Source organism: Streptomyces sp. SGAir0957, from assembly GCF_043523415.1.
The window spans coordinates 865,074-921,182 of record NZ_CP027293.1 but is presented as its reverse complement, the minus strand read 5'-3'; the positions used below and the strand labels follow the sequence as shown (position 1 = coordinate 921,182).

The window sequence follows — 56,109 nt, the reverse complement described above, 5'->3', positions numbered from 1 at the left end:
CCTTGCGCGAACCCGTTGTAGATGTAGCGCTGGAGGAAGAGGAAGACGAGCAGGGTCGGAAGGATCACCAGGATCGCTCCCGCGGAGATCGCCTCCCAGTGCGCGCCGAACGGCCCCTTGAAGCGGAACAAGGCCGTCGAGATCGTCCCCTTGTCCTCGGAGGGCATGTAGAGGAACGGGATGTAGAAGTCGTTGTACGTCGTGATGCCCTTGACGATGACGACCGTGGCGATCGCCGGCTTCAGCAGCGGCAGGATGATCTTCCGGTAGATGGTGAAGGTGTTCGCCCCGTCCAGGCGGGCCGCCTCGTCGAGCGAGACCGGGATGCCCCGGATGAACTGCAGGAAGATATAGATCGACACGATGTCCGTGCCCATGTAGAGCAGGATCGGCGCCCACCGCGTGTCCACCAGGCCGAAGCTGTTGACCACCTGGAAGGTCGCGACCTGCGTCGTCACACCCGGCACCAGCGTGGCGACGAGGAACAGGGCCATCACCGTCTTCTTGAACCGGAACTCGAAGCGGTCGATGGCGTACGCCGTCATGGAGCCGATCAGCACGGTCCCGGTGATCGAGAACAGCAGGATGAACGCCGTGTTCCCGAACGCCGTGAGCATGTGCCCGTCGGTGAACGCGGTGGCGTAGTTGGACAGGTTGAACCAGTCGTGCGGCAGGCTCAGCGCGCCGCCGTCGGCCACCTCCCGCGACGTCTTCAGGGAGGTCAGGAAGATGACGACCAGGGGGACGAGGACGACGAGGGAGGCGACGACGAGCGAGAGGTAGCTCAGCGCCGTGCCGAGGCGGAACCGGCCGCGCGGGGAGGGCCGTTCGTCCGTGGTGAGCGTGGTCATACGAGGTCCACCTTGTCGTCGGGCACGAGCCGTCGCTGGATCCAGGTGACGAGCAGGATGATCAGGAGCAGCACGACGGCGCAGGCCGAGGCCAGGCCCGTCTTGTTGAACTGGAAGGCGAGCTTGACCGTCTGGATGACGAAGGTCGACGTCCCGGTCGCGCCGCCGGTCATGATGTACGGGATCTCGAAGACGGCGAGGGAGCCGGAGATCGCCAGGATGACGCTGAGGCTCAGCACCGGCCGGATGCCCGGCGCGATGATGTGCCGGAACTGCTGCCAGCGCGTCGCGCCGTCGAGCTGCGCGGCCTCGTACAGCTCACCCGGGATCGACTGGATCGCGCCGAGGAACAGCACGAAGTTGAGGCCGGTGAACCGCCACACGGAGACGCCCGCGAGCGAGGTGTTGGCGGAGTCCGGGTCGCCGAGCCAGGCGTGGTCGCCGCCGGCGCCGAACCAGGACAGGACCGAGTCGAGGGTGCCGCCGTCCTGGAAGAAGTAGAGGAAGACGAAGCCGATGGCGACGCCGTTGATCAGGTAGGGGAAGAAGAGGATCCCCTTGAAGAAGTTGCGGAAGCGCAGGTCGAAGCTGAGGATCGTCGCGAAGTACAGGGCGATCACGATCTGCACGGCGGACGCGGCGAGGTAGTAGAAGCTGACGAAGAAGACGCGGAACAACTCGGGGCGCGTGAACAGCTGGGTGTAGTTCTCGATCCCCGTGTAGTTCCGGTCGGGGCTGACGCCGTCCCAGTCCGTGAAGCTGTAGTAGATCATGTTGCCCACGGGCACGTAGGTGAACGTGATCAGCAGCGCGAGCGGCGCGAGCAGGAACAGCCACGGGGTGATCCTGCGGAGCGGATGGTCGCGCCAGGACCGGGCGGGCGGGGCGCCGCGGCGGGAGCGGCTCCGGGCGGGCGCGGCGCGCCGCCCCGGTGCCGGGGGCGCTTTCGAGGTGGTGTCGGTCATGCGGGACGGCCCTTTCGTGGTCCGCGACGAGCGGGACGAGCGACTGGCGGACGGGGGCCCGGCCCGCAGGCGAGAGCGCGGGCCCCGTGCGCGTGCGCGGGTGGCGCGGTGCGCCGGCGGTCAGTTCCCGGCGACCGAGGCCGCCTCGGCCCAGCGCTTGTCCAGGTCGGCGAAGTAGTCCTCGACGGACCCCTGCTGGGCGCCGCGCGCGAGGTCGATCAGCTTCTGCCGGTAGTCCGGCTTGGAGAGACCGATCTCGGCGGCGTCGTCGATCGCGTTGACCTGCTCCGTCTTCGCCTCGGAGCGCTCGATGAGCGTGACATCGTTGTCCTGGAAGGGCTTCAGGACGTCGGGGAAGCTGATGGAGGTGAGCGCCGAGACACCGCCCTCCTTGGCCGCGAAACCGGACTTCTCGGTGAACCAGTCGATCCAGGCGCGCGCGGCCGGCTTGTGGTCCGAGTGCGTGTTCACGGCGAGCTGGTAGTCGGAGACGAGCGTGGCGCAGAACTTCCCGTCCTTCTGCGCGGGGAACGGCATGAAGCCGATGTCGTCCGGGTCCTGACCGGCGGCCGACGCGGCGCCGCGCATCTGGTTGACCGCCCAGGAGCCGAGCATCATGCTGCTGATCCTGCCCTTGGCCAGCTGGGTCTTGGAGTCCTCCCAGTTGGTGGTGGTCGGGTCCTTCTCCGCGAGCTTGTCGTGCACGATGTCGTAGAGCAGCTGGTCGACGGTGTTCAGCTCGCTGCCGGCCGCCCACGGCTTGTCGGCCGAGGCCAGCGCGTCCCACGCCTTGCCGTCGCAGGTCACCGAGCCGACGTTGTTGGTCCAGGCGCCGCTCAGCGGCCAGCCGTCCTTGAAGTTGGTGTAGTACGCGGCGCCGGTCTTGTCCTTCACCCGCTTCAGGTCGTCCAGGAACTCCTTCGGAGTGGCCGGCCACTCCTCGATGCCCGCCTTCTTCCAGACGGCCTTGTTGTAGACGAAGCCGTTGGCGGTCCCGAAGTTGGCTATGCCGTACGTCTTCCCCTCGACGTCCGTCTTGCCGGTGAAGCGGTACCTCTTGACCATGTCCCTGGTGTCGCCGAGCGGGGCGAAGAACTTCGGGTAGTCGCCCTTGGCGATCGCGCCGGGGATCAGCAGGACGTCGCCGTAGTTCTCGGTGTTCATCCGGATCTTCACCTCCCCCTCGTAGTCGGTGATGCCCTGGAACTTCACGTCGACCTTGGGGTACGTCTTCCTGAACTCGGCGGCGTACTTCTTCATCGTGCCGTCCTGCACGAGATCGGTGCGGTTGGTCAGCACCGTGATGGTGCCCGACACCTTGGCGGGGTCGGAGGGAGACTCGGCCGCCTCTCCCGAGGCGCTCCCTCCGCCGCCGCACCCCGCGACGGTCAGCAGTGCGGCGGCCAGCGCCATCGCGCTCAGCGGCTTCGTCCTCATGTGCCCAACTCCTTCCAAGGGTCACGGCTCAGGCCCAGCGGGCTGACGGCACTATGTCAGCCATCTATGAACCGGTAAAGCCTCGATTTCCGCCGCGATACCCAATCGTTACCGTGTCCTGGTGTGAGCGGCTGCTGGCAAGCGCTTCACCAGGCGCTATGTAGGTGGCCCCAGCACTAAACGAGGACTAGACCGGTTAATGAACCAGGGGTTAGGTTGGCGGACGTCGCATACGAAGCGGGCCCGCGTCCGTCCGATTGGAGTCGCCCTATGAAGGCCACCGCCCAGCTCAGCGAGGGATGGAGTCTCGAGCACGAAGGGACGCGCATCGCCGCCCAGGTCCCCGGCTGCATCCATGCCGACCTGCTCGCCGCCGACCTGATTCCGGACCCGTTCATCGGGCGGAACGAGCAGTACATCGCCTGGGTGGGCCGCCGTGCCTGGACCTACACGCGCGACCTGCCGGCCGAGGAGACCGCGGGCGCCGCCTTCGAGCGCACGGACCTCGTCTTCGACGGCCTGGACACCGTCGCCCATATAGCTCTAAACGGCGCGGAGTTGGGCCGCACCCGCAACATGCACCGTACCTACCGCTTCGACGTCACGGGGCGTTCCGGCCCGTTGACCGTCACCTTCGACTCCGCCTACGACGAGGCGCACGCCGTCAAGGCGCTGACGGGGGAGCGGCCCAACGCCTATCCCGAACCGTTCCAGTACATCCGCAAGATGGCGTGCAGCTTCGGCTGGGACTGGGGCCCGACCGTCGTCACCGCCGGCATGTGGCGTCAGGTCCGGCTCGAACGCTGGTCGACCGCCCGGATCGCCCAGGTCCGCCCGCTGGTCACCGTCGACGGCGCCGACGGCCGCGTGGAACTCCGCGTCGACCTGGAGCGCACCGCGACCGGCGCCGGACGCCACCTCGCCGCGCACGCCACGGTCGCCGGGGTCACGGCCACCGCCGAGACCGACGGCGACACCCTCACCCTCGTCCTCGACGTTCCCGGCGTCGACCTGTGGTGGCCGCGTGGCTACGGCGAACAGCCGCTCTACGAGGTCGAGTTGACGCTCACCGCCGACGGCGAGCAGCTCGACACCTGGCAGCGGCGCGTCGGCTTCCGCACGATCGAGATCGACCGCTCCGCCGACGAGGAGGGCACCGGATTCACCTTCGTCGTCAACGGCACACGTATCTTCGTGCGCGGCGTCAACTGGATCCCCGACGACGTCCTGCCCTCCCGCATCACCCCGGAGCGCTACCGCACCCGCCTCGAACAGACCGCCGCCGCCCACGTCGACCTGGTCCGCGTCTGGGGCGGCGGCATCTACGAGGACGAGGCCTTCTACGACACCTGCGACGAACTCGGCCTCATGGTCTGGCAGGACTTCCTCTTCGCCTGCGCCGCCTACCCCGAGGAGCAGCCGCTGCGCGGCGAGGTCGAGGCCGAGGCCCGCGACAACGTCGTCCGCCTCATGCCGCACGCCAGCCTCGTCGCCTGGAACGGCAACAACGAGAACCTGTGGGGCTTCCGCGACTGGGACTGGGAGGAGGAGCTCGCCGGGAACTCCTGGGGCGAGGGCTACTACCTCGGCCTGCTGCCCCGCGTCGTCGCCGAACTCGATCCCACCCGCCCCTACATGGCGGGCAGCCCCTGGTCGGGGTCCTGGGACCACCACCCCAACGACGCCGACCACGGCACCTACCACTCGTGGGAGGTGTGGAACCGGCAGGACTTCACCGAGTACCGCGCCGACGTGCCGCGCTTCGTCTCCGAGTTCGGCTGGCAGGCGCCCCCGGCCATAGCCACCCTGCGCCGCGCCCTGCCCGGCGAGGACCTCGCCCCCGACTCGCCCGGCGTGCTCCACCACCAGAAGGCCGAGGACGGCAACGGCAAGCTGAACCGCGGCGTCGCCCGCCACTTCACCCTGCCCGAGGGCGACTTCGACCGCTGGCACTACCTCACCCAGGTGATCCAGGCCCGCGCCGTCGCCACCGGCATCGAGCACTGGCGCGCCCACTGGCCGCGCTGCGCCGGCACCGTCGTCTGGCAGATCAACGACTGCTGGCCGGTCAGCTCCTGGGCCGCGATCGACGGTGACGGCCGCCTCAAGCCGCTCTACCACGAGCTGCGCCGCCTCTACGCCGACCGCCTGCTCACCGTGCAGCCCGGCGCCGAGGGGCCCGAACTCGTCCTGTCCAACCAGGGCGGCACCCCGTGGAGCTGCGACGTGACCCTGCGCCTGATGCGCGCCGACGGCACGCTCGCCGCCCGTGTCTGCGTCGGCCTGAGCGCCGGAGCACGCGAAACCGTACGGCTGCCCGTGCCGCCGGAGGTCACTCCGGCGACCGGCTCCGCCAAGGAGTACCTCGTCGCCGACGCAGACGGGCTGCGCGCCCTCCACTTCGAGGCGCGCGACAAGGACTTCGACTACCCGGAGCCCCGGTTCGACATCGCCGTCGAGACCGTCGGCCGGGAGCGGGATACAGTCGACGTCGTGGTGACCGCCCAGACCCTCGTCCGCGACCTGCTCCTCCAGGCCGACCGCATCGACCCGCACGCCCGGGCCGAGCGCGGCCTGGTCACCCTGCTGCCCGGTGAGACCACCCGCATCCGTGTGCACGGCACGCGGGGCGCGGGCGCCAACACCGTCCGGGCGGCCCTCTTCTGCGTGGAACCCGCGTGAGCGCACCCACGCAGCGCGTCACCATCAAGGACGTCGCGGCCGCCGCCGGAGTCTCCAAGGGCGCGGTGTCCATCGCGTTCAACCACAAACCGGGGCTCTCCGACGCGACCCGGGAACGGATCTTCGCGGTGGCCCGGGAGATGGGCTGGGCGCCGAACTCGTCGGCCCGCAGCCTCTCCCGGCAGCACACGGACACGGTCGGCCTGGCGATCTGCCGACCGGCCCGGCTCCTCGGGCTCGAACCGTTCTACATGGAGTTCATCTCCGGCATCGAGTCCGTCCTCGCCGAGCGCTCCTGCTCCCTGCTGCTCCGCCTGGTCAGCAGCAGGGAGGAGGAGATCGAACTCCAGCAGACGTGGTGGCGCGAGCGGCAGGTCGGCGGGTCCGTCCTCGTCGACTTCGACCAGGACGACCCGCGCATCGGACCGCTCAGGGAGCTCGGTATGCCGGCGGTCGCCGTCGGCCACCCCGATCTGACCGGCGGCATCCCCTCGGTGTGGACGGACGACGCCACCGCCATGGCCGAGGCCGTCCGCTATCTCGCCGCCCTCGGCCACCGCAGGATCGGCCGGGTCGGCGGGCCCGAGGCGCTGGGCCACAGCGCCATCCGCGAGGAGGCGTTCCGCACGACCCTGGAGTCCCTCGGGCTCGACGGTTCGCTCCAGATGGCGTCCGGCTTCGCCGGTGAGGAAGGAGCGCGGGCCACCCGCTCGCTGCTGCTGCGCGCCGAGCGGCCCACCGCGATCGTCTACGACAACGACATCATGGCGGTGGCCGGGCTCGGGGTGGCGGCCGAGATGGGTGTCTCCGTGCCGGACGAGCTGTCGCTGCTCGCCTGGGACGACTCGCAGCTGTGCCGGCTCACCCACCCGACCCTGTCGGCGATGAGCCATGACGTGCACGGCTTCGGCGCCGATGTCACCCGGGCGCTGTTCGACCTCATCGAGGGGAAGACCGTCACGTCCCACCCGGTGCCCATGCCGTCGCTGACACCGCGCGCCTCGACGGCGGCGCCGCGCGCCCGGCGCGACTGACCGACCGGACACATGTGTGTGGCCCGCCCCCGAGGGGACGGGCCACACACATGTGTGCCGGGTGTCTACAGCTTCACCTCACCCTGGTTGAGGACGCGCGGGTGGAAGTAGCCGGCCTGGAGCTCCGCGTTGGAGTTGTTCCCCCGCAGCTGCTCCGACCACATCATGAAGTAGGCCCAGCGGGTCTGGCTGTCGAGCAGCGAGGCGTTGGGGATCTTGCCCATCTCGGCGAGGGCGATCGGCTTGCCCGCCGCGATGGACTGCATCTGCGAGTAGTCCGACGAGCTGGGGTAGCTCTTGTACCAGACGTCGAGGGAGACGACGTCCACGTAGCTCGACCCCGGGTAGTAGTCCGACCAGCCGCCCGCCGGGTTGTCCTGGACGTTCCACACCCAGATCAGGTTGGACAGGCCCTTGCCGACGAGGTAGTCGTGGGTGATCTTGTAGAGCTTCGCGCTGCCGTTGGCGCCGGGGCGGTGGCCCCACCAGTTCCAGGTCTCGTTCATCTCGTGCAGCGGCCGGAAGAGAACGGGCACGCCCGCGCTCTTCAACTGGTTGAGGTAGGGCACCGCTTCGTCGAGGCGGCGCTTCCACGCGGTGTTGAGCGACGTGCCGTCGGTGACGATCTGGTTGAACTGGGTGTCGCTGACGCTCGACTTGACGCCGCCCTCGAACGCACAGGAGCTGCCCATGGTCGGCGGGCACACGTGCCAGGTCAGAGCCACGAGAGAGCCGTTGTTCCACTCGGTCTTCGCCTGGTCGATCACGCGCTGACGGTTGGCCACGTCCGTGGCGTTGAACATCAGGTCACCGCCCCACAGGCCCGGGTACTGGCCGGTGACGTCCTTGACCTGCTGGGTGTACTGGCCCGGGTTGCTGGCCGGTTCCTTGTTGTGCTGCCCGGAGACGATGTTCGAGCCGCTGATGGACTTCAGGTAGTCGATCACCTGCTGCCGGGAGCGGCTGGGGAACGCCTCCGCGTCGGGGGCGAGCGTCACGGCCACGAGAGCGGACAGGGCGAAGGCGACGAGCAGCGCGAGCCCGCGCGCCCGCGTCAGGGGTTTTCTGTGCAGAGCAGTGCTCATGGGGACGGGTTCCTTTCCGAGGGGGAGTGGTCGAGGCTCCGAGGGGGAGTGGACGAGGACCGTGCTGGCGGCACACTCTGCACACCGCCGACATCGTTGTCTAGCAGTTGAGCAAGTTAAGTAAAATGCAAGTAATGCAAGGGATTTCCCTGCCCACTGCGCCGTGCAGCTGGGCCAATGCCGACTCAACCGGTCTATGGTGAACCCCTCATGGACGAGCAACGGGTCACCATTCACGACGTCGCGGCCCACGCCGGGGTCTCCCGTGCCGCCGTCTCCCTGGCCGTCAACGACAAGCCGGGTCTGTCCGACGCGACCCGGGCCCGCGTCCTCGCCGCCGCCGACGCCCTGGGCTGGCGTCCGCGCCGTGCGGCGGGGCCGCGCGGCCGGCGGGGCGCGGGCACGATCGGCCTCGTCGTCCGGCGGCCCGCGCGCCAACTCGGCCTGGAACCCTTCTACATGGAGTTCGTCTCCGGTCTGGAGAGCGTCGTCTCGAACCCCCGCGAGGCGGACCGCCGCGGCGCCGTCCTGCTGCGCCTGGTGAAGACCCTGGACGAGGAGATCGACCTGCAACGCCACTGGTGGCGGACCCGGCAGATCGCGGGCTCCGTCCTGGTCGACTTCCGCGAACACGATCCGCGCGGGCCCGTCCTCGCCCGGACCGGGATCCCGGCCGTCGCCGTCGGCCATCCGTCCCTGACGCGGCCGTTCCTCTCCCGCTGGACCGACGACGCCACGGCCGTCGGCGAAGCGGTGCGCTACCTCGCCGCGCTGGGGCACCGCGCCATCGCCCGGGTGGGCGGCGCGCCGGAGTTGGGGCACAGCGTGATCCGCCGCACCGCGTTCACCCGGACCATGACCGGACTCGGGCTCGGCAGGGGACCGCAGCTCGACACGGACTTCTCCGGCGCCTCGGGCGCCAGGGCCACCCGCTCGCTGCTCACCGCCGCGCGCCGCCCCACGGCGATCATCTACGACAACGACCTGATGGCGGTCGCCGGGCTCTCCGTCGCCGCCGAGCTGGGTCTCCGTGTCCCCGCCGACCTCTCCCTGCTGGCCTGGGACGATTCGCAGCTGTGCCGCCTGACCCATCCGGCGCTCTCCGCGATGAGCCATGACGTGCACGCCTTCGGCGCCGACGTCGCCCGCACGCTCCACGCCGTCCTGGCGGGGGAGCGGGTCCCGGCGCACCCGGTGGCGAGGCCGACGCTCATCCCGCGCGGCTCGACGGCCGCGCCCGGACAGAGTGGTGCGGGGGCGGTCTGACACTCCCCAGTGAAAATGACCGCCCCCGCAGCACATCCTGTGGTGGAGTGTCCCCGATCTTGCCCCTCAATCCCGCGCGGACGCCTCTACGGGTGTGGCGCTGATCACGCCGGGCTCCTCGCGCCAAGGCTTTGCGCGGCGGCGACGAAGGAGGCGACCGCGGGCCGGCGGTCCCGTTCGTTCCAGGCGAGGACGAGCGTGCTGGCCGGTGCGTCGGTCACCGGCACGGCGACCAGACCGGGCGGGAGCGGGTCGACCAGCGAGCGGGGCAGCACGGCGATCATCCGCCCCGTCGTGATCATGTGCAGGAGCTGGACCACGTCGGCGACCTCGGGGCCGCTCCCGCCGCCACCGGGCACGCCAGGGACGCCCCGCCAGCGCGGCAGCGTCTCGCCCTCCAGGTCGGAGACCCGCACGGCCGCGGGCCCGGCGAGCCGGTGTCCGGCCGGGACCACGGCCACCCGGTCCTCGGTGTGCAGCGGTTCGTGGTCGAGCCCGTCCAGGTCATCGAACGGCGAGTAGAGCAGGCCCACGTCGGCCCGCCCGTCGCGCAGGAAGTCGGTCCGGTCGGCCGGGCCGCTGAACAGGATGTCGACCCGCCGCGCGGCAGGCTCCTGGGCGTACGCGGCGAGCAGCGCGGACAGCAGGCCCGCGTCGCCGCCGGGCTTCAGGACGAGTCGCAACGGGGCCCGGCTGTCCCCGGCGGCGCGGGCTCTGCGGACGGCGGCGCCGACCGCGTTCAGCGCGTGCCGTCCGTGTTCGAGCAGCGCCTCGCCCGCCGGGGTCAGCTCGACGTGCCGGCTGGAGCGGACGAACAGCGGGACGCCGAGGCGGGACTCGACGCGCCGGATCGCCTTCGACAGCGCAGGCTGGGCGATCGAGAGCCGCTCGGCGGCCCGCCCGAAGTGCAGTTCCTCGGCGACCGCGATGACGTAACGGAGCTCCCGGGTCTCCAGCTCATCCATGCCCGCAGGTTATCGCCGGATGTCCGACCGGTCTTGGACGGTCCTGCGCGCAGCGGCCAAGAATGACCACATGATCCAGCACACGATGATCGTCTCCTTCGACGAGACCCCGCCCGACACCGATCTTGACCAGTACCTCGCGGACATCGAACGCGTCATGGCCGACAGTGGCCTCGTCCAATCCTTCGCGGCCCGCCGCCATCTGCCCGTCGCGGGGGAGGAGGCCATCCCGGCGATGATCGCCACCGTCGTGGTGCGGTTCGCCGTGGCCGACATGGACAGTCTCGCCAAGGCGTTCGCCGTGCCCGCCCTGCACGAGGTCATCGCGCACTGGCAGGCACGGCACCCGTACAAGGTGGCCTGGGCCAACCATGAGGTGCTGGCGTGAGCCGAGGTGCCGACCTGACCTGAGGTGCCGACATGACCTGAGGGGCCGGCGTGACACGAGGGGCCGACATGACCTGAGGGGGCGTGACACGAGGGGCCGGCACAACGAGTTACGGGCCGCTCCGCGACCGGCCGTAAAACCGGTCGGCCCGCGGCGCGGCCGACGGTACTCTCGCCCCTCATGAGCTGGCTCCCCGACGACTTCGTCCACCCCGTCCACGTCCCCGTGCCCACCACCGCGCTGCACCTGCGGCCGATCCGTGAGGCCGACACCCCGATCGACTACCCGGCGGTCATGGGCTCGCGCGAGCGCCTGTTCGAGATCTTCGGCCCCGCCTGGGGCTGGCCCGCGGAGACCATGACCTACGACGAGGACCGCGTCGACCTGCTGCGTCACGAGAAGGAGATAGCGGCCCACGCGTCGTTCAACTACGCCCTCCTGAACGAGGACGAGACGGCGCTCCTCGGCTGTGTCTACGTCGACCCGCCCGAGCGCGCGGGCGCCGACGGGGAGATCTCCTGGTGGGTGGTGGACGACCTCGTGGGCAGCGCGGAGGAGCGGGCACTCGACGCGCTGGTGCCGCGGTGGATCGCCGCCGACTGGCCCTTCCGGCAGCCGCGGTACATCGGCCGCGACCTCAGCTGGCAGGAGTGGCTGGCGCTGCCGCCCGTCGCCTGAGCCCGCGCCCGGGAACCCCGCGCGCCCCACACCGCGTCTTGATCACCGTCACCACGGAACCGTGCGGAGGTCGGACCAGCCCATGCGAGACGACGGACGACGGCCGAGCGCGCTGTACGGATACACCCTGTGGGTCTCCGCCCTGACAGCGGTGCTCGGCTGCGCGATCCTGGCGGGCGGCTTCGCCGCCGCCTGGGACACCTTCGGCAATGTCCGGGAGTACGCGGACCGCAACATCGCCAACGAGGACTCCTACTACGCCTACGCCGAGGGCTCGATCGAGGAACTGGCCAGGATCTTCTTCGTCGTGACGCCGCTGCTGGCGGTCCTCGCGCTCCTCGTCGTCTCGGCCCTGCTCGGCGCGTACGCGGTCGACGCGGCGCACGCGGCGGGCGACGGCCGCCCGCTCTCCAGCGGCGAGTTGTGGCGGCGCAGCCGTCGCCGCCTGCCCGCCGCCTTCGTGGTCAACGCGCTGACCTGGTCCGCGGTGGGCGCCGCGGAACTCACCGCCTATGCGTGGGGGTACCGCGCGGGACGCGACGACGCGGCGTGGGCGGACTGGCTGTTCCCGGTCGCCATGGCGTGTCTCGGGCCGCTGCTGTACTCCCGCCTCGTGGTGGCCACCGCCGAGACGGTCGTCGGGGGCCGCACCCCGTTCGCCGCGCTGTACCGCTCCTGGGTGCTGACCCGGCGCGTACGGTGGCGCGCGCTCGGCGTGGTCGTCCTGGTCACCGCGGCGGCCGTGCTCTTCGTGCGCCTCGCCATGTACGCGGTCGCGCCGCTCGTCCATGTCGCCGGGCTCGCCATGCTGCGGATCAGCGACGGCAACGTGTGGAGCACCGGCGTGCTGATGAAGGTCCTGCCCCTCGGCCTGGCGCTGCTCCTGGTGCCGCCGGTGCTCCTGCCGGGGGTGTGCGCCATGGTCACCCGCCTCCACCGGCGCCTCATTCGTACATGACGTAACCCGGGCGCGGGGACAGGGCCAGCACCTCGTCCGGTGTCATGAGGCGGCTGCCGCCCTCCGCGTCCTCCTCGAAGAACAGCTTGAACCCGGTGTGCAGGCCCGGCGGGAGCGTGTCGACGAGCCGCTTCCAGGTCTCGCGCTTGAGGTGCGGCGAGCCGATCCCGTCGGCGCTCTTGACGACGGCCACCCCGTCCGGGATCTTCAGCCGCCGCTCGTCCTGGACGACCGACTCGGCGACCTGGTGGTAGACGAACACCTTCTCCGGGAGGTCGTGCTCCGCCACGAGGGAGGCGAGATACGCGGCTATGCGGGTGAGTTCGGCGCCGCTCGTGCGGCCGTAGCTGTCACCCGGGACCTGCCCGGGACCCATCTCCCACTCCGGGTCGAGGGCGATGCCGACGTCCGGCTCGGCCAGCCACGCGCGCAACGCCTTGACCTCGTCGAGGGCGGAGGCGCGGCCCGGCTGGATGTTCAGCAGGAGCAGCGCCTTGTGGTCGCGGGCGGCCTTGTGGAAGGTGCGGATCGTGGCGTCGGAGGTGCGGCTGCGGTACATGCCGTCGGGTCCGGGGCTCGCGTTGGCGACGACCGCGAGCAGTTCGAGGACGGGCAGCACCGTACGGCCGTCCGCGTAGGCGCGGCCCCGCCGTTCGATCTCCGAGACGCGGTCGTCCAGGTCGCCGGTGCCGAGGCGGCCCAGGGCGGCGGCGCCGGGCAGCCCGCAGTAGCCGACGAGCCGGTGCTCGGGGAAGATCTGGCGCCCGCCGCGCGGCAGTTCGGGTCGCCGGCGGGTGGGCCGCGGTGATGCGGAGCGTGAACTCGGCGCGGCCGGTTTCGACGAGGTCCCCGACGCGGAGCCCGCGCCGCTCTCCCGGGCGTCGGACGTGCCGCACCCCACGGCCAGGGCGGCGGCGCCCGCGGCCCCCGCGGCGAACAGCGCGCGCCGCCGCACGTGGCCCGCCTCCGCCCTCGTACCGGCGTTGTCGCGGTTCTCCCGCACCTGGTTCTCCTGTCCGCCGGCGAACGACGTGGCGTGTGCCGCCGCGGCGCTCGCGAAGATCATGTCCTCTCGGCGCCTTGCCGCAGGGTGAGGGGTGAAACGTACGACGACGGGGGCGCCCGGGGCGGGCGGGACGCGTACGTGTGCGACGTGGCGGACCCGACCGGACGTATCGCCGGACGGATCGCCGGACGCGCGGCCGGACGTACGAGCGTCCCCATGACCGGACGCACCCCGGTGACATGCGGGTCCGCCGTCGGCGTGGCAGCGTGAGGACCGGACCCATTTGTCAGCGTATGCAACGCTTCCGGCCGGTCGGACTCCGGCATGGAGCACGGCGGAGCACGGCCTTCGGCGGGAAACCTTCGGCGGAAAACCTTCGGCGGGAAAGAGGACAAGGTGCAGATCGGCTACAAGCTGGCCGCGGAGGCGTTCGGCCCCGACGAACTGGTTCGCCAGGCCGTCCTCGCCGAACAGGCGGGCTTCGACTTCGTGGAGATGAGCGACCACTACCACCCTTGGCTGGACGTGCAGGGACACTCGCCCTTCGCCTGGACCGTCTTCGGGTCGATCGCGGCGAAGACCGAGCGCATCGGCCTCGCCACCGGCGTGACCTGCCCGACCGTCCGCTACCACCCGGCGATCATCGCCCAGGCGGCCGCGACGCTCGCGCTGCTCTCCGACGGCCGCTTCACCCTCGGCGTCGGCTCCGGCGAACGGCTCAACGAGCACGTCACCGGCCACGGCTTCCCGAACTCGGTGCCCGAGCGGCACACCCTGCTGCGCGAGGCCCTGGAGATCATCCGGCTGCTCTGGAGCGGCGGCTACCGCTCCTATCACGGCACGTTCCTGCACCTCGACGACGCCCGCGTCTTCGACCTGCCGCAGGAGGCGCCCGTCATCGCGGTGGCGGCCGGCGGACCGCTCTCCGCCCGGATCGCCGCGGAACTGGGCGACGGGCTGTTCGCGACCGAGGACAGGAGCGACATCGTCGACGCCTACCGTGCGGCGGGCGGCGACGGGCCGCGCTACGTCGAGGTGCCCATGGCGTGGGCCCCCGACGAGGACACGGGCGCGCAGGCCGCGCTCGACACCTCCCGCTGGGCGGTCACAGGCTGGAAGGTCATGAGCGAGCTGCCCAACCCGGCCAACTTCGAGGCGGCGACGACCACCGTCCGCAAGGAGGACATCCTCGCCAAGTTCGCGTGCGGCTCCGATCCGGCCCGCTACGTCGAGGTGGCGCAGCCCTTCGTGGACGCCGGGTTCGACCGGCTCGTGATGCAGAACGCCGGGCCCGACCCCGACGGCTTCATCGACTTCTACCAGCGGGAACTGGACCAGCGGCTGCGCGCCCTCACGCCGTCCTCGTAAACCGCTCCGCATTTCCGGCACGACGGTCAGAGCATGATGAGCAAACGTGTATTCGGCTTGAGTTTCCGGTTCACCGAGCGGCTCTGGACGTAGACCTCCAGCTTCGGATTGTTTCCCGCCTTCACCGAGACGGTTCCCCGTACCCCCGTGCCGAAGAGAAGGCTGCGTGCCGCGTCTCCCGTATAGGCGCGGTCCGTGTCCTTCTCGACGACGACGACTTCTTTGTCCGGCTGCACCTGGACGCGGGCGCCGAGTTGGTAATAGCAGGCGCCGCGCTCGTACGTCACGCCCGGATGCGAGTTGACGAAGGAGCGGATGTCCATTTCCTGGTCGACTTTGAGGAGCCGGTACTTGTCGGCCGGGATCGGGTCGAGACTCGCGCGCACGTCGTCGACGGATATGTCCTGGCCGACGGCGAAGAGGTTCTTTGTGCCGCGCACCCCTTGCTCCCGCCCCCGCAGGAAGCTCGTGGCCGCCTTGCGCACCGTGCCGATGGCCTCCTCGACGCCCTCCTGGGAGTCCGCGTCCCAGATCGCGATGTTGCCCGCGGGGAAGCCGTAGTTCTGCGCGGTGCGCTTGGCCAGGGAGTTCGGCACGAGGATCGCGGAGGTCCAGTGGCCGGGCAGCGCGCCCATCTTCGCCGTGATGCGGTCGAGCCAGGGGCCGAGGACGCGCATGTCGCCGTCGTGGCGCCGGTCGCCGCCCGACGCGTTCTCCTCGCCGTCCGTCACCACGATCTGGAGGAAACTGTGCTCCCCGTATTCCTCCCAGATGTGCTCCAGGTCGTCCAGGGACTTCACCGACGCCTCGATGAGCGCGGTGGCGCCACCGACCACCTCGTAAAGCCCGCGCATGGACGGAAGGTGTTTCACATCCATGTCCCAGACCAGATTCTCGACGCGGTGGTCGAAGGAATAGAGGCTGATCCGGGTCTCGTGCCCGAGGCTGTCCGATTCGGCCTTCAGTCCGGCCACGAACTCGTCCACGACCCGCACCAGTTGATTCTGGTGCGGACGCATGGAACCCGAACAGTCCACGACCAGCGCGACGTGATTCACCTTGTGCTGAATCTTCTGCTGAATCCTGCGTGCGGACATGATTCCGCCTCCCCCTCAGGAGCTCCCCGAATGTTGTTTTCACTCTAGGGGGAGGCACTGACAACGAGGTCCGGCAACGAGGTCCGGTCCGACAACGAGGCTTCCGGCGGACGCCGGTGTGACACTGGAACGATGAGCGACGACAGCGGCGGACAAGCTGGGGACGCACGGACCCGGCGGCGCCTTGAGCGAGCCATCATCGACCTCCTCGACCGCCGCGCCCCCACCTCCTCGATCTGCCCGTCCGACGCCGCACGCGAGGTCTACGAGGGCGAGGACGAGGGCTGGCGCGAGCTGATGGAGCCCGCGCGCCGCGCCGCCCGGCGCCTGGTCGAGGCGGGCGAGGTCGAGATCACCCAGGGCGGCGAGCCCGTCCCGGCGCAGGAGGTCCGGGGCCCGATCCGCATCCGCAGGCCCCGCTGAGCGCGCGGGCTCGGCCCGTGACCGGCTCAGCCCGTGACCGGCTCAGCCCGTGACCGCGACCGTGGCCCCGGCCGCCACCAGCAGGGCGACGTACGTCCCCGCGTGCACCGCCTCGGGGATGTGCGGCGGGCGCCGCCGCAGCGCCACGACCACCGGCAGCGAACCGGTGAGCAGTGCGAGCGCCGAGACGACGTCCACCGACCCCACGAGCCCCACGAGCCCCGCGCCGGACGGTACGGGCCCGCGCGTGAGCAGCGAGACGAGCAGCGCGGGCGCGACGATCACGAGGGTGAGCGGGTTCGCGAGCGCGGCGGCGACCGGCATCGGCGCGCCCGCGCGCCGCATCAGCGGCACGGTCATCACGCTGCCGCCGACCCCGAGGAAGGCGGCGACCCCGCCGATCGGCAGCCCGAGGCCGGTGGGCAGTCCTTGGGCGCGCGGCGCGGCGGGCGTAGCGGGGGCCGGCCGGAGGAACCCCGGCCGGGCGAGCAGATCGGCCGCGGTCACCGCCACGTAGAGCACGAAGCCCCAGCGGAGGACGGCGCCGGGGGCGATCCGTGCGGCGGCGGCGCCGAGCGCGCCGCCGAGGCCGAGCAGGACGAACAGCGGCGCGCGCCCGCGTAGACGGGCGAGCACCTCGCGGCGGGTGGCGAGGGTGGCCACGACGGCGTTGACGAGCATGACCAGGGCCGATGTCGCGGTGGCGACGCGGACCGCGTCCCCGCCGAGCGCGGCGTCCGCCACGGTGATCACCGGTACGGTCACGAAGCCGCCGCCGAAACCGAACAGGACGGTGGTGACGCCGACGAGGAGGCCGATGAGGAGCAGGAGGGCGAGGGAGAGTTGCGTGGGAGGCACCGCTCGATTGCATCGCGCCGCCGCGCTGACCAGCAATCGACATCACGACCAGAACCTTCGCGTCTCGGCCACCACCGCCTAGACTGCCCGCCGTGCGCAACGTCTCCGTCGACGCCTACGACCACCTGCCCGTGGACGTACTGCCCATCGGCACCGACTATCCGCCGGACTTCCTGCTCCGGCGCCACACGCACCGGCGGGCGCAGCTGCTCTACGGCGCGACCGGCGCGATGCAGGTGGAGACCGACGACGGCGCGTGGACGGTCCCCACCGACCGGGCCGTGCTGATCCCCGCGCGCGTGCCGCACGAGATCCGGATGCTCGGCGTCACCACCTGGAGCCTCTACATCGAGCCGGACGCCGTCCCCTGGTGGCCCGCGTCCTGCACGGTCATCGAGGTCGGCCCGCTGCTGCGGGAGCTGCTCCGCGCGGCGAACGACCTCGGCGCTGACTACGACACCGCGGGGCGCGACGGGACCCTCGTCCGCCTCGCCCTGCACGAAGTGCGCCGCATGGCGCCCGTACCGTTCGCGATCTCCCTGCCGCGCGACGAGCCGTTCCGTGCGCTGTGCCGTGCCTATCTGGCCGCGCCCGACGTCGCGCTCACCAACACGGAGTGGGCGCGCTCCGCGGCGATGAGCACCCGCACGTTCGACCGCCGCTTTCGCGAGCTGACCGGCGCGAGCCCCGCGACCTGGCGGGCCCGCGCCCGGCTCCTCGCGAGCCTGCCGCTCCTGACGACGGAGAGCGTGACCGCGGTCGCGGGGCGGCTCGGCTACGCCTCGCCCGCCGCGTTCACCGCGGCCTTCACCCGCGCCTTCGGCGCCCCGCCCTCCCGCTTCGGGTAGGCGGGCCGGGGCAGTCCTAGGGGTGCTGGCCCCTCCCCTCGACGTGACCGGCGATCCTGCTGGGCGACAGGTCCGTCGGGTCCTCGCCCGATTCGAGGAGGGTGTCGGCGGGGCCGACGACGAGCGGGTCCAGCTTGCCGACCGCGTCGTCGTCCCGGGACTCGTAGTCGCACCGCAGCAACAGGTGGCGCATGGCCTCCAGGCGTCCGCGGCGCTTGTCGTTGGTCTTCACGACGGTCCACGGCGCGTGGTCGGTGTCCGTGGCCCGGAACATCTCCACCTTCGCCTTGGTGTAGGCGTCCCACAGGTCGAGGGAGGCGACGTCGGTGGGGGAGAGCTTCCACTGGCGTACGGGGTCGACCTGCCGTATCGCGAACCGTGTGCGCTGCTCCGCGCGGGAGACGGAGAACCAGAACTTGATGAGGACGATGCCGTCGTCGGTGAGCATCTTCTCGAACCGCGGAGCCTGCTGAAGGAACTGGTGGTGCTCCTGCGGGGTGCAGAAGCCCATGACGGGCTCGACACCCGCGCGGTTGTACCAGGAGCGGTCGAAGAAGACGATCTCACCGGCGCTCGGCAGATGCGTGACGTAGCGCTGGAAGTACCACTGGCCCGCCTCCCGCTCGGTCGGCTTGTCCAGGGCGACCACGCGCGCGCCACGGGGGTTGAGCCGCTCGGTGAAGCGTTTGATGGTGCCGCCCTTGCCGGCCGCGTCGCGTCCCTCGCAGAGGACCATGACGCGCTGCCCCTGATCGCGGATCGACTTCTGCAGTTTGAGCAGCTCGATCTGCAGAAGGCGTTTTTGCCGTTCGTACTCCGCGCGCCTCAGTTTTCGCGTGTACGGATAGTTCTCGCGCCAGGTCCGCAGCGGGCGGCCGTCCTCGTCGAGGAGTATGGGCCGCTCCGGCTGGGAGTTGTCGACGCTCAGCCCGTCCAGGAGGTGTTCTTCGGTCTTGTCGCTCATCGTCCCGTCCTCATGGGTACGTCCCTACCCTGCCGTTTGTCGGAAAAGCGGGCCACTTGGCCCCTTGTCCGCACGAATTTCCCGACGAGACTGGACGTGTCGGCCCGCGCGTCCGCGCGCACGACCGTCCGCGCGTGCGAGCGCACGTGTGGAGGCGCCGGCTGACCGGCCGGGCCCGCTTCGGCAGTGAGGCGGGCGGCCGCCGGACCGTCAGGCCGTGACGGCGCCGGTCCGTGCCCGCCGGCGGCGCTCGGGCCGCCATGTCGCGACGAGCGCCGCGGCGAGGAGCAGTTCGGCGATGTCGCCGCCGTAGTACATGAGCTGGGCGCCGGCCTGTACCTCGTCGACCGGCGCGCGGACGTCGATGAGGAAGCCGCCGTACATGAGCTGGGAGATCGTGGCGTGCGCGGCGACGGCGACGCCGAGGACGACGAGCCGCGCGGGCACCCCCGGCCTGGCGGGCGCGGGGTCGGGTCCCGCGACGACCCACGCGAACAGGCAGCCCGACAGCAGGAAGTGAACGTGCATCAGCCAGTGCAGGACGGGCCGGTCCATCGTCGCGTTGTAGAGCGGGGTGAAGTAGAGGACCGCGAGCGTGCCCGTGCTCAGGACGAGCGCGACGACCGGGTGGGCGACGACGCGTGCCGGGCGGCTGTGCAGCACGGCGGTCAGCGTGCGGGCGCGGGCCGCGGGCAGGGTGCGCAGCACCAGGCTGACCGGTGCGCCGAGGACGAGGCCGAGCGGCGCGAACATGCCGACGAGCATGTGTTGCGCCATGTGTCCGCGGAAGTCCCCGTGGGCGAAGGGGGCCAGCGGCGGCAGCAGCGCCACGGCGAGCAGCAGACACCCGGTCAGGAATGCCGCGGTACGCGGGTGGCTCCAGCCCTGGACGGGGTTGCAGCGGCGGGCCCGTACGGTCAGGAGGAGGTAGGCGCAGGCGAGCAGGGCTATGGCGAGGGCGGGCAGCAGGACGGCCCACACATCGCCGCCCGCGCCGGAGTCGCGCAGGTGCTCGTGCGTGTCGTGGTTCATCACACCTGCCGGGCGGTGAGCTCGGCGTCCGTGTGTTCCGCGTCGGGGTCGAAGGGGCGCCCCGAGCGCTGCAACAGGTAGCCGCCGGCGATCAGGAGAACACCGAGGAGCAGGAACGCCATGTCCCACCACACCTGGTGCGGGCCCCCGCGCACATGATGGATGCCGAGGATCTGGTGGTCGAGGAGGCCCTCGACGAGGTTGAACACACCCCAGCCGACGAGGATCCAGCCCCACAGCACACGTGAGGTCCACACCCGGCGGCGGTCGTGGGTGACCCGCGCTTACAGGATGCCGAGGCCGAGGATGACCGACACCCAGCACACGACGTGGAAGACGCCGTCCCACACGGTGTTCATCTCGAGCCCGGAGACCGTGTTCGCGGGGTAGTACTTCACCCCGATCCGGTCGGTGTTTGTGCTGGTGAGCATGTGGTGCCACTGGAGGAGCTGGTGCAGCAGGATGCCGTCCACGAACCCGCCGAGCCCCACTCCGAGAATGATGCCGGGGAGCTGGATGCCGCGGGGCTCCGTGCCCGCCCGTACCTGACCTGTGGTCGCCATCAACCGTCCCGTCCGTGAATACGTGTGTCTGGACCAGTACGGGGGACGTGTGCCCATCCCGCACCCCACCTCACGGACGGGCGGCCATTCGGCCGAATGGGAGCGATGAGCGACCGGACGGCGACGGGTCGGCCGGGGACGGTCGGATCCTCAACTGTTGATGCCCACACCGCTCAACCGTTGATGCCCACCACACCGCTCAACCGTTGATGCCCACACCGAGTGCCGTGTCGGGGCGGCAGTGGACGCACGCCGGGACCGGTCCGTTGTGCAGCGCGTCGCGCGCCTGGTCCGCCGTGATCGGCCGTGACCGCTTGCCGGCCATGTGGCAGCCGCCGGTGTGGACGTAGACGGCGGCGCGCCCCGTCAAGCCCACCTCCAGGAGCCACTCGGGCGGTTCGGGGCGGGCGACCGCGCCGCGCGCGTGTTCCGCGCGGCGCCGCTTCTCGTCCTCGATCCAGCGCTGCGTGCGGGCGAGGTCGCGTTCCTGGACGCGCTTGAGGAACTCCAGCTGCGTCAGCCGGTCGTCCGCCGCCTGCCCGGCGTCGGCCTCCATGGCCGTCACGCCGCCTTGTGCAGCAGGGCGGCGGGGCCGACGCTGCCGCGGCCGAAGCGCTCGTTGGCGCGGTCGACGGCCTGTTCGGCGCGCAGCCGCATCTCGCGGCCGCGGTCGAGGCTGATCTGCTCGGCCGCGGCGCCCGCGGCGACCAGGTCCTCGGCGCGGACGAGCAGCCCGACGAGTCGGCCGCGCTGCAGGCCCGCGCGGTCCATGAGCCGGTAGGCGGCGGTGCGCAGGTCCTCGTCGTGGGCGGACGCCTCGGGCAGCCGCAGGGTCCTGGTCCAGCGGGCGCCCGCGGCGAAGTCGAGCTGCAGGGTGAGGCCGCGGGCGACCTGGTCGCGGGTGCGCAGGGTGGCGGCGAGCTCGACGACCAGGTCCAGGAGGCGGGCGCGGACGGTGGCGCCGTCCATCACCTGCCGCTCGAACCGGTGCCGTACGGCCGCCGACATCGGCAGCGTCCTCGGGGTGACCGGGCGCGGATCGATGCCGCGGGCCCGGTCGTGGGCGAGGCGCCCCGGTCGGCCGCCGAGCAGCCGCTGGATGGTGGCAGACGGCAGCGCGGCGAGCATGCCGACGGTGTGGACGCCGTAGTCGGTGAGCGCGGCGGCCTGCACGGGCCCGACGCCGTGCAGGGCGGTGACCGGCAGCGGCGCGAGGAAGTCCTCGACCTCGTCGGGCGCGACGGCGACGATGCCGCCGTGCTCGGGCGCCTGCGCGGAGGCGGTGGCCGCCACCGCCCAGGTCGGGGCGAGCCCGATCCGCAGGTCGACCGAGAGCCGGGCCAGCGACCGCACCCGCACCCGCTCGGCCAGGCGCAGCGCGGTCACCCCGTGGTAGCGCAGCGCGCCGCGCAGCTCCACGACGGCGGCGCCCGGCGGCAGCGCCTGCACCACCGGCGAGATCTCCGCGAGCGCCTCGAGCACCTCCCGGTAGGCGGGCTCCGGCAGGCCCGCGGGCACGCGTACGTGCATCACCGTCGCCTCGACGTCAGTCCTGGGCATCACAGCCACCTCCCACCCAGAACGATACCGAACATGTATTCGAACATGCCATGTGGCGAACGTCAGAGCCCGCGGGCCGGTGCGCGCCCGTCCGCGAAAAAGAATCCGGAGTGATGTCGAGAATCCGCGCGCGGCTCCGTCCCAGGGGCGACCGCGGCCACAATGGCCCTACCTCGGCAAGGAGAACACCATGGCCAAGTACCTGCTGCTGAAGCACTACCGGGGCGCGCCCGCGCCGGTCAACGACGTACCGATGGACCAGTGGAAGCCGGAGGAGGTCACGGCCCACGTGCGGTACATGAACGAGTTCGCCGCGCGCCTCGAGCAGACCGGCGAGTTCGTCGAGAGCCGGGCGCTCCTCCCGGAGGGCACGTTCGTCCGCCACGACGGCGAGGGGCGGCCGCCGGTCACCGACGGGCCGTTCGCGGAGACCAAGGACCTGATCGCCGGGTGGATGGTCATCGACGTCGAGACGTACGAGCGCGCCGTCGAGCTGGCCGGTGAGCTGTCCGCCGCGCCGGGCGCGGGCGGCGAGCCGATCCACGAGTGGCTCGAACTGCGCCCGTTCTACGCCGAGCACTGCCCGACCGAGTGAACGAGTCCCTGCTGCGGGAGCTGGTGCCCGCCGTCATCGGTGTCCTCGTCCGGCGCGGAGCCGGCTTCGCGGCGGCCGAGGACGCGGTGCAGGACGCCCTCGTCGAGGCCGTACGCGCAGGGGCGGACGACGCGCCGAGGGACCTCAGGGGCTGGCTGACCACCGTGGCCTGGCGGAAGTTCCTCGACGCGGCCCGCGCCGAGGGCTCGCGGCGGCGCCGGGAGGAGCGGGTCGACGCCGAGCCCGCGCCCGGGCCCGGCGAGGCGGTCGACGACACGCTCCAGCTGTACTTCCTGTGCGCGCACCCCTCCCTGACCCCGGCGTCGGCCGTCGCGCTCACGCTGCGCGCCGTCGGCGGCCTGACCACGCGGCAGATCGCCCAGGCGTACCTGGTGCCGGAGCCGACCATGGCCCAGCGCATCAGCAGGGCGAAGCGGACCGTCTCCGGCGTCCGGCTCGACCGGCACGGCGACGTCGCCACCGTGCTGCGCGTGCTCTACCTCGTCTTCAACGAGGGCTATTCGGGCGACGTCGACCTCGCGGCCGAGGCGATCCGGCTGACCCGGCAGCTCGCGGCGCTCACCCGGCACCCGGAGGTCGCGGGCCTGCTCGCCCTCATGCTGCTGCACCACGCCCGGCGCCCGGCCCGGACCGACGCCGACGGCAGGCTCGTACCCCTCGCCGAACAGGACCGCGGGCGGTGGGACACCCGGCTCATCGCCGAGGGCGTCGCCCTCCTGCAGGCGGCCCTCGCCCGCGACCGGCTCGGCGAGTTCCAGGCCCAGGCCGCCGTCGCCGCGCTGCACGCCGACGCCCAGGCCGCCGAGGAGACCGACTGGGTGCAGATCGTCGAGTGGTACGACGAGCTGGTCCGCCTCACCGACAGCCCGGTGGCCCGGCTCAACCGGGCCGTCGCGGTCGGCGAGGCGGACGGCGCCCGCGCGGGCCTCGCCGCCCTCGCGGAGCTCGACGAGACCCTGCCCCGCTACGCCGCCGTCGCCGCCTACCTGCACGAACGCGACGGCGACCCGGCGACCGCCGCCCGCCTGTACGCCCAGGCCGCCCGCTCGGCACCCAACCTCCCGGAGCGCGACCACCTGACCCGCCAGGCCGCCCGGCTCAACGCGCGACCGCATCCGCTACGGTGACCCCGTGAAACGGAACGCCGCTCCCCTTGCCCCCGGGGCGCGGCGCGCGTCGAAGGAGAGCGACATGGCCACCGACCCGCCCGTACGGAGCAAGCGGGCCGACGCCCAGCGCAACCGGGAGGCGGTGCTCGGCGCCGCCGCGGAGGTGTTCGTGACGGCCGGCGTCGACGCGCCGATCCGGCAGATCTCGGCGCGGGCGGGCGTCGGGATGGCCACGATCTACCGGCACTTCCCGACCCGGGCCGACCTCGTCACCGCCGTCTACGAGCATCAGATCGAGGCCTGCGCCGAGGCCGGTCCCGCGCTGCTCGACAGCGCGGAGACGCCGTTCGACGCACTGCGCCGGTGGACCGACCTCTTCGTCGACTTCCTGGTCACCAAGCACGGGCTCGCCGACGCCCTGCAGTCCGACAGCGAGCGCTTCGCCGCGCTGCACACCTACTTCCTCGACCGCCTGCTGCCCGTCTGCGCCCGGCTGCTCGAAGCCGCCGAGGGCGCGGGCCAGATCAGGCCGGGCGTCCAGCCCTACGAGCTGCTGCGCGGCATCGGCAACCTGTGCGTCGGGCGCGACACCGACCCCCGCTACGACCCGCGCCGCCTCGTCGACCTGCTCTTCCACGGACTGCGGCAGAGCTGATCCGCCGCTCTCAGTCCGCTGCCGCGGGGGTGCGCACGACGAGCATGGCGACATCGTCCTCGTTGTCGTCCGGGCGGACCTCGGCGAGCAAGGCGTCGCAGAACGAGTCGAGCGGGCGCCGGGCGAGGGCGGCGGCGTGCCGGCGCAGCTGGTCGAGGCCGTGGTCGATGGAGCGGTGCGGGCTCTCGACGAGGCCGTCCGTGTAGAGGACGAGGGTGGAGCGCGGTGGCAGGACGGCGACCGCGTCGGGCCGGGTCCTGGTGATCCCCGTGCCGAGCAGAAGGCCGTGCGCGTCGGTGAGGAACCGGGCCCGGCCGTCGTGGTGGACGAGGAGCGGCGGCGGGTGCCCGGCGTTCGTCCAGTGCAGCCGCCACAGGCCGTCGTCCTCGTCGACCGCCAGCCTGGCGAGGATCATCGTCGCCATGGACGCCTCGGCGATGTGCCGCACGGCCTCGTCGAGCTGGGAGACGATCGCGCTCGGCGCCGCCCCGGCGCGGGACCAGGCGAACGCCCGCAGCATGTTGCGGACCTGCGCCATCCCGGCCGCGGCGTCCAGGTCGTGCCCGACCACGTCCCCGATGGCCAGGGCGTGGTCCCCGTCGGCCAGGGCGAACGCGTCGTACCAGTCGCCGCCGACGGCGGACGCGTCAGGCGCGGGCACGTAGCGCGCCCACATCTCCACCCCGGGCACGGTCGGCAGCTGGGGCAGCAGATGGCGCTGCATGGTCTCGGCGACCTTGCGCTGACGCTCGTACAGGCGCGCGTTGTCGAGCGCGAGGCCCGCGCGCCGTGTCACGTCCTCCAGGAGCGGCAGGTCGGCCGCGGTGAACGCGTCGGGGCGCCGAGAGCGGCCCAGCGTCAGCGCGCCCAGCACGTCGCGCAGGCCGCGGATGGGCGCGATGGCCGCGCTGTGCATCCCGGTCGCCGTGAAGAGGCGGCTCTGCTCGACGGCGATGCCGGAGTCGGGCGGCCCCTGGTAGGTGGCCGGTGTGGCGAGCGACGACGCGGCGCCGCGCAGCGCCCGCGACAGGGGCATGGGGGACTCCTCGGGCACGGGCGGCATGGGGCCCTGGAGGTCGTCCCGCTCGGCCAACAGGTCGTCCTTGCGCTCGACCACGAGGGCGCGCCGCACCTCGCCCCGGTCGGTGACCAGGTCGATCACCGCCCAGTCCGCGAGGCGCGGCACGGTCAGGGCGGCGAGGCGGTGCAGCGCCTCGCCGACGTCGAGGGTCGAGGTGAGCTGGGTCGTCGTCTCGGCGAGCAGCGCAAGGCGGTCCAGTTCGGTCAGCGGCTCCGGGGCACCGGCCGGCTCGTCGCTGTGTGCCGCGTAGAAGAGGACGAAGGTGCCCGCCGGCTCCGTTCCGTCCGCTCCCTCCGCGCGAGGAGTGACGAGCCATGACGAGCGGATGAGGGAACCGTCCTTGCGGGCGAACCACTCCGTGTCGCCGTGCTGGGTGTTCCCGGACAGCAGCGCCGCCCGCAGCAGGCAGCGCGTACGGGGCATGGCCTGCCCGTGGTCGTCCCGGTGCAGGAGGTCGTGCGCGTCCTCGCCGATCAGCTGGTCGGCGCTCGTGCGGAACATCGTGCACGCCGCGTCGTTGGCAGCGGCGATGAGACCGTCCCCGTCGATGAGGAGCGCGGCCGCGCGGAAACCGCCGAGCGGGGTGCCCGAAGGGTCGGGCGCTCCGGCCGCGCGGGAGTTCCCCATGCCGTTGTCGGCGACGTCCATGCGTGTCCTCGGTGATCACTGCGACGGGGCGGTAAAGGCAGATCACTGCTACGGGGCGGTAAAGACAACAGTGGATACCCCGCCAACAGTAGGTCAACCCTGGCACCCCTCCGATGGACCCCCGCGCCGAGGCCCGGCGTCCGGGGCGCGGAGCGCTCGTGCCGGAGACGTGGCGAAGACGTGTCAATTCTGCGTTTTCGGGGGTACTTGGTCGGCCGGGGGTACTGCACCGCTACAGAAAGGAGGACCCAGGATGGACGAGACAGCAGCCAGGCACACACCAGGCCCCACCTCCGTGTCCGTGTCCGCCGGTACGTCCGGGGAGCCCGTCGGCGAGCTGGTCCAGCGCGCCTCGGAGCAGTTGACGCAGCTGGTGCGAGGCGAGATGCGGCTCGCGCAGGCGGAGATGAAGGAGAAGGGCAAGCGTTACGGCAAGGGCGGGGGCCTCTTCGGCGGCGCCGGGCTCGCCGGTTTCCTGACCCTTCAGGCGCTGGTCGCGACCGCGATCGCCGCCCTCGCGGTGCCGTTGCCGGTCTGGGCGGCGGCGTTGATCGTGACGGCCGTTCTCGGCGTGGTCACCGCCGTCCTCGCGCTGACCGGCAAGAAGGAGTTCAGCCAGGCGGCTCCCCCCACCCCGGAGCAGACCATCGACAGCGTGAAGGCCGACGTGGCCGAGATCAAGGAGAGTGCCAAGCGATGACGCAGCCGCCCCACGACGAGCCCACCGCCACCAGCACCGAGGAGCTGCGCGACCAGGTCGAGCAGACCCGGCACGAACTGGGCGACACGGTCCAGGCGCTGGCGGACAAGGCGGACGTCAAGGCTCGTACGCAGGAGAAGGCCGCCGCGCTCAAGGAGCAGACGGCGGCGAAGGCCTCGGAGCTGACGGCGCAGGCCAAGGCGAAGGCCGAGCAGGCCCAGCAGGTGTGGCAGGACAAGGCGCCCGAGCCGGTGCGGGACAAGCGCGCGATGCTGATCGCGGCGGGTGTGGCGGTGGTGACCGTCGTCGCGCTGGTACGGCGAAAGAAGAAGTAGCGGCGGGGGCCGAGACCCTCACCGCCAGGCAGCACCCTCCGGGGCCCGTGTCGCACGGGCCCCGGACGCGTGTCGGGAGCGGGCACCTCCCGGTCAGGGGGCCGACGCGCCCCGACCGGACGTGCGGTCCGACTGGACGTGCGGTCCGACTGGACGTGCGGTCCGACTGGACGTGCGCCCCGACCGGACGTGCGGCCCCTCCGGCTGGAGCTAGCGCTTCGACGCCAGATCCAGCGTCCACCAGGGCCCGTCGGGACCGTCCGCCCGGCCGACGCCCGCGTGCGTGAAGCGGCACGTGAGGATGAGGTCGTGGTGCGACGGGCTGTCCATCCACAGCGAGACGACCGAGCCCGTGCCGTCCGCGCCGCGGGCGATGGCCTCACCGGCGTAGGCGGCCCGGAAGCCGTGCGCCCGCATCCGCTCCCGCGGGCTGCTCCCGTTCGCGCCCGAGTGCTGCAGCCGCTGGCGGCCCGCCATGTCCCGGCTGTGGGCCCGCGCGGAGCGGTTCAGCGCGGCCTGTGCGCGGACCGGGCGGCAACCGGCCGCCGCGCGATGCCTGTTGATGCCCGCGAGTACGTCCGTGACGACGCCGGCCGCACGCTGGTGCGAGGGCGGCGCGGACGCGGGCGGCTCTGCCGCGTGGGCCGCCCGCGCCGCGGGGAGCGGCGCGATGACGAGCGCGGAGACGAGCGCGGTGAGGAGCGCGAACGCGCCGTGGGACAAGGGGCGGAGCGGTGCGGTCACAGTTTCTCTCCCTTTCTCTGTTTCCCTTCCTTCAGGTGTAAGCGGCATGTTCCGTGATCGCGCGAGCAGGGCGGCGAATGGGGTGAGACAAGGGTGGGACAAGGATGCCCCCGGGCGGCCCGGCGCGGGGCCGGGCCCACCCAGGGGCATAAGGGGCGGAATGTCGGGTACTGGCGTGACATCGGCCCCCGCGGGTTGTGCAGTGGGAACCCTGCGCCTCCGCGCTCGCGGGGGCCGGTCCCGACCCGCGGGAGGCTACGGAGTGGGGCCGTCGGGGGGCATCGTGCCGATGTCGAGCAGTTCCTGGACGCGCCGCACACCCTCGTCGCGCGTACCGGCCAGCTCCAGTACCTCGGTGACCCCGGTGATCTCGAAGAGCCGCTGGACGCCGCTGTGGTACGGGCCTGCCAGGACGAACGGCCGCGCCTGCTCCTGATGATCGGCGTGCGCGCGCAGGATCAGGTTGAGCAGGGTGCTGTCGGCGAAGGTGAGATCGGCGAGGTCGAGCAGGGTGGCCGCGGTGCTGGTGTCGGTCCGCGCGTCGGAGAGCGCGAGGCCGGCCTCGTCCTGCTCCTCCAGTTCGATGGTGTTGCGGAACGAGACGATGACCACCCGCTCCTGCTGGGTGAGTTCGATGCTCGGGCTGTCGGGAACCATCCTGCGACCCTCCCACATCAGCACCGCCTTGTGACAGGCGGATCCCCGAGCCCGCCACATCACGTGTCGCCTCCGCGCATTGTGTCGCCCGCCTCCAGGGAAACACCTGGTCCACCGGTGTTTTCGCGGGTGTGAACGCGCTCAGCGGAAATGCGGGTTTTGCCCGGACGGACGAGTGTGGGGCTCGAACCGGCGGGCACGCGAGGGCTTACGACGACATATGAGCAGTGTTTGCACGCGTGCAGAGAAAGGATCACGCTGTGATGAGCGTTCCCGAGACCCTTGAGGGAGAGCGCGCCAGCTGTGCGGGGGCACGGTCCGTCGTCCGCTCGGTGTTGATGGAGGTGTGCTGCGGTCTGCCGCTGAACACGGCACGACGCCTGCGTGACGACGCGTTGCTCGTGGCCAGCGAGCTCACGTCCAACGCGCTCCAGCACGGCGGCGGAGTCACCAGCTTCAGCGCGCGGCTGCGCGGCGACGCCCTGGAGCTGCGGGTCAGTGACCGCAGCCACGCTGTGCCGTGCACCACACGGCCCGAGCGCGGACGCCCCGGCGGCTACGGCTGGATGGTGATCCAGCGGCTCAGCTCCCGCCTCGGCGTCGAGATCGAGCCCGGCGGCAAGACGATCACCGCCATGGTGGCGCTGCCGTGACCACCGCCCGGTGGTACTTCCGTAAATAGTTGTCTGACAGCATGTGTGTGGAGCGGAAGGCGGGGTAGCCGGACGCCTACGGGGAGGCAAGGTCGTCATCGACAGAGGTAGGGCGGGACACATGAGCAGCGTGGCAGAGCGGGAGCAGCTCCAGCACACGGCCGGCACGGCCGTCACGGTCGAGGAGCGGCTGATCGAGCGCGCGTACGCGGACCCCGCCTCGGTCGCGCCCAAGGACGCCCGAGAGGTCGGCCGCCACTTCTTCGACCGGCTCACGCGGCTCGAAGAGGGCACGAGCGAGTACAGCTACGTGCGCAACGCGCTCATCGAGATGAACCTCTCCCTGGTGCAGTACGCGGCCTCCCGCTTCAAGCACCGGGGCCCGCAGGAGATGGAGGACATCGTCCAGGTCGGCACCATCGGCCTGATCAAGGCGATCGACCGGTTCGAGCTGACCCGCGAGGTCGAGTTCACCTCCTTCGCCATTCCCTACATCACGGGCGAGATCAAGCGGTTCTTCCGGGACACCTCCTGGGCCGTGCACGTGCCGCGCCGCCTCCAGGAGGCCCGGATCGAGCTGTCCCGCGCCACCGAGGAGCTGCGTACCCGCCTCGGCCGCTCGCCCTCCACGGCCGAGCTGGCCGAGCTGATGCAGCTCGACCCGGCCGAGGTCGCCGAGGCGCAGAAGGCGTCCAACGGCTACAACAGCGTCTCCCTGGACGCCGCCGTCTCCGGCCAGGACGACGAGTCGGACACGCTGCTCGCGGACTTCATCGGCATCGACGAGGACCGCTTCGAGCTCGTGGAGAACTTCCACTCCCTGGCCCCGCTCATCGCGGACCTGGACGAGCGCGACCGTCGCCTGATCCACCTCCGCTTCGTCGACGAGCGCACCCAGCAGGAGATCGGCGAGGAGCTGGGCTGCTCGCAGATGCACGTCTCCCGGCTGATCTCCCGCGTCGTGAAGAAGCTCCGCGAGGGCCTGCTCGCGGCCGAGTGACCCCCACTGGCACACAGCGGCCCGTACGGCGATGAATTCCGCCGTACGGGCCGGTCTGTATCTCCGACCGTGCGCCGTCGCACCCGAGGAGAGCGCCATGACCGCCACCTACACGTTCGACGTCTTCGCGAGCCTCGACGGCTTCGCCGCGGCCGGCGGCGACTGGACCGGCTACTGGGGGAAACAGGGCCCCGAGCTGCTCGACCACCGCCTCGCCCTGTACGAGGCCGACCAGCGCATGGTGTTCGGGGCGCGTACGTACCGGCTGTTCACGCGGATGCTGGCGGCGAGCACCGAGGACTCCGATGTCCGCGACCCCTGGGTGACCCGGATGCGGAACCTGCCCGCGACCATCGTGTCGAGCACCCTCGACGCGGCCCCCGACTGGCCGGACGCCACTGTCGTGCGGGGTGACGCCGTGGACGTCGTCGCCCGGCTCAAGGAGAAGTCGGAGGTTCCGCTGCGCTCGCACGGCAGCCTCTCGCTCAACCGCGCGCTGATGGCCGCCGGGCTCGTCGACCGCGTCCAGGTGACGCTCTTCCCGGTGATCACCGGAAGGAGCGGCCTCGAACCCGTCTTCCAGGGGGCGGCCGACTTCGACCTCGAACTGATCGAGCGCCGGACCCTGGACCGCGACATCCAGGAGCTGACCTACCGGCCGACCCTGCACCCGTAGCCGCGGTGGCCGGTCCTACTTCCCGTACGTCTTCGTGTAGAGGTCGCCCGTGTAGTAGTCGGCGGGGTCGGGGTTCTTGTCGAGCTGCTTGTTGCGGACGAAGAAGTCACCCAGCTTCTTCAACCACTCGTTCACCTCGCCGCTGCTGGTCTTCTCGGCCAGCTCCTTCGTGGAGAGGGTCTGGACGTGTGAGGCGTCCGCCTTCGTCTGCTCCTCGGTGACCTCCAGCATCTTGGCGGTCAGCGCGATGGTCTCGTCGGGGTGCTGCGCGCGCCAGTCGTTGGCCTGCTGCAACACCTTGACGACCTTGCTGTTCTTCGACTCGGGCACCTTGTTGCCCGCGACGAACGCGGTGGGGAAGGAGTCCCCGGTCTCCTTGGTGTCGGCTATTTCCGTAAGGCCCGGGACCTTCTTCTTGATGGTGTCGATGGCCGGATAGAAGAAGCCCGCCCCGTCGATCTTGCCGGAGGAGAAGGCGGAGACGATGGTGGACGGGTCCATGTTGACCTTGTCGATGTCCTTCGTCTCCATCCCGGCCTCCGCCAGGGCGATGTTGAGGACCATGTCGCCCGAGGTGCCCTCGGGCACGCCGGCGCGCTTGCCCTTGAGGTCCTTCATCGACGTGATGCCGGGCTGGCCGATCACCCGGTCCGCGTAGGTCAGGGTGTCGATGGCGATGACCTTCGACTTGCCGGAGGCGGGCAGCCACATGGCGCCGGGGCCGATGTAGCCGTAGTCGAGGTCGCCCGCGCTGAGCGCCTGGATCTGTACGGGGCCGTTGTTGAAGCTCTTCACCTCGGCGGTCAGGCCCGCCTTCTTCCACAGGCCCTGCTTCTCGGCGATGGCGAGGAGGCTCGCTCCGTTGTAGTCGCCGATGTAGCCGAACCGGACCGTGCCGTCGTCCCCGGAGGCGCTGCCGGAGCAGGCGCCGAGGGAGAGCGAGAGCGCGAACGCGACGGGCAGCGCGACGAGGACGCGGCGGGCCGTGCTTCTGGGCATGAGGGAGTGTCCTCTCGGGGTGGTGCGCGGGCTCAGGAGTGGATGAGGGGGCGAGGCGTCAGGCCGCTTCGGGCGGTGCTTCCTGGTGGTACACGGACGTCCACACCTCGTTGCGGATGCGCCGGAACTCGGGGGAGAGCCGGATCTCCTCGGTACGGGGGTAGGGCAGGTCCACGTCGATGACCCGGTGGACGCGGCCGGGCCCGGCGGCCATGACGACGACGCGGCCGGCGAGGTAGACGGCCTCGTCCACGTCGTGGGTGATGAAGAGGACGGTGCGCTTCTCCTGGCTCCAGGTGGCGAGGAGCTGGTCCTGGAGCTGTACGCGGGTCAGCGCGTCGAGCGCCCCGAACGGCTCGTCCATCAGCAGGACTTGGGGGTCGACGGCGTACGCGCGGGCGATGGCGCACCGCTGCTTCATGCCGCCGGACAGCGTCTTGGGCAGGGCGTCGGCGAACTCGCTCAGGCCGACGAGCGCGATGGCCCGCTCGGCACGGCGGCGCCGCTCCTCGGCGGGCAGCGAGGCGAGCTTGAGCCCGAACTCGACGTTCTGCCGGACGGTGAGCCAGGGGAAGAGGGCGTACTGCTGGAAGATGACGCCACGGTCGGGGCCCGGTCCCGTGACCGGTGTGCCGTCGACCAGGACGCTGCCCGAGTCGGGTTCCTGGAGCCCGGCGGCCATGCTCATCAGCGTCGACTTGCCGCACCCCGAGGGGCCGACGACGGTGACGAACTCCTGGTCCGCGATGTCCAGGCTGACCCCGTCGAGCGCGGTGAACGTCGCGCCCTTGAGCGGGAAGGTCTTCACCACGTCACGGAAGCTGATCTTGCTGTTCATCGTCGCTCCTGCCAGCCGGTGAGGCGTCGCTCGGCCAGCAGCAGCAGCCGGTCCATGACGAGCCCGAGGATGCCGATCGTGATCAGGGACACGAAGATCGTGTCCATTTCGAACCAGGTGGACGCCTTCTGCATCCGGTAGCCCAGCCCCTCCTGCGCGCCGATGAGTTCGGCGGCCACCACCGTGGCCCAGGACGCGCCGAGACCGATGCGCATGCCGACCAGGATGAACGGGGTGGAGGCGGGGACTACCACCTTGGCGAAGATGGTGCGGTCCGGGGCGCCGAGCACCCGGGCCGCGTTGATCAGCGTCTTGTCGACGTCGACGACGCCCTGGAAGGAGGAGAGGACGCACGCCATGAACGACGCCAGGAAGATCACCGCGATCTTCGGCACCTCGCCGATCCCGAGCAGCACGACCGCCAGCGGGATGAGCGCGAGCGGCGGGATCGTGCGGAAGAACTGGATGTACGGCTCGACCAGGGCGCGGACGGTCGGGTACCAGCCCATGAGGAAGCCGACGGGCACGGCCACGACCACGCCGAGCGCGTAGCCGAACAGGACCCGGCGCAGACTGGCGAGGGTGTCGGTGGCCAGGGTGCCGTCGGAGATCATGTCGCCGGCCTTCCGCGCGACCGCCGTGGGTGCGGGCAGGTTCTCGACCCAGCCCAGGGCGGCCACGGCGCCCCACACGGCGATGCCCGCCGCGACCGCGACGACGTTGAGGAGCAGGGGCCGGTGCCGGGAGCGGCCCGGCCGCCGCCGCGGAGCGTCCGTGGCGGTCTTGTCGACCGGAGCGATCACAGCCATGGGTACCTCACCGGTGACGTCACGCGTTCTCCTCGGATGCGGGCCGCGGATAGTGGGAGAGCAGGGGGGATTCGTGGAGAACGAGGGCGATGCCGCCCAGCGCGCTCCCGGTGTCGCCGAGCGTCGCCCGCCGTACGTCCACATGGCGGCGGGCCAGCGGCATCAACTGCCGGCGCAGGGCGCGTTCGACGGGTTCGAGGAGGGCGGGCCCGGCCTCGGCCAGTTCGCCGCCGACGACGATGACACCCGGGCCGACGGCGTGGCACACGGCGGCGAGGACGCCGCCGATGTCGTCGCCGACACGGGCGAGCACGTCGAGCGCGCACTGTTCGCCGGACGCGGCGGCGGCCAGGAATCCGGCGAGGTCGTCGGCGCGGCCACCGGCCTCCCGGTACCGGAACAGGACCGCGTCGAGGGAGGCACGTGTCTCCAGGCAGCCGGTGCCGCCGCAGTCGCACGGCCGCCCCGCCGGATCGACCGTGATGTGCCCGAACTCGCCGGACAGGCCGTAGCGGCCGCGGTGCAGCGCCCCGCCCACGACCAGGCCGCCGCCGACGCCGTGCGACAGGCGCAGATACAGCACGTCGCTGCTGTCCCTCGCGGCGCCCCACACCGCTTCGGCGAGCGCCGCGAGGCGGGTGTTGTTGTCCAGGACGACCGGGACACCGAACCGCTTGCGCAGCAGGTCGGGCAGGCCGTCGATGGTCCGCGCCCGGGCGTTCTCGCTGCCCGGGTCGGTGAGCGGCCCGACCACGCCGACGCCGATCGCGGTGAGCGCGTCGAGGTGGACGGCGCCCGAGGCGGCGAGCAGCCCGTCCGCGATGTCGATCCGCTCCGGCCAGGAGAGATCGGCGGCATGTGACGCGCTCGCCGAACCGATCACCTCGTGGGCGAAGTTGACCGCCGCGACATGCACGGCGCGGCGCGCGAAGTCGATGCCGACGGCCGCTCCGGCGGCCGGGTTGAGGCTGAGCTTCTCCACCGGCCGCCCGCGCTTGCGCACCTCGGCCTGCGGGGTGCCCGCGACGACCGAGCCGCTGCCGGTCAGACCCGCGACGATGTCGTGCAGCGTGGTCCGGGACAGGCCGCTGCGGGCGCCCAACTCGGCGCGGCTGAGCGGGCCGTGTCTGCGCAGCAGCTCCAGGACCGCTTGCTCGTGGCCGCGGCGCAGACGTGTCAGCGGGCCGTCGTGTTCGTGCATGGAGGACAGCATGTGAGCGCGACCTATTTTCGTCAATGACTCGAAACAAATTGTTCATATGAACGCGGCGTCACAAGTGGCCGCCCGTCCTGCCCGAGTTGACCTGCGGCCGCTTACGGTGAGGAAGCGCCCGACGTCCGCCCCCGTGATCGGCCCCGCTCGATTTATGTCCGCACTCTTGACTTAAATCGGCGCGGCGCCGGAGCATGCCCGGACCGACTGACCCGAAAGGCCCCCGTGCGCCACAACATGCTCTTCCTGATGACCGATCAGCACCGCGTCGACACCCTGGGCGCGTACGGCAACCCCCACACACGGACCCCGCATCTCGACCGGCTCGCGGAGCAGGGCACACGTTTCGACAGCTTCTACACACCCACCGCGATCTGCACCCCGGCCCGCGCCAGTCTGCTCACCGGCGCGGCGCCCTTCCGCCACAAACTGCTCGCCAACTACGAGCGGAACGTGGGGTATCTGGAAGACCTGTCCGACGGCCAGTTCACCTTCTCCGAGCAACTGCGCTCCGAGGGCTACCACCTGGGCCTGCTCGGCAAATGGCACGGCGGCGTCCGGCGCACCGCCGCCGACTACGGCTTCGAGGGCCCGGACCTGGCCGGCTGGCACAACCCCGTCGACCACCCCGACTACCTCGCCTACCTGGACGAGAACGGCCTGCCCCCGTACCGCATCACCGACCCGGTGCGCGGCACGACCCCCAACGGCAGCCCGGGCAACCTGCTCGCGGCCCGGCTCCACCAGCCGGTCGAGGCCACCTTCGAGTACTACCTGGCCACCCGCACCATCGAGATGCTGCGCCGCTTCGCCGCGCGGGAGGACGGCGGCGAGGGCGCGCCCTTCTTCCTGGCCACTCACTTCTTCGGCCCCCACCTGCCGTACATCCTGCCCGAGGCGTACTACGACCTGTACGACCCGGCGCTGGTCGAACTGCCCGCCTCAATGAGCGAGACGTTCGCGGGGAAACCCCCCGTCCAGGAGAACTACAGCAAGCTGTGGGCCTTCGACACGATGCCCCTGGAGGAGTCGCGCAAGCTGATCGCCGTCTACTGGGGTTACGTCACCCTCATCGACGAGCAGATCGGCCGCATACTCGACGCCGTAACGGAGTTGGGCCTCGACGAGCGGACGGCGGTCTTCTTCACCGCCGACCACGGCGAGTTCACCGGCGCCCACCGCCTGCACGACAAGGGCCCGGCGATGTACGAGGACATCTACCGCATCCCCGGCCTCCTCAAGGTCCCCGGCGCCCCGCAGGGGCAGGTGCGCGACGAGTTCGTCTCGCTCACCGACTGCACCGCCACCATCCTCGACCTGGCGGGCAGCGACACCGCACCGGCCGTGGACAGCCGCAGCCTGCTGCCCCTCGCGCGCGGTGAACAGCCGGAGTGGGACGAGCACCACCTCGCCGAGTTTCACGGTCACCACTTCCCCTACCCGCAGCGGATGCTGCGCACCCGGCGCCACAAGCTGGTGGTCAACCCGGAGTCGCGCAACGAGCTGTACGACCTCGAAGCCGACCCGGACGAGCTGCACAACCGCTACGACGACCCCGAAACGCTCACCGTGCGGACCGAGTTGACCCGCCGCCTGTACGACCTGCTCCGCGCGCGCGGCGACAACTTCTACCACTGGATGACACCCATGTACGACGTGGAGACGGACTACGACACGACGCTCTCCGCGTTCGAGACGACGAAGGAGAACTGACCGAGATGACCTCACCCGGTGACGGACTCGCCCTCGGCCGACGCGCGCTCATGACGGGGGTGGCGGGATCGGTGGGCGCGATCGCCCTGTCCGCGGCAACCGGCACGGCCCAGGCCGCGCCCGCCGCCCCCGAGGCGGCCAAGCGGGGGCACTATCCCGAGAACTGGCCGGCCCAGGAACTGTACGGTCGCGCGGACGCCCGCGAGGAGCTGTGGCCGCGCGACGACAACTCCTTCGTCCTGCCCCTCGAACTCCGCCCGCGCGACGAGGAGCTGGGCCGGGTCTGGATGCGGGACACGTATGTCAACTGCTTCCAGGTCGACGGCCGCCCCCTGTATGTCGCCACCGGCACCACACGTGTGCCGGGCCTCCCGGCGGCAGGACCCTGGAACGACGGCATCTTCGTATGGACCGCCCGTTCCCTGCACGGCCCGTGGAAGCTGGCCGACACCACGAAGATCCGGCCCGGCGCGGAGCGCGGAAAGGTGTGGTCGCCGGAGTTCGCCGGGGAGAACCGGCCCGGCCGCACGGTCGTCGCGCCCTGGCAGGAGTACTGGTACGACGACGGCCAGTTCGGCAAGCGCGGCAACGCGTGGGCGCCCGAGCTGCACTACTTCCGCGGCAAGTGGTACATGGTCGCGTGCATGGGCGACCACTCGATCAAGGTCGGCTCGTTCGTGCTGGTCAGCGAGGGCGGCGTCGAGGGCCCGTACCGCCTGATCGAGGGCAACCTCGACAAGCCGTTCGGCGAGTCCTTCATCGGCGGCCCTTCGTGGATCAAGCCCGGCGCGTACTTCCACATCGACGGCAGCATCTACACCGAGGGCAAGGACGCCTGGCTGGTGCTGCACAACCACCTGTACGCCAAGTTCCGCCCGGACATGGAGGACATCGAACCGGCGACGAACCTCCCGCTCTTCCAGCAGAAGTCGTACACACCCGAGCCGTACCTCGAAGGCGCCTACGTGTTCAGACACGGAGGCAAGTACTACCTGCTGCACGCCGCCTGGGACCGTACGTCGATCGACGCCTACGGCAGCCCCCGCTACGGCTACGACAACCCGGGCACCGGGCGGACCCAGTACCAGTACGACGTGGTCGTCGCCGTCGCGGACCGCTTCGAGGGTCCGTACTCCGAGCGCTGGACGGCGGGCGTCGGCGCCGGGCACAACAACTTCTTCAAGGACCGGGACGGAGAGCTCTGGGCGACCTTCTTCCGCAACCCGGCCGCCGGGTACTGGGCCGATCCGTCCCGGGTCGACGACGCGGCGGTGCCCGGCGTCGTACGCGTGGAGTGGACCGGCCCGAAGGGGAACCGCCTGTACGTCAAGCGGTAGCCCCTCCCCGGCGACGCGGTCCCGGCGTCACAGCTCCCTGAGAACGGGCGCCGGGGCCCCCTCGGACGTCTCCACCGTCATGGCACCGCCCGCGTCCGCGTCGCGTCGTACGCGGTACGCGGCGGCCTGGCGGCCGTGGTGGTCGGGGACCGTCACCGTCACGTCGTGCGCGTCCGGAGCGACGAGCAGCGTGAGCCCCTCGGTCCAGTCCCCGTCGGGCCGCCGCTCGTCCGCGCCGAGCGGGAGCACCGCGCCGGGGCGCACGTACAGCGGCAGGCTGTCGTAGCCGTGGGTCTCGCGCCGCCAGCCCGGGCCCTGCACCCTCTCGCCGGTGAGCAGATGGGTCCAGACGCCTTCCGGCAGGTAGAACTCGACCGAGCCGTCGGCCGAGAAGACGGGCGCGACGAGGAGATCGGGGCCGAGCATGTACTGGCGGTCCAGGGCGCGGCTCGTCGGGTCGGCCGGGAACTCCAGCAGCATCGGCCGCATCAGCGGCACCCCCGTCGCGTGCGCGTCGGCCGCGACCCCGTACAGGTAGGGCATGAGGCGGTGCTTGAGCTTGGTGAAGGCGCGGGCCACGTCGACCGCCTCGGCGCCGAACTCCCACGGCACCCGGTACGAGCTGGAGCCGTGCAGGCGGCTGTGGGAGGAGAGCAGCCCGAAGGCGAGCCAGCGCTTGAAGACCGCCGGGTCGGGCGTGCCCTCGAAGCCGCCGATGTCGTGCGACCAGAACCCGAAGCCGGACAGGGACAGGGAGAGCCCGCCGCGCAGGGACTCGGCCATGGCGCCGAACGAGGAGAAGCAGTCGCCGCCCCAGTGCACGGGGAACTGCTGGCCGCCCGCCGTCGCCGAACGGGCGAACAGCACGGCCTCGCCGATGGCGCGCTCCTTCTCCAGGAGCTCGAAGACGACCTGGTTGTACAGGTGCGTGTAGTAGTTGTGCATGCGCTCCGGGTCGGAGCCGTCGTGCCAGACCACGTCGGTGGGGATGCGCTCGCCGAAGTCGGTCTTGAAGCAGTCGACGCCCTGGTCGAGCAGGACCTTCAGCTTCGACTGGAACCAGGCGCACGCGTCCGGGTTGGTGAAGTCGACGAGCCCCATGCCCGCCTGCCACAGGTCCCACTGCCAGATGTCGCCGTCGGCCTTCCTGACCAGGTAGCCGTTCGCGGCGGCCTCGTCGAAGAGGGCGGACTTCTGGGCGATGTACGGATTGATCCACAGGGAGATCCGCAGGCCGCGCTCCTTGAGCCGGGCCAGCATGCCGACCGGGTCGGGGAAGACGTCCGGGTCCCAGGTGAAGTCCGACCACTGGTACTCGCGCATCCAGAAGCAGTCGAAGTGGAAGACGCTGAGCGGGATGTCCCGCTCGGCCATGCCGTCGACGAACGACGTCACCGTCTCCTCGTCGTACTGCGTGGTGAACGAGGTCGTCAGCCACAGCCCGAACGACCAGGCGGGCGGCAGCGCCGGGCGGCCGGTCAGCGCGGTGTAGCGGCGCAGCACGTCCTTCGGGGTCGGGCCCGCGACGACGTAGTACTCCAGGGTCTGGTCCTCGACGCTGAACTGCATCTGGCCGACGGCCTCGGAGCCGATCTCGTAGCTGACCCGGCCCGGGTGGTTCACGAAGACGCCGTAGGCGCCGGCGGGGGAGAGGTGCAGGCTGAACGGCACGTTCTTGTACGCCTGCTCGCTGCTGGTGCCGCCGTCGGCCTGCCACATGTCGACGCTCTGGCCGTTCTTGGCGAACGGGGTGAAGCGCTCGCCGAGGCCGTAGACCTGCTCGCCGACGCCGAGCGCGAGCTGGGCGGCCATGTGGTGCCCGCCCTCGGCGGTGGAGAAGAAGGCGGTGCCCTTGCGTCCGGCGGAGGTGACCTCGCGCCCGTCGGTGTCGCGGAAGGACAGCGTCCACGGCTCGGCCGTGTCGAGGCGCACGGACAGGGCGCCGCTGGTCAGCGAGACAACGTTGCCATCCCGGGTGACGTCCCCCGCCGGGGCGTCCGCGCCGGGCAGGGCGAAGTCGGGTCCCGGGTGCCGCTTGCCCGCGTAGTGGGTGGTGCGGACGCCGATCACCCCCTCGGCGGGGGAGAAGCACTCGGTGGTGAGCAGCGGGGAGTTGAGGGTGTCGCCGCGGCGCTCGACGCGCTTGACGGATGCGTATGCGGTGAAGCGGCCGGTGTCCGTGCGGACGTCGCGGACCTCGGTGGCGTACGAGGCCTCGACCCCGTCGCGCATCAGCCAGAAGCCGTCGGTGAACTTCATGATCTTCCCTGGGGGGCGGAGGGCGGTTCAGACCAGCATTCGACCGTACGGAGGTCGAAAGATCAAGGCATCCGAGGAAAAATTGTCGAAGCGCTTCGACAACGGGTTTCCAGGGGAAAAACCGTGCCGAGAAGGCAAGGAGCGCGGTTCAGGGTCTAGCGCTTCGACGCGCCATGGCGTATTAGTCAATGCAGAAAACAAACGCCGGGTGGCCGGGCCGCGCGCCCCTTTTCCCAGGACACGTGGACCCTCGGCGGAACACCGGAGTTCCGCCCGGGGCCGGCCGTCCCTCCCACGCAAGGGCAACCACCGTGACAGCAGTTCCCCCGCCGGACGTGCGGCGCGCCAGGCGCCGTCGCCCCGGCCGCCGGGCCCGACGAGCCGCGGCCCCGCTCACCGTTGTCTCCGTACTCGTCGCGGGAGCGGCGCTCGCGGGCTGCGGCGCACAGCGCGACGACGGCGTCTACACCGTCCTCAACTCCTCGACCGACGACTCGTACCACGGCTGGGACGCCGCGACCCTCGCCCGGTGCAGCAAGCGGCTCGGCATCCGCATCGAGCAGCAGAGCGTGCCCGCCGCGCAGGTCATGACGAAGTCGCTGCGCATGGCGTCGTCGAAGTCGCTCCCCGACGTCATCCAGTTCGACGCCTCGGAGATGCCGACGTTCGCGGAGGCGGGCGGCCTGGTCGACCTGCGCTCCCTGGGCCTGTCCACGAAGGACATCCCGGAGGGCATCGTCGACTTCGGCTCGTACAAGGGGACGTACTACGGGGCCGCGCGCACGGTGAACACGCTCGCCCTGTTCTACAACAAGGACATCCTCGACAAGGCGGGCCTCGACGCGCCCACCACCTGGGACGAGATGCGGGAGACCGCGAAGAAGCTCACCCAGGGCAAGCGGTACGGCGTCGCGCTGAGCGCGGGCGGCGCGGAGGACGGCGTCTTCCAGTTCACCCCGTTCATGTGGTCCAACGGCGGCGACGAGACGGACCTCGCGACGCCCGAGGTCGCCGGGGCGCTCGACTACTGGAAGAGCCTCCTCAAGGACGGCTCGCTGTCCAAGTCGACCGTGAACTGGACGCAGGCCGACGTCAACGACCAGTTCATGGCGGGCAACGCCGCCATGATGATCAACGGTCCGTGGCAGGTCGAGACCCTCAACACCAAGAAGAGCCTGCACTGGGAGATCGCCCAGATCCCCGTGCCGAAGGCGGGCGACGACTCGGTCGGCCCGCTCGGCGGCGCCGTCCTGACCGTCCCGAAGACCGGTGACACCGCGCGCCAGAAGACCGCCGCGAAGATCATCGGCTGTATGGCGAGCGAGAAGGAGCAGATCTCCTACGCCCGCAACAGCTGGATGGTCCCGGCCAACGAGAAGGCCGCCGCGCTCTGGCGCAAGGAAGTGCCCGAACTCGACGCCCTCGCCGACCAGGTGGCCACCGCCCGCTCCCGCACCACGAAGGTCGGCGCGCGCTGGTCGTCCGTGTCGCTTGCGCTGCAGAGCGCCTTCCAGTCGGCGCTGACCGGGCAGTCCAGCGAGGCCGCCCTGAAGAAGGCGCAGAGCCGCGCCATGAGCGGGAACTGAGGGGACTGAACCGATCATGTCGACCACCACCACGGCCCCGTCGCCGCCCCGGCCCCGGCCGCGCCCGCGAAACCGCGTGACACGCGGCGCCGCCGCAAGCTGTCGCAGTGGGGCTTCATCGTCCCCGCCGTCCTGTTCATGCTGCTGTTCTTCGGCTACCCGCTCGTGCGCAACGTCGTGATGAGCTTCCAGGACTTCTCGCCGTCCACGTTCTTCGACGGCAAGTCCCCCTTCAACGGAACCGACAACTGGAGCAAGGTCTTCCACGACGACCTCTTCGGCAAGGCGCTGTGGCACACCATCGTCTTCACGCTCGGTTCGCTGCTCGGCCAGTTCGGCATCGGGCTCGCGCTCGCCGTCTTCTTCACCAAGCGGTTCCCGCTCAACGGGCTGCTCCGCTCGCTGATCCTGCTGCCCTGGCTCGTCCCCATGGTCGTCTCCGGCATCGTGTGGCGCCGCATCCTCGACCAGGACACCGGCGTCCTCAACTCCTTCCTGGACACCCTCGGCCTCGGCGGCAGCGCCCCCTGGCTGACCAGCCCGGGCATGGCCCTGTTCTCCGTGATCATGGTGAACATCTGGATCGGCATCCCGTTCAACATGGTCATCCTCTACGGCGGACTCCAGGAGATCCCCAAGGAGCTGTACGAGGCCGCGTCCCTGGACGGCGCCTCCGCCTGGCGCACCTTCCGCTCCATCACGCTGCCCCTGCTCAAGCCCGTGATCACGGTCGTGCTCGTGCTCGGCTTCATGTCGACGGTGAAGATCCTCGACCTGATCCTCGCCCTGACCGACGGCGGCCCCGCCGACTCCACGCAGACCCTCGGCACGCTCACCTACCAGAACTCCTTCGTCCAGCTCGACTTCGGCGCGGGCGCCGTCGTCGGCAACGTGCTCATCCTGATCTCCGCCGTCTTCGCGGTGTTCTACCTGCGGGCCAACCGCACCGAGGGGAAGTGACCGGCATGGCGACCGTCTCCGAGACCGCCGGCGCGACGACCGCGCCCAAGCGCCGCTGGGGCGCCACCGTCGCCGGTGTCGTCATCCTGGCCGTGATGCTCTTCCCGCTCTACTGGATGATCAACACGGCGCTCCAGCCCGAGTCCGGGCTGCTCGAAGTGGACCCCGTCCCGCACTCGCTCGACCTGTCCGGCTTCACCTCCGCCCTCAGCGAGCAGGGCGGCCACCTGCTCACCTCGCTCGCCGTCGCCCTCGGCGCCGTCGTCATCTGCCTCGCGATCGCCGCGCCCGCCGCGTACGGGCTCGCCCAGTTCCGGCTGCGCGCGTCCCGCGCCATCGTCTTCGGCACGCTTATCACGCAGATGGTCCCGGGCATCGTCATCGCCAACGCCCTGTACAGCGCGTACGTCGATCTCGGCCTGGTCAACTCCTACTTCGGCCTGATGCTCGCCGACGCCTCGCTCGGCATCCCCTTCGCCATCGTCCTGATGCGCTCGTTCATGGTGGCGATCCCCAAGGAGGTCATCGAGGCGGCCGAGGTCGACGGCGCGGGCAAGCTGCGCACGTTCGTCCGTGTCGTGCTGCCGATGAGCCGCAACTCCCTCATCACCGCGGGTCTGTTCTCCTTCCTGTACGCGTGGAGCGACTTCATGTTCGCGCTCACGCTCAACACGACCGACGACGTCAAGCCCGTCACGCTCGGCATCTACCAGTACATCGGCGCCCACGTCGGCGACTGGGGCTCGGTCATGGCCGCGTCCGTCCTGTCCGCGATCCCCGCGGCCGTGCTGCTCGTCCTCGCCCAGAAGTACATCGCCGCCGGCATCACCGGCGGATCCGTCAAGTAAGGCTGCTCCCCCATGAACGACCTGCCCGTGTTCCCCGAAGGCTTCGTGTTCGGCGCGGCCACCGCCTCGTACCAGATCGAGGGCGCCGTCACCGAGGACGGCCGCGGCCCGTCCATCTGGGACACCTACAGCCACACGCCCGGCCGCACCGACGGCGGCGACACCGGCGACGTGGCCTGCGACCACTACCACCGCTACCCCGAGGACGTGGCGCTCCTGCGCGACCTCGGCGTGGACTCGTACCGCTTCTCCATCGCCTGGCCGCGCGTCCAGCCGACGGGGCAGGGGCCCGCGAACCAGAAGGGCCTCGACTTCTACTCGCGCCTGGTGGACGAGCTGTTGGAGGCGGGCATCGAACCCGCCGCCACCCTCTACCACTGGGACCTGCCGCAGGCCCTTGAGGACAAGGGCGGCTGGCGCGTGCGCGAGACCGCCGAGCGGTTCGGCGAGTACGCGGCGATCGTCGCCGAGCACCTCGGCGACCGCGTGCCGCGCTGGATCACCCTGAACGAGCCGTGGTGCAGCGCGTTCCTCGGCTACTCGGTCGGCCGCCACGCGCCCGGCGCGCAGGAGGGTACGGGCGCGCTGGCCGCCGCCCACCACCTGCTCGTCGGCCACGGCCTGGCGATGAAGGCGCTGCGGGCGGCCGGTGTGCGCGAGGCGGGCATCACGCTCAACCTCGACCGGAACGTGCCCGCCACCGACTCGGCCGCCGACCGCGCCGCCGTGCTCCGCGCCGACACCCAGCACAACCTCGTCTGGACCGAGCCGCTCCTCGCGGGCCGCTACCCGGCCTCCGAGGAGGACACCTGGGGCGAGCTGATCACCCGCCAGGAGTTCCGCCGCGACGGAGACCTCGACCTCATCGGCCGGCCGCTCGACTTCCTCGGGATCAACTACTACCGCCCCATCGTCGTCACCGACGCGCCCCACCGCGAGCCGGACCCGGCCACCCGCGTCGCCACCGACAACCGCTACGCGGAGGCCGGCTACCCCGACGTCCGGCGCACCGCGATGAACTGGCCGGTCGTCCCCTCGTCCTTCACGGACCTGCTGACCGACCTCAAGGCCACGTACGGCGACGCCCTGCCGCCCGTCCACATCACGGAGAACGGCTCGGCCGAGCACGATGTCGTCGCGGCGGACGGCGCGGTTCACGACGCCGACCGCGTCACCTACCTCCACGACCACCTCGCGGCGCTCCGCGCGGCCATGGACAAGGGTGTCGACGTCCGCGGTTACTACGTCTGGTCGCTCCTGGACAACTTCGAGTGGGCGCTCGGCTACGCCAAACGGTTCGGCATCGTCCGCGTCGACTACACCACGCAGGAACGCACCCCGAAGGACAGCTACCGCTGGTACCAGCGGCTCATCGCGGCACACCGCTGAGAACCGGACACAGGCCCCGAGCCACCGCCCGAGGCGGTCGAGTCCGTCAGACGCGCTACGGACTCGCCGCCGAAGGGATGACACAGGGCGACCGGAGGCCGGGTGACCGATATGAATGGAGGTTCCCGAAATCTAGGAGGATGTGCCATGTCGTCTCGGCTCCGCCCTGTCCTGGGCACGACCCTCGGTGTCTCCCTACTCCTGGCCGCTCCCGCGGCGACGGCCGCCGAACCGTCCGAGTATGTCAAGGTCGACCCGACCGGGCAGATCGCCGCGGACGGCACCGTGACCCTGTCCGGCACCTACCGCTGCGTCAACAGCACCTCCGTGACCTTCGTGTCCTCCTCCGTCGCGCAGGGCACCGGCAACACGCGCTACGGCATCGGCGGCTCCACCGCCCTGTGCGACGGCGCCGAGCACACGTGGAAGAACAGCGGCAAGGTCAACACGCTCACCGACGCGGACAAGATCAAGCCGGGTGTCGCCCACATCGAGGCCACCGTCATGGAGATGCGCATGCACGGCATCGTCCCGCTGCCGCACTTCCACGCCGTCAGCCGCCAGGACGTGACGCTGCAGGGCTGACCCGCGCCCCGTCGCACCCTGCCCGCCACGGAACCGGAACTCCCGCTTTGACCTGGTAGTTCGTCCCCCGCGCGCGCGATGAACGCGGGCCGCCCCGCCCCCGTACCCCCGGTATCGGCGCGGGCGCCCCCGCAGTCGGCGAGGCGCCCGCGGTTCGTCCATCCGGGGAGGACGCACGTGGCGCAGACATCGGAGCCTCTGATCGGCCGCGCGGCGGAGCGCCGTGTCCTCTCGCGCGCGATGGCCCGCCTCGGCGACGGGGCGGGCCAGGCGGTGGAGATCACGGGCGAACCGGGCATCGGCAAGACACGGCTGCTCGCCGAACTCGGACGGATGGCGGCGGCCGGGGGCTGCCCGGTGCGCACGGGCCGGACCCCGGACCACGCCGCGCGGGTCGTCCGGGCAAGCGCGACGGCGGCGCGGAACGCCAAGGCGTCGCGGCTCAGGCAGCGGCTCGAGTCGACCACCCCGGCGGGCGGCCTCGTCGTCCTCCTCGACGGGCTCGAACGGGCCGGCGCGGAGTGCGTCGCGACCCTCGACGCACTGTTCCGGCACCCGCCGAACGCCCCCGTCCTGTTCGCCCTCGCCTACCGGCACCGGCAGGCGCCACCCCGCTGTGCGCACTCCTCGCCACCGCGTCGACCGGCGGCCTCGCCGTGGAACGCATCGCCCTCGGGCCCCTCGCGGGCCTCGACCGGCAGGAGGCCGAACGCCTCACGGGCCCCTCGACCGGGGACTGGCGGGCCCTGTGCCGCGCGGCCGGCGGCAACCCGCTCTACCTCAAACTCCTGGCCCCCGCCGGAGCACGCGGCGGTGACGTGGGCGCCACCTTCGAGGCCGAGGTCGCCCGGGACCTCGCACGGGTCTCCGCGACGGCCCGGCAGGCTGCCCGCGCCGCCTCCGTCATCGGCACCTCCTTCACCTGCGGCCTGGTCGCGGAGGCGATCGGCGCCGACGAACTGCCCGTACTCGCAGCCCTGGACGAACTGGTCGAGGAGGACCTGGTCCGCCCGGCCACGGCGCCCCGTACCTTCGCCTTCCGCCACCCGCTGCTGCGCGACGTGATCTACCGGGGCGCCCGGCCGGGCTGGCGCGTCGCCGTCCACTCCACCGTCGCCGCGGCGCTCGCCCGCGACCGCGCGGAACCGCCGGAGCGGGCCCGCCACCTGGAGTACGCGGGCAGGGCGGGCGACGTGGAGGCCGTACGCGTGCTGGCGGACGCCGCGCACCAGGTCCGCCTGGCGGAACCGGAGCGCGCGGTCCGCTGGCTGCGGACCGCGCTGCGCCTGCTCCCCGCCGACGCCGGGCAGGAGCGGGAGACCCTCCGGCTGCGCCTGGCCCATCTGCTCGGGGCCGTGGGGCAGCTCCGGGAGAGCCGCGACCTGCTGCACACCGTGCTCGAAGGGCTGCCGTGCGAACCGCCGGGCCGCCATGCCGAAGCGGTGGCCGCCTGCGCGTTCGCCGAGCGGTCCCTCGGGCGGCGCGCGGAGTCACGCTCGCTGCTCGTGCGCGCCCTGCGGGGAGCCGCCGCCTCCGACGGCGAGGCGACGGGCATCCTCGAATTCGCGCTGGCCCGCACCGAACTGGCCGACGGCCGCGCCGCCGACTGCGCCACCCGCGCCGGTCGCGCCCTGACGGACGCCGAGCGGTCGGGCGACCGCCCCCGCGCGGCGGCCTCGCACGCGCTGCTCTCCCTGACCGGCGTCCTCACCGGGGACACCGCCACGGCCCGCGCGCACGGCGCGTCCGCCGCCGCCCACCTCGACGGGCTGCTCGACGGCCACCTGACGCGCCAGCTCGACGCCCCCGTCTGGCTCGGCTGGAGCGAGGCGCTGCTCGGGCGGCAGCGGGACGCGCTCGGCCACCTCGACCGCGCGATCGCCCTGGCCCGCGGCTCCGTACGGGACTTCGCGCTGACACACCTCCTCACGGCCCGCGCGTTCGCCGCCCAGCTGTCGGGCCTGCTCGGCGAGGCCGAGGCCGCCGCAACGGAGGCCCTCGACGTCGCCGTGCGCTGCGGCGCGCGGGAGGCCCGGTCCGGCGCCCTCGCCCTGCTCTGCCGCATCGCCGTCGCCACCGGGGACCACGAGGCCGCGCTGCGCGCCGGGGACGAGGCGCTCGACCGGCGGGCGCCGGGCGCGGAGGGCTGGTTCGGCGCGTCCGTCGTCCACGCCGTCGCGGAGGCCCGGCTCGCCACCCAGGACCCCGCGGCCTGCCTCGCCGCCGTGCGGGACGCGGGCGGCACCGGCCTCACCGACGTCGACCCGTGGTCGCGGGTCGACTGGTGCGAGCTGCTCACACGGGCCGCCCTGGACGCGGGGCGCGCTGAGATCGCCGCGTACTGGGCGGAGCGTGCCATGGACGCGGCCCGCCCCCTCGACCTGCCGGGCCGCACCGGACTCGCCCTCCTCGCCCGCGCCCACCTGCTCGCCGCCGGGCACCCGGAGAGCGCCTACGGCAGCGCGGTCGCCGCCTACGAGGGGCTGAGCGCGGCCGGGCAGGTGGTGGACGCCCACCGGGCGCGGCTGCTCGCCGCACGCGCGCTCGCGGCCGGCGGGGACGCCCGGCGCGCCGCCGCCGAACTCGTCGCCGTACAACGGGTGTTCGCCCGGTGCGGGGCCCGCGCCCTCGCCCGTACGGCGGCCACCGAACGGCGTCGCGTCCTGGGCCGCGCGGGCCGTCCCGGCGTGGGGGAGCGCGCCGTGGAGCTGCTCACCCGGCGCGAGGGAGAAGTGGCCGCCCTGGTGAGCGAAGGGCTCACCAACCGGCAGATCGCACATCGCCTCAAAGTCACCGAGAAGACCGTGCAGATGCACCTCTCGCACGCCTTCGCCAAGCTCCGCGTCCCCTCGCGCGCGGCACTGGCCAGCGCCGTCGTCCGGGCCGCCGCGGACACCTGACGGCGGCAAGAACCTGGGGTATGTGCCAATACCCGGCGCCGCCCGCGTTCCGCACTGTGGAACCTGTCGGAACTACTTCGCCGGGGAGGTGAACAGCATGTCGATCGTCCTCAAGACCCGCAAGACGAGCATCGCCGGCCGCGCCGTCGCCACCTGATGAACGTCGCGGGCGTGCGGCCGCGGCCGCACGCCCGCCCCTCACACCCACCCCACACCATCCGCTTACGGGGGACACACCATGAGCCAGAACCAGCCGGACCCGCCGCACAGGACCAAGCCACGGATCAAGCCGACCCTGCCGGTGTACCGCGTGGCTGGCCAGGTCCACATCCAGCTGCCCGGCAAGAACATCGAGATAGCCGACGCGAACGGCGCCGTCGCGAAGTTCGTCCGCCTGCTCGACGGCACCAGGACCGTGCCCGAGGTGGGCGAGGCCCTGCGCGCCGAGGGAGCCGGCATCACCGAGCACGAGGTGGAGCAGGCCGTACGGGACTTCGCCGCCGCCGGACTCCTGGAGGACGGCGCCGCGAGCCCGGCCTCGACGCCCACCACCTGGAGCGCTGGAAGCGCAATCTCGGCTTCCTGGAGAACTACGCCACCCTGGAGACCAGCAAGTACGAGCTCCAGCGCAGGATGCGCGACTACCGCGTCGTCCTCCTCGGCCTCGGCGGCGTCGGCAGCCACCTGCTGTACGACCTCGTCGGCCTCGGCGTACGCGACATCAGGGTCGTCGACTTCGACACCGTCGAACTGTCCAACCTCAACCGGCAGATCCTTTACCGCGAGGAGGACATCGGCCGCGCGAAGATCGAGGTCGCCGCCGAGCGCATCCTCGCCTACGACCCGCTCCTCAAGCTCGACACCCGCTCCACCTACATCGGCTGCGCCGAGGAGGCGCTCGCCGTCGTCGAGGGCCGTGACCTCGTCCTGTCCGCCGTCGACATGCCGAAGATGCAGGTCGTCAACTGGATCAACCAGGCCTGCGTCGAAGCGGGCGCGACACTGATCACCGGGGGAGTGGACAGCCGCCGCATCGCCTACTACACGATGATCCCGGGCGTCACCGGCTGCGTGGAGTGCTGGAAGGCGGACGTCGCCGAGCGCGACCCCGTCCTCGCCGAGCTGTACGCCACGAAGGCCGCATGGGCCGACAACCACCGCTCCGAGCCCCGGTTCCCCGAGGACATGTCGGCGTTCGGCGCGCTCGTCACGCTCTACACCGCGCATGTGCTCGCCGAGGTCGTCCGCCTCTCCACCGGCATCGCCCCCTCCACCTCGCAAGGGCGCCTGATGGAGGCGTTCTTCGACGACGCGGTACCGAGGGAGTCCGAGCGCTGGAGCCGCCGCCCCGACTGCCCGGTCTGCTCCCACCTGCCCGCCGCGGCAGCGGCCTGACCGATCGAGGGGGAGACGAACCCGATGCGTACACCCCGCGTCAGCACGCGCGCGCCCGAGGATCCCGGCCGCTGCCTCGACCGCAACCGCGACCTCTGGGACACCTGGACCGGCTTCCACGTCACCAGCGGCCATTACGACGTCCAGGGCTTCCTGCGCGGCCGCTCCACCCTGCAGCCCTTCGAACCCGCCGAACTGGGGGACGTCACCGGGCGCTCCCTCGTCCACCTCCAGTGCCACTTCGGCCTCGACACCCTCAGCTGGGCACGGCGCGGCGCCCGCGTGACCGGCGTGGACTTCTCACCGGCCGCCGTCGGCCAGGCCCGCACTCTCGCCCAGGAGGCCGATCTGCGGGCGCGGTTCCTGTGCGCCCGCGTCGACGAACTGCCCGAGACGCTCGACGGCTCCTTCGACATCGTCTACGTGTCGTTCGGCTCCGTCGTGTGGCTGCCGGACATCGCCCGGTGGGCCCGCTCGGCCGCCCGCCTCCTCGCACCGGGCGGTGTCCTGTACGTGGCCGAGTACCACCCGGTGCTGCACACCCTGGACTTCGACGACGGCGCCCGCGAACCCGTCCTGCGCTACCCGTACTTCCACCGCGCCGCGCCCATCGCCCACGAACTGCACGGCACCTACACCGACGCGTCCGACGACGTCACCGAGTCCGGCTACACCTGGGCGCACTCGCTCGGCTCGATCGTGACCGGCGTCGTCGACGCGGGCCTGCGCCTGGAGTTCCTGCACGAGTTCCCTTCCGCGCAGTTCGCCGTGCTGCCCTACCTGGAGCGGCGCGAGGACGGCCGGTACTGGCTCCCCGCGCACGTCGAGGGCGAACTGCCCCTCCTGTTCACCCTGCGCGCCGCACGGCCCGAGGGGTGAGCGGGCCGTGCGATGGGACCTGACGTCCCTGGCGCCGCCGCCCGACGGCGCGGCCGTCGCGGCACGCGCGCGTGGCTGCGCCGAACGCTGGCGCGGCCGTGTCGCCTCCCTCACCCCGCGCGAGCTGGCACGGCTCCTGCGCGACCTCGGCGAGGCACGCGCGGGCCTCCTGCACCTCATCGCCTGCGCGACGCTGCACCAGGCCCTGGACGTGTACGGCGAGACGGGCGCCCGGCTCGCCCTCGAAGCGGACACGGCGGCGGACACCGTCGAGCAGGCCCTGCGCTTCTTCGACACCGAATGGCAGGCGCTGCCCGAGGCCCGCGCCGAACGGCTGCTCGGCGCACCCGGCCTCGCCACCTACCGCCACTTGCTGCGCACGGCGCGGGAAGCGTCCGCCGTACGGCTCCCTGAGCGGGACGAGGCGCTCCTCGCCGCCCGCGAACCGCTCGCCCAGGCGTGGGGGTTCCTGCACGACCGGCTGCTCGCCCCGTACGACGACGCCCTGTACGGCATCGCCCACCCCGACCCGGCGACGCGCCGCACCGCGTACGACACCCTCGCCGACGGCCTGGAACCGCACGCCGCGACCCTCGCCCTCGCCTACGACACCCTGGTCGCCGACCGGCTCGCCACGGACCGGCTGCGCGGAACGGCCCACCCCCGCGCCCTGAGCGACCTCGACAACCAGCTGGCCCCGGCCGCGGTCGACCACCTGCTGGCGGAGACCGAACGGCAACGCCCGCTCGCGCAACGGTGGTTCCGGCACAAAGCCCACCGTCTCGGCGCACCGGCGCTCGCGCCCTGGGACGAGCGGGCGCCGCTGACGAAGGACGCCGGCGGCGCCCTGGAACTGCCGGAGGCCGTCGAGACCGTCTGCGCGGCCTTCGCGGACGTCTCCCCGGAGATGGCCCGGGTCGCCCGGCAGCTCGTGGCGCAGGGCCGGATCGACACCGTCGCCCGCCCCGGCCGCGTGTCCCGCGCCTTCTCCCTGCCGGTGCCGTCCCAGCGGACCTGTTTCGTCCTCGTCAGCTATGAGGGACGCCCCGCCGACGTGCTCGACCTCGCCCACGAACTCGGCCACGCCGTGGCCTTCGTCCTCGCCGCGCGGGAACAGCCCGCGCTCGTCTACGACGCGCCGACCGCGCTCAGCGAGGTACCGGCCTGCTTCGCGGAACTGGCCGTTCTCGACCGGCTGATGGCCGACGCGGACCCGCGCCGCGCGGCGGCGGCGGCCGAACTGTGGCTCGACCGCTGCGTCACCACCGTCTTCCGCCAGGCGCTCGTCACCTCCTTCGAGCAGGCGACGTACGACCTGCGCGGCCGGGGCGGCATCCTCGACGCCGCCGCGCTCGGCGACCTCTGGGAGACGGCGCACCACGCCACCTACGGCACCGCCCTCGCCCCCGGCGCCCTGCACCGCCTCGGCTGGATGCGGATCCCGCACCTGTTCCAGGGCCGCTTCTACAACTACGCCTACACGTTCGCGTGGCTCGCGGCGGTCGGCCTGCACGCCCGGCGGCGGACCGCCCCGGCGTCGTTCGGCGCCGACTTCACGGCGTTCCTGCGCGCGGGCGGCACCGAGCCGCCCCGCGTCCAGCTCGCCCGCATGGGGCTACGGACCGACACCCCGGGCTGCTGGCGACCGGCCTTCGCCGAGATCCGCTCCCGCCTCGACGCGCTCACCGGCCCCGGCCGCCCGAACGGCGGCGGGACCCTTCCCCACCCTCACCACTCTCCCGACCGGAGCCCGGCATGATGTCCGACCGCTACCACTGGAACCGCACCCACCCCGGCCTCACCGGCCTGCACCGGGCCATCGACGCAGACCGCCGGCTGATCGTGCACCACCGGATGTACGGCCGCCTCGACCGGCTCGACCGCATCCGCGTCTTCCTCCAGCACCACGTCTTCGCGGTCTGGGACTTCATGTCCCTCCTCAAAAGCCTGCAACACGCCCTGACCTGCGTCGACGTGCCCTGGGTACCGCAAGGCCCAACCACCAGCCGCCGCCTCATCAACGACATCGTCCGCACCGAGGAGAGCGACGAACTCGGCGACGGCTACCTCAGCCACTTCGAGCTGTACCTGCGGGGCATGGCCGAGGCGGGCGCCGACACCGCGCCCGTCCACTCCTTCATCGACCGCCTCAGGAACGGGACCCCGGTCCCCGAGGCGCTCAAGCGCGCCGAAGCGCCGCAGGCCGCCGCCGACTTCGTCGCCAAGACCTGGGACATCATCGAGTCCGCGCCGGTCCACGCCCGGGCGGCGGCCTTCGCCTTCGGCCGCGAGGACCTCATCCCGGAGATGTTCGAACGCGTCCTGCGCATCGAGGACGCCCAGCCCCGACTCGCCACCTTCAAGGACTACCTGGTACGCCACATCGACCTCGACGGAGAGCAGCACACCCCGATGGCGATGCAGATGCTCATCGACCTCTGCGCCGACGACCAGGACAAATGGGCCGAGTGCGCGGTCACCGTACGCCGCGCCCTCGCCGCCCGGCACACGCTGTGGAGCGCCATCGACGACGCACTCGTCCGCACATGAGCACCCGGATCATCGCGGCGGTCGGGGACGTCCTGGTCGAGCGGGCGCACCCGGAGCGGGCGCTCGACGCGGTGCGGCCCGTCCTCGACGCCGCCGACCTGGTCCTCGGCAACTTCGAGGGCGTCCTGACCGACACCCACCCCGTGGCGCCCGGCATGACCGCCTCGACCGTGGTCGCGACCGCCAACGCCGCGCCGCTGGCCGCCTTCGACGTGCTGTCCCTGGCCAACAACCACGCCATGGACGCCGGCCACGGAGGGCTCACGGACACGGTGGCGGCCCTTGCGGCACAGGGGGTCACCACGGTCGGGGCCGGAAGGAACATCGCGGAGGCGCTGCGCCCCGCGGTGCTCCCGGTCGGCCGCACCGGGATCGCGGTGGTGGCCTGCGCGTCCGTCCTCCCGGTCGGCGCGCAGGCGGGCCCCGCCACCCCGGGCGTCGCGCCGCTGCGCGCCCAGGACTGCTACACGGCGCCGCTGCCCGGCCACATCTGCCCGGGTGTACCCGCCAAGGTGGTGTCCGTCCTGGACGAACAGGACTGGGCCGCGGTCGAGAAGGCCGTCACGGCGGTGCGGGACCGGGCCGGACTCGTCGTGGTCAGCGTGCACTGGGGCGACCACACCCGGCCGTGGGTGATCACCGAGCACGAGCGGTTCTGCGCCGAGCTGCTGGCGGGCGCGGGCGCCGACCTCGTCCTCGGCCACCATCACCACCTGTGGCGCGGCGCCGAGTTCCTCGGGGACACGCCCGTCCTCTACGGCCTCGGCCACCTCGTCTTCGACATGCCGCGCTTCGCCGACGAACTCCGCTCGCACGGTGCGCAGTTGGACGACGTGTCACCGGCCGGCCTGGAGGCGGCGTTCGGCACCTACGGCTTCTACCCGCGGCCGGGCGACGACCCGGCCCACCCCTTCCACCCGTCCTCCCGCATCACCGCCGTAGCGCTCGTCGAGATCGACGACGACGGCGGCGCCATCGGCCGCTGCGGTCTGGTGCCCTGCCTGATCGGCCGCGACGGCACGCCACGCCCGGTCGGCCGCGACGACCCGCGATGGGACGACGTCCTCGCCCACTTCCGGTCCGCCATGACCGAACCCCGGCTCACCACACAGGTGGTGGACCGGGGCGAGACGATCCGGGGCTTTCCGCTGGTGACTCTGGAACGGGCCTGAGCCTCGGGCTCAGCGGCGGCCCTTGAGCTGCTCCACACCCGCCACGCCGACCGCGGCGAGGCCGACCTGGATGGCGATCTCGATCCAGTCGATGCCGGCGGTGTCCGCGACGCCGAAGGCGCCGGCGACGGCCGTGCCGACGAGCGCGGCGATGATGCCGACCGCGATCGTCCACAGGATGCCGATCCGCTGACGGCCGGGCAGTGCCAGGCGTCCCAGCAGCCCGATCACGATGCCGATCAAGATCGCGGTGATGATTCCGGAGATCTCCACAGCACCCGCCTCCCTTCGGCTTCCCTGCGAAGCCGTCCGCCTACGAGTGCCCCGGCGCTCAGTCCGGCATGCCGTCGCGCAGGAGTTCTTCGGCCAACCGGGCGCGGCCCGGGGCGAGTTCGGCGGCCACGTCCGTCGCGCGGGCGGGGGAGAGGCGGACCGCCGCGTCGCGCGGCGCGGACGCCGCGAGCATGTCGCGCCGCAGGTGGGTCGGCGGATGCGTGGAGTCGGCGCAGTGGCCACGGCGGGCGCCGGCGCGCCGCAGACGCTCGTACTCGTGGCCGGGGACCGACCGGATGTGGTCGGCGAGCCGGTCCCACAGCCCCGCCGCGTCCGTGGAGCGGCTCTTGACCTGCCGCGCGTTCACCTCCCGGCGCAGCATGGTGTCGGCGGAGGCCAGCACGAGGAGGGCGTCCATGAGGCGGACGGCGGCGTCGGTGGCGGCGGCGTCCGCCGCCTTGGCGTCGGCCAGGTACTCGGCCCGCTGGGCGGCGCGCAGTGTGGCCCGGTCGAGAAGGTACAGAAGACCCGTGACGACGAGCCGCGGCGCCAGCGTCAGCAGGTTCACACAGGCTTCGAGCGGTGTGGGGTGCGGGGTGGGCCGCACGTAGTAGTGCCAGGTGAGCAGGGACCGCAGGGCCTGGCCGATCACCACTCCGTGGCGTACGTCGCCGTTGCTGAAGTGCCCCAGCTCATGCCCGAGGAGAGCGACCCGCTCCTGCGGCCCGAGCACCTCCCACAGCGGGATGCCGAGGGTGAGTACGCGCTTTCCGCGCAGGCCGTAGGAGCTGACGCAGGCGTTCAGATCCGTGGTGAGGACGACGACATCGACGCCGCGGCTTCCCACGACCTCCGCCACCTCGTCGACCAGGGCGAAGAGAGCGGGCGCCGTGGCCCGTCGCAGGACGGGGACGTCCTCGGGCAGACGCCCGAACCGCGGCCGCAGCGTCCACGCGACGGCGAGCAGGGCGACGGCGCCGAGCAGCCGCCCCGTATGCCCCCAGCCGGTGACGAGGAGCCAGCCGCCGCACCCGGCGACCACGACGGTCACGGCGTGCACGAGCAGGGCGACGGCGAAGGCCACGACGCTCGCCCCGCCCCGCCGCGCCACGGGCACCTGTTCCCCCGTACCGGTCAGCTCCGCGTGCAGCCGCTTCCCGTGCCGCCCGGCCAGTTCGCGGCGCACCCGGGCGAGGCGCCCCGTCTCGGGCTCGGGGGCGACCGGGTCCACGTTCCAGTCGCACTCCGCACACCATGTGGTGAAACGTGCGTCGCACCGGACGATGGTCCCGCACTGCGGGCACGCCTGGACCGTTTCCCCGACTTCGACAGGCTGTGACACGTGATGTCCTTCCCACCCCTCGGCCCCTCCCCAGAGGCCGTGTTCTTCGTGCAGCGCACAGCTGATCACGCGGAACCCCGTACGTAAAGGCGGTTCCGGTGCGGCGTCCCCCGGGTCGCGGCGTGCCCCTCGCACCCCTGTGTCGTTGGTCTGTGTGTCT

General features: G+C 71.7%; 53 protein-coding genes and 1 pseudogene (1 of these 54 cut by a window edge). 31 read left to right on the top strand and 23 right to left on the bottom strand.

Annotated elements, in window-relative coordinates; all coding sequences use genetic code 11:
* The 3 genes from C1N81_RS09415 to C1N81_RS09405 all read right to left on the bottom strand — a co-directional run.
* Positions 1-851: the 5' portion of a carbohydrate ABC transporter permease gene (locus tag C1N81_RS09415; RefSeq protein WP_394428294.1), read on the bottom strand. The gene continues 13 nt to the left of window position 1, outside the view; only the first 851 of its 864 coding nucleotides appear in the window; it begins with the start codon at positions 849-851; its stop codon lies off the left edge, out of view.
* Positions 848-1,816 carry a carbohydrate ABC transporter permease gene (locus C1N81_RS09410; RefSeq protein WP_394428293.1) on the bottom strand — a complete coding sequence of 323 codons (969 nt, stop codon included), beginning with the start codon at positions 1,814-1,816 and terminating at the stop codon, positions 848-850. The genes C1N81_RS09415 and C1N81_RS09410 overlap by 4 nt, the downstream gene beginning before the upstream one ends.
* A 120-nt stretch (positions 1,817-1,936) precedes the next feature.
* Positions 1,937-3,253 (bottom strand): ABC transporter substrate-binding protein, encoded by a 1,317-nt coding sequence (locus C1N81_RS09405; RefSeq protein ID WP_394428292.1) that lies wholly within the window; start codon positions 3,251-3,253, stop codon positions 1,937-1,939.
* Positions 3,254-3,523: 270 nt separating this feature from the next.
* On the opposite strand from C1N81_RS09405, the gene C1N81_RS09400 reads away from it, so the two are divergent.
* Both C1N81_RS09400 and C1N81_RS09395 read left to right on the top strand, forming a co-directional pair.
* A complete protein-coding gene (locus C1N81_RS09400) occupies positions 3,524-5,935 on the top strand; it encodes a glycoside hydrolase family 2 protein (protein ID WP_394428291.1) in 2,412 nt (803 codons plus the stop codon).
* A complete protein-coding gene (locus C1N81_RS09395) occupies positions 5,932-6,969 on the top strand; it encodes a LacI family DNA-binding transcriptional regulator (RefSeq protein ID WP_394428290.1) in 1,038 nt (345 codons plus the stop codon). Before C1N81_RS09400 ends, C1N81_RS09395 begins: the two co-directional genes overlap by 4 nt.
* Before the next feature lie 65 nt (positions 6,970-7,034).
* Here the strand turns inward: C1N81_RS09395 and C1N81_RS09390 are convergent, their stop codons facing one another.
* On the bottom strand, positions 7,035-8,054 hold the full coding sequence (locus C1N81_RS09390) for a glycosyl hydrolase (protein ID WP_394428289.1): 1,020 nt from the start codon (positions 8,052-8,054) through the stop codon (positions 7,035-7,037).
* A 210-nt stretch (positions 8,055-8,264) separates the two neighbouring features.
* Between C1N81_RS09390 and C1N81_RS09385 the strand changes: the two genes are divergently transcribed.
* Positions 8,265-9,320 carry a LacI family DNA-binding transcriptional regulator gene (locus C1N81_RS09385; RefSeq protein ID WP_394428288.1) on the top strand — a complete coding sequence of 352 codons (1,056 nt, stop codon included), beginning with the start codon at positions 8,265-8,267 and terminating at the stop codon, positions 9,318-9,320.
* A 104-nt stretch (positions 9,321-9,424) separates the two neighbouring features.
* Here C1N81_RS09385 and C1N81_RS09380 read toward each other — a convergent pair whose 3' ends face one another.
* Positions 9,425-10,285 carry a LysR family transcriptional regulator gene (locus C1N81_RS09380; protein ID WP_394428287.1) on the bottom strand — a complete coding sequence of 287 codons (861 nt, stop codon included), beginning with the start codon at positions 10,283-10,285 and terminating at the stop codon, positions 9,425-9,427.
* A gap of 70 nt (positions 10,286-10,355) precedes the next feature.
* On the opposite strand from C1N81_RS09380, the gene C1N81_RS09375 reads away from it, so the two are divergent.
* The 3 genes from C1N81_RS09375 to C1N81_RS09365 all read left to right on the top strand — a co-directional run bounded on the left by C1N81_RS09375 (position 10,356) and on the right by C1N81_RS09365 (position 12,309).
* Positions 10,356-10,673 (top strand): hypothetical protein, encoded by a 318-nt coding sequence (locus C1N81_RS09375; protein WP_394428286.1) that lies wholly within the window; start codon positions 10,356-10,358, stop codon positions 10,671-10,673.
* A gap of 180 nt (positions 10,674-10,853) precedes the next feature.
* Positions 10,854-11,351, top strand: coding sequence for an N-acetyltransferase (locus C1N81_RS09370; RefSeq protein ID WP_394428285.1), 498 nt, complete (start codon positions 10,854-10,856; stop codon positions 11,349-11,351).
* An 82-nt stretch (positions 11,352-11,433) separates the two neighbouring features.
* Positions 11,434-12,309 carry a hypothetical protein gene (locus tag C1N81_RS09365; protein WP_394428284.1) on the top strand — a complete coding sequence of 292 codons (876 nt, stop codon included), beginning with the start codon at positions 11,434-11,436 and terminating at the stop codon, positions 12,307-12,309.
* Here the strand turns inward: C1N81_RS09365 and C1N81_RS09360 are convergent.
* Entirely contained in the window at positions 12,296-13,375 is a 1,080-nt protein-coding gene (locus C1N81_RS09360; RefSeq protein WP_394428283.1) for a hypothetical protein, read from the bottom strand. The genes C1N81_RS09365 and C1N81_RS09360 overlap by 14 nt on opposite strands.
* A 336-nt stretch (positions 13,376-13,711) precedes the next feature.
* Between C1N81_RS09360 and C1N81_RS09355 the strand changes: the two genes are divergently transcribed.
* On the top strand, positions 13,712-14,683 hold the full coding sequence (locus C1N81_RS09355; RefSeq protein ID WP_394428282.1) for a TIGR03557 family F420-dependent LLM class oxidoreductase: 972 nt from the start codon (positions 13,712-13,714) through the stop codon (positions 14,681-14,683).
* A gap of 26 nt (positions 14,684-14,709) precedes the next feature.
* On the opposite strand, the gene C1N81_RS09350 is transcribed toward C1N81_RS09355, so the two are convergent.
* A complete protein-coding gene (locus C1N81_RS09350; protein ID WP_394428281.1) occupies positions 14,710-15,780 on the bottom strand; it encodes a vWA domain-containing protein in 1,071 nt (356 codons plus the stop codon).
* Between the two features lie 132 nt (positions 15,781-15,912).
* On the opposite strand from C1N81_RS09350, the gene C1N81_RS09345 reads away from it, so the two are divergent.
* Positions 15,913-16,203, top strand: coding sequence for a DUF3253 domain-containing protein (locus C1N81_RS09345; RefSeq protein WP_394428280.1), 291 nt, complete (start codon positions 15,913-15,915; stop codon positions 16,201-16,203).
* Positions 16,204-16,245: 42 nt separating this feature from the next.
* Here C1N81_RS09345 and C1N81_RS09340 read toward each other — a convergent pair whose 3' ends face one another.
* Positions 16,246-17,061: a TSUP family transporter gene (locus C1N81_RS09340; protein ID WP_394428279.1), complete on the bottom strand. Its 816-nt coding sequence runs from the start codon at positions 17,059-17,061 to the stop codon at positions 16,246-16,248.
* 92 nt (positions 17,062-17,153) lie between these two features.
* Here C1N81_RS09340 and C1N81_RS09335 point away from each other — a divergent pair, with 92 nt between their 5' ends.
* On the top strand, positions 17,154-17,909 hold the full coding sequence (locus C1N81_RS09335; protein ID WP_394428278.1) for an AraC family transcriptional regulator: 756 nt from the start codon (positions 17,154-17,156) through the stop codon (positions 17,907-17,909).
* Positions 17,910-17,925: 16 nt separating this feature from the next.
* Here C1N81_RS09335 and ppk2 read toward each other — a convergent pair whose 3' ends face one another.
* The 5 genes and pseudogenes from ppk2 to C1N81_RS09310 form a co-directional block, all read right to left on the bottom strand.
* Positions 17,926-18,873, bottom strand: coding sequence for a polyphosphate kinase 2 (gene ppk2 / locus C1N81_RS09330; protein WP_394428277.1), 948 nt, complete (start codon positions 18,871-18,873; stop codon positions 17,926-17,928).
* Positions 18,874-19,083: 210 nt separating this feature from the next.
* Complete coding sequence (locus C1N81_RS09325; protein WP_394428276.1) at positions 19,084-19,905, bottom strand: cytochrome c oxidase assembly protein; 822 nt, start codon at positions 19,903-19,905, stop codon at positions 19,084-19,086.
* Positions 19,905-20,468, bottom strand: a pseudogene (locus tag C1N81_RS09320) (DUF2243 domain-containing protein). Before C1N81_RS09320 ends, C1N81_RS09325 begins: the two are co-directional and overlap by 1 nt.
* A 199-nt stretch (positions 20,469-20,667) precedes the next feature.
* Positions 20,668-21,024 (bottom strand): DUF6233 domain-containing protein, encoded by a 357-nt coding sequence (locus C1N81_RS09315; protein ID WP_394437828.1) that lies wholly within the window; start codon positions 21,022-21,024, stop codon positions 20,668-20,670.
* A gap of 5 nt (positions 21,025-21,029) precedes the next feature.
* Positions 21,030-22,028 (bottom strand): DNA polymerase Y family protein, encoded by a 999-nt coding sequence (locus tag C1N81_RS09310; protein WP_394428275.1) that lies wholly within the window; start codon positions 22,026-22,028, stop codon positions 21,030-21,032.
* Positions 22,029-22,218: 190 nt separating this feature from the next.
* On the opposite strand from C1N81_RS09310, the gene C1N81_RS09305 reads away from it, so the two are divergent.
* From C1N81_RS09305 to C1N81_RS09295, 3 genes are all read left to right on the top strand, one after another.
* Positions 22,219-22,623 (top strand): YciI family protein, encoded by a 405-nt coding sequence (locus C1N81_RS09305; protein WP_394428274.1) that lies wholly within the window; start codon positions 22,219-22,221, stop codon positions 22,621-22,623.
* Entirely contained in the window at positions 22,620-23,771 is a 1,152-nt protein-coding gene (locus C1N81_RS09300) for an RNA polymerase sigma factor (protein ID WP_394428273.1), read from the top strand. The genes C1N81_RS09305 and C1N81_RS09300 overlap by 4 nt, the downstream gene beginning before the upstream one ends.
* A gap of 64 nt (positions 23,772-23,835) precedes the next feature.
* Complete coding sequence (locus C1N81_RS09295) at positions 23,836-24,408, top strand: TetR/AcrR family transcriptional regulator (RefSeq protein ID WP_394428272.1); 573 nt, start codon at positions 23,836-23,838, stop codon at positions 24,406-24,408.
* 10 nt (positions 24,409-24,418) lie between these two features.
* On the opposite strand, the gene C1N81_RS09290 is transcribed toward C1N81_RS09295, so the two are convergent.
* Positions 24,419-26,137 (bottom strand): SpoIIE family protein phosphatase, encoded by a 1,719-nt coding sequence (locus C1N81_RS09290; RefSeq protein WP_394428271.1) that lies wholly within the window; start codon positions 26,135-26,137, stop codon positions 24,419-24,421.
* A gap of 253 nt (positions 26,138-26,390) precedes the next feature.
* On the opposite strand from C1N81_RS09290, the gene C1N81_RS09285 reads away from it, so the two are divergent.
* Entirely contained in the window at positions 26,391-26,837 is a 447-nt protein-coding gene (locus C1N81_RS09285; protein WP_394428270.1) for a phage holin family protein, read from the top strand.
* A complete protein-coding gene (locus C1N81_RS09280; RefSeq protein ID WP_394428269.1) occupies positions 26,834-27,172 on the top strand; it encodes a DUF3618 domain-containing protein in 339 nt (112 codons plus the stop codon). Before C1N81_RS09285 ends, C1N81_RS09280 begins: the two co-directional genes overlap by 4 nt.
* A gap of 210 nt (positions 27,173-27,382) precedes the next feature.
* Here C1N81_RS09280 and C1N81_RS09275 read toward each other — a convergent pair whose 3' ends face one another.
* On the bottom strand, positions 27,383-27,916 hold the full coding sequence (locus C1N81_RS09275; RefSeq protein WP_394428268.1) for a CAP domain-containing protein: 534 nt from the start codon (positions 27,914-27,916) through the stop codon (positions 27,383-27,385).
* A gap of 255 nt (positions 27,917-28,171) precedes the next feature.
* A complete protein-coding gene (locus C1N81_RS09270) occupies positions 28,172-28,573 on the bottom strand; it encodes an STAS domain-containing protein (protein ID WP_394428267.1) in 402 nt (133 codons plus the stop codon).
* A gap of 263 nt (positions 28,574-28,836) precedes the next feature.
* Between C1N81_RS09270 and C1N81_RS09265 the strand changes: the two genes are divergently transcribed.
* The 3 genes from C1N81_RS09265 to C1N81_RS09255 all read left to right on the top strand — a co-directional run bounded on the left by C1N81_RS09265 (position 28,837) and on the right by C1N81_RS09255 (position 30,902).
* Positions 28,837-29,226, top strand: coding sequence for an ATP-binding protein (locus tag C1N81_RS09265; RefSeq protein WP_394428266.1), 390 nt, complete (start codon positions 28,837-28,839; stop codon positions 29,224-29,226).
* 121 nt (positions 29,227-29,347) lie between these two features.
* Positions 29,348-30,226 carry a SigB/SigF/SigG family RNA polymerase sigma factor gene (locus C1N81_RS09260; protein WP_394428265.1) on the top strand — a complete coding sequence of 293 codons (879 nt, stop codon included), beginning with the start codon at positions 29,348-29,350 and terminating at the stop codon, positions 30,224-30,226.
* A 97-nt stretch (positions 30,227-30,323) separates the two neighbouring features.
* Positions 30,324-30,902, top strand: a complete 579-nt coding sequence (locus tag C1N81_RS09255; protein ID WP_394428264.1) for a dihydrofolate reductase family protein — start codon at positions 30,324-30,326, stop codon at positions 30,900-30,902.
* Between the two features lie 15 nt (positions 30,903-30,917).
* Here C1N81_RS09255 and C1N81_RS09250 read toward each other — a convergent pair whose 3' ends face one another.
* Genes C1N81_RS09250 through C1N81_RS09235 form a run of 4 tightly spaced genes read right to left on the bottom strand, consistent with a single transcriptional unit; the run spans position 30,918 to position 34,761 of the window.
* Complete coding sequence (locus C1N81_RS09250; protein ID WP_394428263.1) at positions 30,918-31,901, bottom strand: aliphatic sulfonate ABC transporter substrate-binding protein; 984 nt, start codon at positions 31,899-31,901, stop codon at positions 30,918-30,920.
* Positions 31,902-31,959: 58 nt separating this feature from the next.
* A complete protein-coding gene (locus C1N81_RS09245) occupies positions 31,960-32,739 on the bottom strand; it encodes an ABC transporter ATP-binding protein (protein WP_394428262.1) in 780 nt (259 codons plus the stop codon).
* Positions 32,736-33,548 carry an ABC transporter permease gene (locus C1N81_RS09240; protein ID WP_394428261.1) on the bottom strand — a complete coding sequence of 271 codons (813 nt, stop codon included), beginning with the start codon at positions 33,546-33,548 and terminating at the stop codon, positions 32,736-32,738. Before C1N81_RS09240 ends, C1N81_RS09245 begins: the two co-directional genes overlap by 4 nt.
* 19 nt (positions 33,549-33,567) lie before the next feature.
* Positions 33,568-34,761 carry an ROK family transcriptional regulator gene (locus tag C1N81_RS09235; protein ID WP_394428260.1) on the bottom strand — a complete coding sequence of 398 codons (1,194 nt, stop codon included), beginning with the start codon at positions 34,759-34,761 and terminating at the stop codon, positions 33,568-33,570.
* A gap of 237 nt (positions 34,762-34,998) precedes the next feature.
* On the opposite strand from C1N81_RS09235, the gene C1N81_RS09230 reads away from it, so the two are divergent.
* Positions 34,999-36,474, top strand: a complete 1,476-nt coding sequence (locus tag C1N81_RS09230) for a sulfatase-like hydrolase/transferase (protein WP_394437827.1) — start codon at positions 34,999-35,001, stop codon at positions 36,472-36,474.
* A gap of 5 nt (positions 36,475-36,479) precedes the next feature.
* Positions 36,480-37,811 (top strand): family 43 glycosylhydrolase, encoded by a 1,332-nt coding sequence (locus C1N81_RS09225; protein WP_394428259.1) that lies wholly within the window; start codon positions 36,480-36,482, stop codon positions 37,809-37,811.
* A 27-nt stretch (positions 37,812-37,838) separates the two neighbouring features.
* On the opposite strand, the gene yicI is transcribed toward C1N81_RS09225, so the two are convergent.
* Positions 37,839-40,070: an alpha-xylosidase gene (gene yicI, locus C1N81_RS09220; protein ID WP_394428258.1), complete on the bottom strand. Its 2,232-nt coding sequence runs from the start codon at positions 40,068-40,070 to the stop codon at positions 37,839-37,841.
* Positions 40,071-40,381: 311 nt separating this feature from the next.
* On the opposite strand from yicI, the gene C1N81_RS09215 reads away from it, so the two are divergent.
* From C1N81_RS09215 to C1N81_RS09160, 12 genes are all read left to right on the top strand, one after another.
* The gene (locus C1N81_RS09215) at positions 40,382-41,656 is read left to right on the top strand and encodes an ABC transporter substrate-binding protein (RefSeq protein ID WP_394428257.1); all 1,275 of its coding nucleotides are present in this window, start codon (positions 40,382-40,384) and stop codon (positions 41,654-41,656) included.
* Positions 41,657-41,794: 138 nt separating this feature from the next.
* Positions 41,795-42,616 carry a carbohydrate ABC transporter permease gene (locus C1N81_RS09210; RefSeq protein ID WP_394428256.1) on the top strand — a complete coding sequence of 274 codons (822 nt, stop codon included), beginning with the start codon at positions 41,795-41,797 and terminating at the stop codon, positions 42,614-42,616.
* 5 nt (positions 42,617-42,621) lie between these two features.
* Entirely contained in the window at positions 42,622-43,464 is an 843-nt protein-coding gene (locus C1N81_RS09205) for a carbohydrate ABC transporter permease (protein ID WP_394428255.1), read from the top strand.
* 12 nt (positions 43,465-43,476) lie between these two features.
* Entirely contained in the window at positions 43,477-44,853 is a 1,377-nt protein-coding gene (locus C1N81_RS09200) for a GH1 family beta-glucosidase (protein WP_394428254.1), read from the top strand.
* A gap of 147 nt (positions 44,854-45,000) precedes the next feature.
* Positions 45,001-45,438, top strand: a complete 438-nt coding sequence (locus tag C1N81_RS09195; protein ID WP_394428253.1) for a DUF6299 family protein — start codon at positions 45,001-45,003, stop codon at positions 45,436-45,438.
* A gap of 656 nt (positions 45,439-46,094) precedes the next feature.
* On the top strand, positions 46,095-48,338 hold the full coding sequence (locus C1N81_RS09190; protein ID WP_394428252.1) for a LuxR C-terminal-related transcriptional regulator: 2,244 nt from the start codon (positions 46,095-46,097) through the stop codon (positions 48,336-48,338).
* 22 nt (positions 48,339-48,360) lie between these two features.
* Positions 48,361-48,495, top strand: a complete 135-nt coding sequence (locus tag C1N81_RS09185) for a hypothetical protein (protein ID WP_394428250.1) — start codon at positions 48,361-48,363, stop codon at positions 48,493-48,495.
* Complete coding sequence (locus C1N81_RS09180; protein WP_394428248.1) at positions 48,495-49,733, top strand: HesA/MoeB/ThiF family protein; 1,239 nt, start codon at positions 48,495-48,497, stop codon at positions 49,731-49,733. The genes C1N81_RS09185 and C1N81_RS09180 overlap by 1 nt, the downstream gene beginning before the upstream one ends.
* Positions 49,734-49,757: 24 nt before the next feature.
* Complete coding sequence (locus C1N81_RS09175) at positions 49,758-50,612, top strand: class I SAM-dependent methyltransferase (protein WP_394428247.1); 855 nt, start codon at positions 49,758-49,760, stop codon at positions 50,610-50,612.
* Between the two features lie 7 nt (positions 50,613-50,619).
* Complete coding sequence (locus C1N81_RS09170; RefSeq protein WP_394428245.1) at positions 50,620-52,371, top strand: M3 family oligoendopeptidase; 1,752 nt, start codon at positions 50,620-50,622, stop codon at positions 52,369-52,371.
* The gene (locus C1N81_RS09165) at positions 52,368-53,162 is read left to right on the top strand and encodes a DUF3050 domain-containing protein (RefSeq protein ID WP_394428243.1); all 795 of its coding nucleotides are present in this window, start codon (positions 52,368-52,370) and stop codon (positions 53,160-53,162) included. Before C1N81_RS09170 ends, C1N81_RS09165 begins: the two co-directional genes overlap by 4 nt.
* Positions 53,159-54,334: a CapA family protein gene (locus C1N81_RS09160; RefSeq protein WP_394428241.1), complete on the top strand. Its 1,176-nt coding sequence runs from the start codon at positions 53,159-53,161 to the stop codon at positions 54,332-54,334. The genes C1N81_RS09165 and C1N81_RS09160 overlap by 4 nt, the downstream gene beginning before the upstream one ends.
* 9 nt (positions 54,335-54,343) lie before the next feature.
* On the opposite strand, the gene C1N81_RS09155 is transcribed toward C1N81_RS09160, so the two are convergent.
* Together C1N81_RS09155 and C1N81_RS09150 are read right to left on the bottom strand one after the other, a co-directional pair.
* Positions 54,344-54,607 (bottom strand): GlsB/YeaQ/YmgE family stress response membrane protein, encoded by a 264-nt coding sequence (locus C1N81_RS09155; RefSeq protein ID WP_394428239.1) that lies wholly within the window; start codon positions 54,605-54,607, stop codon positions 54,344-54,346.
* A 58-nt stretch (positions 54,608-54,665) separates the two neighbouring features.
* Positions 54,666-55,949 (bottom strand): M48 family metallopeptidase, encoded by a 1,284-nt coding sequence (locus C1N81_RS09150; RefSeq protein WP_394428237.1) that lies wholly within the window; start codon positions 55,947-55,949, stop codon positions 54,666-54,668.
* Between the last annotated feature and the right edge of the window lie 160 nt (positions 55,950-56,109).

Coding starts and splice junctions, on each gene's coding strand:
- C1N81_RS09410 (WP_394428293.1), bottom strand. CDS start 1,816: ATGACCGACACCACCTCGAAAGCGCCCCCGGCACCGGGGCGGCGCGCC.
- C1N81_RS09405 (WP_394428292.1), bottom strand. CDS start 3,253: ATGAGGACGAAGCCGCTGAGCGCGATGGCGCTGGCCGCCGCACTGCTG.
- C1N81_RS09400 (WP_394428291.1), top strand. CDS start 3,524: ATGAAGGCCACCGCCCAGCTCAGCGAGGGATGGAGTCTCGAGCACGAA.
- C1N81_RS09390 (WP_394428289.1), bottom strand. CDS start 8,054: ATGAGCACTGCTCTGCACAGAAAACCCCTGACGCGGGCGCGCGGGCTC.
- C1N81_RS09385 (WP_394428288.1), top strand. CDS start 8,265: ATGGACGAGCAACGGGTCACCATTCACGACGTCGCGGCCCACGCCGGG.
- C1N81_RS09380 (WP_394428287.1), bottom strand. CDS start 10,285: ATGGATGAGCTGGAGACCCGGGAGCTCCGTTACGTCATCGCGGTCGCC.
- C1N81_RS09375 (WP_394428286.1), top strand. CDS start 10,356: ATGATCCAGCACACGATGATCGTCTCCTTCGACGAGACCCCGCCCGAC.
- C1N81_RS09370 (WP_394428285.1), top strand. CDS start 10,854: ATGAGCTGGCTCCCCGACGACTTCGTCCACCCCGTCCACGTCCCCGTG.
- C1N81_RS09365 (WP_394428284.1), top strand. CDS start 11,434: ATGCGAGACGACGGACGACGGCCGAGCGCGCTGTACGGATACACCCTG.
- C1N81_RS09360 (WP_394428283.1), bottom strand. CDS start 13,375: ATGATCTTCGCGAGCGCCGCGGCGGCACACGCCACGTCGTTCGCCGGC.
- C1N81_RS09350 (WP_394428281.1), bottom strand. CDS start 15,780: ATGTCCGCACGCAGGATTCAGCAGAAGATTCAGCACAAGGTGAATCAC.
- C1N81_RS09345 (WP_394428280.1), top strand. CDS start 15,913: ATGAGCGACGACAGCGGCGGACAAGCTGGGGACGCACGGACCCGGCGG.
- ppk2 (WP_394428277.1), bottom strand. CDS start 18,873: ATGAGCGACAAGACCGAAGAACACCTCCTGGACGGGCTGAGCGTCGAC.
- C1N81_RS09325 (WP_394428276.1), bottom strand. CDS start 19,905: ATGAACCACGACACGCACGAGCACCTGCGCGACTCCGGCGCGGGCGGC.
- C1N81_RS09315 (WP_394437828.1), bottom strand. CDS start 21,024: ATGGAGGCCGACGCCGGGCAGGCGGCGGACGACCGGCTGACGCAGCTG.
- C1N81_RS09310 (WP_394428275.1), bottom strand. CDS start 22,028: ATGCCCAGGACTGACGTCGAGGCGACGGTGATGCACGTACGCGTGCCC.
- C1N81_RS09305 (WP_394428274.1), top strand. CDS start 22,219: ATGGCCAAGTACCTGCTGCTGAAGCACTACCGGGGCGCGCCCGCGCCG.
- C1N81_RS09295 (WP_394428272.1), top strand. CDS start 23,836: ATGGCCACCGACCCGCCCGTACGGAGCAAGCGGGCCGACGCCCAGCGC.
- C1N81_RS09290 (WP_394428271.1), bottom strand. CDS start 26,137: ATGGACGTCGCCGACAACGGCATGGGGAACTCCCGCGCGGCCGGAGCG.
- C1N81_RS09285 (WP_394428270.1), top strand. CDS start 26,391: ATGGACGAGACAGCAGCCAGGCACACACCAGGCCCCACCTCCGTGTCC.
- C1N81_RS09280 (WP_394428269.1), top strand. CDS start 26,834: ATGACGCAGCCGCCCCACGACGAGCCCACCGCCACCAGCACCGAGGAG.
- C1N81_RS09270 (WP_394428267.1), bottom strand. CDS start 28,573: ATGGTTCCCGACAGCCCGAGCATCGAACTCACCCAGCAGGAGCGGGTG.
- C1N81_RS09265 (WP_394428266.1), top strand. CDS start 28,837: ATGAGCGTTCCCGAGACCCTTGAGGGAGAGCGCGCCAGCTGTGCGGGG.
- C1N81_RS09260 (WP_394428265.1), top strand. CDS start 29,348: ATGAGCAGCGTGGCAGAGCGGGAGCAGCTCCAGCACACGGCCGGCACG.
- C1N81_RS09255 (WP_394428264.1), top strand. CDS start 30,324: ATGACCGCCACCTACACGTTCGACGTCTTCGCGAGCCTCGACGGCTTC.
- C1N81_RS09250 (WP_394428263.1), bottom strand. CDS start 31,901: ATGCCCAGAAGCACGGCCCGCCGCGTCCTCGTCGCGCTGCCCGTCGCG.
- C1N81_RS09245 (WP_394428262.1), bottom strand. CDS start 32,739: ATGAACAGCAAGATCAGCTTCCGTGACGTGGTGAAGACCTTCCCGCTC.
- C1N81_RS09240 (WP_394428261.1), bottom strand. CDS start 33,548: ATGGCTGTGATCGCTCCGGTCGACAAGACCGCCACGGACGCTCCGCGG.
- C1N81_RS09235 (WP_394428260.1), bottom strand. CDS start 34,761: ATGCTGTCCTCCATGCACGAACACGACGGCCCGCTGACACGTCTGCGC.
- C1N81_RS09230 (WP_394437827.1), top strand. CDS start 34,999: ATGCTCTTCCTGATGACCGATCAGCACCGCGTCGACACCCTGGGCGCG.
- C1N81_RS09225 (WP_394428259.1), top strand. CDS start 36,480: ATGACCTCACCCGGTGACGGACTCGCCCTCGGCCGACGCGCGCTCATG.
- yicI (WP_394428258.1), bottom strand. CDS start 40,070: ATGAAGTTCACCGACGGCTTCTGGCTGATGCGCGACGGGGTCGAGGCC.
- C1N81_RS09210 (WP_394428256.1), top strand. CDS start 41,795: ATGCTGCTGTTCTTCGGCTACCCGCTCGTGCGCAACGTCGTGATGAGC.
- C1N81_RS09205 (WP_394428255.1), top strand. CDS start 42,622: ATGGCGACCGTCTCCGAGACCGCCGGCGCGACGACCGCGCCCAAGCGC.
- C1N81_RS09200 (WP_394428254.1), top strand. CDS start 43,477: ATGAACGACCTGCCCGTGTTCCCCGAAGGCTTCGTGTTCGGCGCGGCC.
- C1N81_RS09195 (WP_394428253.1), top strand. CDS start 45,001: ATGTCGTCTCGGCTCCGCCCTGTCCTGGGCACGACCCTCGGTGTCTCC.
- C1N81_RS09180 (WP_394428248.1), top strand. CDS start 48,495: ATGAACGTCGCGGGCGTGCGGCCGCGGCCGCACGCCCGCCCCTCACAC.
- C1N81_RS09175 (WP_394428247.1), top strand. CDS start 49,758: ATGCGTACACCCCGCGTCAGCACGCGCGCGCCCGAGGATCCCGGCCGC.
- C1N81_RS09165 (WP_394428243.1), top strand. CDS start 52,368: ATGATGTCCGACCGCTACCACTGGAACCGCACCCACCCCGGCCTCACC.
- C1N81_RS09160 (WP_394428241.1), top strand. CDS start 53,159: ATGAGCACCCGGATCATCGCGGCGGTCGGGGACGTCCTGGTCGAGCGG.